Raw genomic sequence first — 55102 nt, 5'->3', positions numbered from 1 at the left:
GCCGCGAAGAGCTGCTCGGAGCGGCGAAGGCGATCGCGCGCGAGAGCGGCATCGGCCTCGGCGGCAAGATAGGCGCGCTGCGCCTCGACAAGCGCCGGCGAGCGCATGCGGATAATGGTCTGGCCGGCTGTCACCAGCTCATCCGGCGCGACCTCGACCGCCTCGATCAAGCCCTCGACGGGGGCCGCTACGACGCGCAGTTGAGCCGGCGGGATGGCAACCGTGCCGGGAAAGGAAAGGTCGCTGGCCTTGCGCTCGCGTTGGACCGGCGCGAAGCCGATGCCGGCGGAACGCAGCGCTTGCCCGTCGAGGGCCAGCTCACGGGCTGCCATCGCGCGGACCGACGATGCAGGCTGCACGGAAGCCTGTTGCGCTCGAGCGGCCCCCTCCGGAAGTGAGAGAGCGACGGCAAGGCCCATCATCCAGGCCACAGGCTTCGGCGAAATCTTCGGCAAGAACCCCTCCGCAAAGTCATCGACCAGCCGATGCTCGTTCCGACATCGCGAGAAGGCAGCTCTCGCCAGAGGGGCCCGGAACGCTCGTGACGCCGAGATAGGGAGCCCGCCGATTAATGCAAGAGAGCCATGCGGATTTCGGGCGGCTCGCTTCGGCACTCCCGGCCAGCGGCCAGCCTCGCGTTTCAGGCCATCGGTGCGTCGACTTCACCCCGGGACGAGGCCATGCCGGTGGACGGAGGCCATTCGTGAGTTGCTTTCATGCTCGCCCCGACGTCTTGGTCGCGTGGGGTATGGCGGCTAGTCTCTGTCGACCGTCGCCCCGGAGCACCCATGTCCGACCCAGCCCGCCTCTCGTTCCACGTGCCCGCGCCGGCGGTGCGGCCCGGTGGGACGCCCGACTTCAGCGACGTGAAGATCTCCGCGGCGGGCGAGGTGCGGCGGCCGGAGGTCGATGTCGCGCCCGAGGAGATCCGCGATCTCGCCTACTCCATCATCCGCGTGCTCAACCGCGACGGTGAAGCCGTCGGGCCGTGGGCGGGCCTCCTGACCGACGAGGAGCTGCTCGAGGGCCTGCGCCACATGATGACGCTCCGCGCCTTCGACGCCCGCATGCAGATGGCGCAGCGCCAGGGCAAGACCTCGTTCTACATGCAGCACATGGGCGAGGAAGCCGTGAGCTGCGCCTTCCGCAAGGCGCTCGCGCCGGGCGACATGAACTTCCCGACCTACCGCCAGGCCGGCCTGCTGATCGCCGGCGGCTATCCGATGCTCGACATGATGTCCCAGATCTACTCCAACGAGCTCGATCCGCTGAAGGGCCGGCAGCTCCCCGTCATGTACTCCTCGCGCGAGCACGGCTTCTTCCCGATCTCCGGCAATCTCGCGACCGGCCAGCGGCAAGGGATGAGAAACGAAATGAAGAACAGATCGTCGGGCCAGTGTTCCCTTGTCTGATCCAGGCGGTCTCACGCAGCGACAGGCACGGTCACTCAGTCATCGATGGGCAGGCCGAGCGCCACGCGGCCAGCGAGCGTGCGCTGATCGCCCTGCCGCATCGGGTGGAAGCGGGCGCCCTGGATGTCGCGGAACCGCCGCTCCAGGCCCAGGCGCTTGAAATAGGAGGCGCCGCCCGCCGCTTCGAGGGCGAGCTCGACCGTCTTGATGGCGCTGCGGGCGACCAGGGTGCGGTGGGTGAAGATCGTGCTGGTCGTCTGCGGGCCGGGCTGGGCGGTGCTGGCGAAGGCCACCATGCTGTCGCAGGCGATTCGCGTGGCAGTCCATTCGTTATGCAGTGCGCCCACGGCGTCGACCGGCGCGCAGCCATTGCCTTTGGCCGCGGCAACGGCGATGTCGTAGGCGGCCTCGGCGATGCCGGTATAGACGGCATAGACCAGCGGAAACGCCACCATGCAAATCGTGTGCATCAGCGGATGCCACATTCCGGAGGGGCGCCGGGCGGCGATCGCGGCGTCGGCGATGAAGACATCCTTCAACAGGACGTCGTGCGAGGCCGAGCCGCGCATGCCCATTGCATCCCAGGTCTCGACGATGCTGACGCCGGAAGCCGTCATCGGAACGCCGAACTGCAGCACGACCGGCCCCTCGGCCGTCTGCTCGACCGCGCCGGTTATCAAGAGGTTGGCCGTCGGCGCGCCGCTGGCGAAGATCTTCCGAGCGTTGATCCTGTAGCCGCCCTCGACCTTCGTCGCGTCGCCCGAGCCGGCGAGCCAGTCGGAAGCACCCGAGGACAATAGCTGGAGGTTCTCCGCCGCCACCCGCCTCAGCAGGCCGTCGGTCGGCGCTTTCTGGTGGCGCCAGCGCCAGGCGGCCGCGGCGACCAGATGAGTATGCATGGCAAAGGCCAGCGCGGTGGCGCTGCAGTGGCGGGCGAGCTCACGCAGCAGTGCCGCGAGCTCGGGCCCATCGAGCCCGCCACCGCCGAGCTCCACAGGAACGGCGAGGCCCAGGAAGCCACGCTCCCGCAGCAGGGTGAAGTTGGCCTCGACGAACGCGTTGGCGGCATCGGCGCGCGTCTCCTCGGCCTCGAGCCTCGCCGCGATTTCGGCCAGGGTCGCGCGCCAGTTCTTGCCAGATACGGGGGGATTGGCGAGAGCGGCTGAAGCGGACATCGAATACCTCCTCGAGGTTGAATCCCTGTCGCGAAGTATCCGCGCCCATGCAAGATTGGCCTATGATCGAAACGCCGAATTCTCCTGCCGATCCACCGGACCTGGACGTTTTGTCGGAGATGCTGCGCGCCGTGCGGCTGACCGGCGCGGTATTCTTCAGCGGCCGCCTCACGGCGCCCTTCGCCCTGCTCTCGCCCAAGCGCTACGACGGTCAGGCACCGATGGCGCAGTACCGCCATGTCAGCATCTTCCATTTCATCACGGCGGGCGATTGCACCATCGAGACGGCGAGCGGCCAGAGGCGGGTGCTCGGCGCGGGCGACGTCGTGCTGCTGCCATTCGCCGACGCCCACAGGTTCTGGAAGGGCGACGCCGAGATGGCGTTGACGCCGGACCTGATTTTCAGTGGGCCGGCCGACGGCATCTGGCGGCTCGATCATGGCGGCGGCGGCCCGGAAACGCGGTTCGTTTGCGGCTTCATCGAGTCGTCGGAGTTCCTGATGGCCCCGCTCTTCCGTACCCTGCCCGAGCTGCTGGTCGAGCAGACGGCGGGGCAGACGGTGAGCAGGCTGATTGCGGCGACGGTGCGTGAGGCCATGGCGCTGGTCGACGCCGCCACCCCCGGCGCGCAGATGACGCTTGGCCGCATGATGGAGACGCTGTTCGTCGAGATGCTGCGCCGGCATGCCGAGACGCTGGCGCCTGGAAGCACGGGCTGGTTCGCCGCTCTCAAGGATCCGATCGTCGGCCGCGCCCTGCAGCTCGTCCACGCCGCGCCGGGGCGGCACTGGACGACCGGGAGCCTGGCGCGTGCCGCCGGCACGTCGCGCACCGTGCTGGCCGACCGCTTCAACGCGCTGCTCGGCAGGCCGCCGATCGACTACGTCACCGGCTGGCGCATCCAGCTCGCGGCCGACCGCCTGCGTGATGGCCGGGACAGCATCGCGTCGATCGCCGAAGCCGCCGGCTACGACTCGGACGCAGCGTTCGGCCGCGCCTTCAAGCGCGTCACCGGCATCACACCGGGCCGCTGGCGTGCCGGCGACGGCGACAGCCGCCCGCACATGCCGATCCGGTTCCAGGAGCCGCTGGTCTGATCGACCGACAGCCTCGCGGTCGATCTCAAGTCGGCCGGCGAAGGCCGCAGCACGGCATGTCGTCACGCTTATCCAATCAACACCGTCGATGGCATCCGTGTGCTCAATCCCGACGGCCTCCTGAGCAACGAGAAGTTGCTCGAGGGCCTGCGCCACATGCTGACCTTGCGCGCTTGGCGCAGAGGCCGAGGTGCCTTCCACGGCGCCCAGGCGCTGACAGAGGAGGGGGACGGACCAACCGCTAGCGCCCAGGCCCATAAGGGCTCATTAGATATGGTCTCGGGCGTCAGCCAATGGCCCGTGCGCAGGAATCGTCGCAGTTGGGGGGGACGAATGGGACGACTGACAGGACGTATCGCGCTTGTGACTGGTAGCGGGCGTGGAATCGGCCGCGCAATCGCACTGGCGTATGCACGGGAAGGTGCACACGTCGGTTTAACCTCGCGAACTGGCGCACAGCTTGACCAAGTCGCGGCAGAGATCCTGGCGGCGGGTGGCGAAGCCTTCGCCGTCGCCGCCGATCTGATGAACGGTGCGGCGATCAAATCCATGGTCTCGGCGATGATCGGTCATTTCGGCCGTCTCGATATTCTTGTGAACAATGGGGGCGGCATCATCGGCGGGGGCGCGGCCTTGCACGCCCTGACCCATGACGACGAGCTGTTCGAGAAGAATCTGTTTCTCAACCTCACCTCGGCTTATTACGCGACCCGCGCGGCACTACCCCAAATGGTGAAGCAGGATTACGGGCGGGTCATCTTCATCGGCTCGGGCCACGCCAAGCGTGGCGGTGGACCAATCTCCTACACTGCCGCAAAGCACGCGCTCGTGGGGCTGACCCGGGCGCTGGCCTACCAGGTACCCCCGACGATCACCGTCAACACGCTCAGTCCGGGCTGGATCAATACCAGTCTCGTCGATTTCGCCCGGATTGGTGCGCAATCGGGCATCGATGCTTCGGCGGCCCGCGCGATAGCCATGAGCGCAAGCATACAAAAGCGCATTCTCGAACCGGAGGAGTTGGCTCCCATGGCTGTGCTGCTTGCGTCCGAGGAAGGTGGCGGCATTACCGGACAAGAAGTCAGCGTCGATGGTGGTTACAGGGTTTGAGGGCCGCCACAGGCCGCCATCAGGCACGGCCGAGCTGCACCTGACGGTCGACCACGATCCACGTCGCTCGGGCCACGGCCAACAAGGTTCCTGATTCACCATGGGCCGCGGCTTCGGCAACTCGCTTTCGCCCGTCGCGACCGGTCTCCCAGGCGGTGATGACGCAGCGCTCTCCAGGACGCGGACGCGCCTCGATCCGTGCCGTCATCCGGCCCAGCAGGATCGGCGACTGGTCGAAGGTGCCCGAATTCCTGTCGCAGGAGCAAGCGTAACCCGTCGGGCAGTCGAGTGCCGCCCATAGGAATTCGGGCGACACAAGACCGTCGCTCCCGCCAAGATCGGCCGACGGCGTCCACGTCGCTGCCACTGCGGCAGAGCCGCCAGCAACGGGCCGTGCCAGCATCCCAGCGCCGATGCGCAAGCCATCGCCGGGAGCGCGATGCGGGCCGCAGACGAAGCACATGGGCAACAAATGTTCGTGCGGCTTAACGACGGGGGTCTGCTCCGCCTTGGCCGCTTCTGCCAACGACGCCCTTTCCACGTGCCTCAAGTCGAGACTTGCCGGCCGGCCAACAGCGATCGCCAGGTCATCGTCGCGTAGCTCTCGCGAGCCATCATCCTTGTCAATCACCGCCAGCGTTTTCTCCAGCGGCGGTGGGGCCCGCAATGTGACTTCTGCAGCTCCTGGGATGTGCTTTCCGAGCATTCCGCAGACATAGCCGCCATTACCTGAGTTTGGCGGCCCACAAAACCGCCGCGGAATGGTCATCGTGAGCATGGAAGCGTCCCCTCTCGGAACTTGGTTCGCGTCGAGGCACAGAATCCATATAGTCCCCGCGCGGTCGTGCCCAGCCATGATCCTACCACCGAGGGGCGAAGAGGAAGCAAATGGATTGTCGCGCAGGTCCATGCGTGACCCCTCACGAACGGGGGCTCAATGCTCGGAAGTCGGACTCGTTCCGCGCTCTTGCCGGTCGTGCGTCATTTCCCTAAGGAGCCTCGGGAACACGTCCGATTGGCGTCTTGGTTGAGACCGCAAACAGGCCGATAGTCTCCCGTAGACCGTCGCCCCGGAGCACCCATGTCCGACCCAGCCCGCCTCTCGTTCCACGTGCCCGCTCCCGCCGTGCGGCCCGGCGGCACGCCCGACTTCAGCGACGTGAAGATCTCCGCGGCGGGCGAGGTGCGGCGGCCGGAGGTCGATGTCGCGCCCGAGGAGATCCGCGATCTCGCCTACTCCATCATCCGCGTGCTCAACCGCGACGGTGAAGCCGTCGGGCCGTGGGCGGGCCTCCTGACCGACGAGGAGCTGCTCGAGGGCCTGCGCCACATGATGACGCTCCGCGCCTTCGACGCCCGCATGCAGATGGCGCAGCGCCAGGGCAAGACCTCGTTTTACATGCAGCACATGGGCGAGGAGGCCGTCAGCTGCGCCTTCCGCAAGGCGCTCGCGCCGGGCGACATGAACTTCCCGACCTACCGCCAGGCCGGGCTGCTGATCGCCGGCGGCTACCCCATGCTCGACATGATGTCCCAGATCTATTCCAACGAGCTCGATCCGCTGAAGGGCCGGCAGCTCCCGGTGATGTACTCCTCGCGCGAGCACGGCTTCTTCTCGATCTCGGGCAACCTCGCGACCCAGTTCGTCCAGGCGGTCGGCTGGGCGATGGCCTCGGCGATGAAGCGCGACACGAAGATCGCCGCCGGCTGGATCGGCGACGGCTCGACCGCGGAGTCCGACTTCCACGCCGCCCTGGTCTTCGCCTCGACCTACAAGGCGCCGGTCGTGCTCAACATCGTCAACAACCAGTGGGCGATCTCGACCTTCCAAGGCATCGCCCGCGGCGGCTCGGGCACCTTCGCCGCGCGCGGCCTGGGCTTCGGCATCCCGGCGCTGCGGGTCGACGGCAACGACTATCTCGCCGTCCATGCCGTCGCGCGCTGGGCGGTCGAGCGCGCGCGGCGCAATCTCGGCCCCACGCTGGTCGAGTACGTCACTTATCGCGTCGGCGCCCATTCGACCTCCGACGATCCGAGCGCCTACCGGCCCAAGACGGAGTCCGACGCCTGGCCGCTGGGCGATCCCGTGCTGCGCCTGAAGCAGCACCTGATCCGCCTCGGCGCCTGGTCCGAGGAGCGCCACATGCAGGCCGAGGCCGAGATCCTCTCGTCGGTGATCGCCGTCCAGAAGGAAGCCGAGACGCACGGCACGCTGCACACCGGCCCGCATCCCTCCGCCCGCGACATGTTCGAGGGCGTCTACGAGGAGATGCCGCCGCACCTGCGCCGCCAACGGCAGCAGGCGGGAGTGTGACGCTTACCCGCTCCTCTTTGGCCAGGCGGGGCACTCTGGCCTCGACCGGAGGAGCGGCACTGTCGCGATTTGAAAGGAATCAAGGTTTGGCCGTGATTTATTCCGGATGGCCTGCTAGCTTGCTTTTTGGCACCGCCATACAGGAGAGGAGGACGACCATTCGCATCTTTGATGTCCTCGCTGAATGGGACAATGAAGCCCGTGTTTGGGTTGCGACAAGCGACGATATTCCGGGTCTGGTAACTGAAGCGGAGTCGAAAGAGCAGCTTGTTGCGCGACTTCGCGTCCTGGTTCCCGAGTTGCTGGAGCTGAACGCTCACCTCGTGGCGGAAGCGGACGCATCTCACGAATTCAATATCCATTGGACCGAGGAGCAGCGCGTCACGTACGCGTAATCTGCTTGTCTGATTACAGCCCCGCCGTAAAGAAGATGCTGAGAGCGAACAACTGCAAGCCCGTGCGCACCGGTAAGAGCGACCACGAGGTGTGGTACAGCCGCTCACCAAGCGTAATTTTCCAGTCGACCACAAGATTCTATCGCGGCACACAGCCAACGGGGTCATGAAGCAAGCTGGGCTGCCGAAGGCTTTCTAGAGGCTGTGCGAGAGTTCGGGGTTTGCGGCAGCCGCGCTTCTCACGCGTACTCTCACCCACGTCAACGCAGCAGCAATATCGACCATTTCCCAAAGGCGGATGACGATGCGCGCAGCCTCATGGGCGGCGAGCGTTTGGCACACAAATCGCATGGCCTCGGTATCTTGACGGGAGGGAAGCACCATGGACGGCTTTGGAATCGGAGCGTCAGTCCGGCGCAAGGAAGACAAGCGCTTCCTCACGGGCAAGGGCACCTACACCGACGACATCAACCGGCCGGGCCAACTGATGGCCTTCCTGCTGCGCAGCCCGCATGCCCACGCGACGATCGGCGCGATCGATACGGCCGAGGCCAAGGCGGCGCCGGGCGTCGTGGCCGTCTTCACGGGCGCCGAGCTGGCGGACCCCGAGCTGAAGGTGGGCGGCATGCCGTGCGGCTGGCTCATCACCTCCAAGGATGGCTCGCCGATGGTCGAGCCGCTGCGCCCCCTGCTCGCCCAGGGAAAGGTGCGTCATGTCGGCGAGCCGGTCGCGGTGGTCGTCGCCGAGACATACGCCGAAGCGGAGGCCGCGGCCGAGCTGATCGGGGTCGACTACGCGGAATTGCCGGCCGTGGTCGCCATGGACAAGGCGATCAAGCCGGGCGAGCCGCTGCTGTTCGACAGCGCGCCCAACAACCTCTGCTTCGACTGGCACCTCGGCGACAAGGCGGCGGTCGAGGCAGCCTTCGCGCGTGCCCATCACGTCACGCGCATGGATCTCGTGAACAACCGGCTGGTCTCCAATCCGATGGAGCCGCGCGCCGCCATCGGCGAGTATGACGCGGCGACGGAAGACTACACGCTCTACACCACCAGCCAGGCGCCGCACGTGCACCGGCTGCTGATCGGCGCCATGATCCTGCAGCTGCCCGAGCACAAGCTGCGCGTGGTGGCGCCCGATGTCGGCGGCGGCTTCGGCACCAAGGGCTCGATCTACAACGAGCAGGCGCTGGTGCTGTGGCTCGCCGCGCGGCTCGGACGGCCGGTCAAGTGGACGGCCAATCGCAGCGAGATCTTCCTCACCGACAACCAGGCGCGCGACCATCTCACCACGGCGGAGCTGGCGCTCGACAAGGACGGCAAGTTCCTCGCCATGCGGGTGGCGACCCTGGCCAATCTCGGCGGCTATCTCGGCGCCTTCGCGCCGGCGATCCCGACCTGGTGCTACGGCACGCTGCTGGCCGGCTGCTACGCCACACCGGCGATCTATGTCGAGGTCAAGGGCGTGTTCACCAACACCGCCCCGGTCGATGCCTACCGCGGCGCCGGACGCCCCGAGGCCTGCTACGTCGTGGAGCGGCTGGTCGACCGCGCGGCGCGCGAGACGAAGATCGACCCGATCGAGCTGCGCCGGCGCAACTTCATCGCCACCGACGCCTATCCCTACGCCACGCCGGTCGGGCTGACCTACGACAGCGGCGACTATTTCAAGACGCTCGACATGGCGATCGCCGCCGCCGACCACGCGGGCTTCGAGGCGCGCCGGCAGGAAGCGGCGAGCCGCGGCAAGCTGCGCGGCATCGGCATCGCCGCCTACATCGAGGCCTGCGCCATGGCGCCCTCGGTCATGGCGGGACAGCTCGGCGCGCGCGCCGGCTTCTACGAGAGCGCCCAGGTGCGCGTCCATCCGACCGGCGGCATCACCGTCTTCACCGGCTCGCACAGCCACGGACAGGGCCATGAGACGACCTTCGCGCAGCTCGTGTCGGACCGCCTCGGCCTCGCGCTCAACCAGATCGACATCGTCCACGGCGACACAGCCAAGATCCCGTACGGCATGGGGACCTATGCCTCGCGCTCGCTGGCCGTCGGCGGCACCGCGCTGGTCAAGGCGATGGACAAGATCGTCAACAAGGGCCGCAAGATCGCCGCCCACATGCTCGAAGCGGCCGAGGCCGACATCGAGTTCGCCGACGGCAAGTTCACGGTGGCCGGAACCGATCGCTCGAAGACCTTCTCCGAGGTGGCCTTCTCGGCCTACGTGCCGCACAACTACCCGATCGAGACGCTGGAGCCGGGCCTCGACGAGACCGCTTTCTACGATCCGGCGAACTTCACCTACCCCGCCGGCTGCTATGTCGCCGAGGTCGAGGTCGATCCCGAGACCGGCGATACCGCGCTCGTGCGGTTCACCGGCGCCGACGATTTCGGGCGCATCATCAACCCGATGATCGTCGAGGGGCAGGTGCACGGCGCGCTGGTCCAGGGCATCGGCCAGGCGCTCTACGAGAACGCGGTCTACGACACCGAGACCGGGCAGCTGCAGACCGGCTCGTTCATGGACTACTGCATGCCGCGCGCCGACAACTTCGTGCCCTTCGCGCTCGAGACCAACGTCACGCTGTGCGCCCACAACCCGCTGGGCGCCAAGGGCTGCGGCGAGGCGGGCACGATCGGATCGCCCCCGGCGATCATGAACGCGCTCCTGGACGCGCTGACCCCGCTCGGCATCACCGACCTCGACATGCCCGCGACCCCGGAGCGCCTGTTCCGCGCAATGGCCCGGCAGCGCTGAGCGAGACCTTTCGACTTCGCTCGGAGCTTGTGATTCTTCAGCGATCTTGTGCTCTGCATCTGATTGAAGAAACAAAAGATCCCTCGCTACGCTCGGGATGACAACGATGGTGTCATCCCGAGCGTAGCGAGGGATCTTTCGTTTCATCGACACCGCATCCGAGACGGCGTCTTGGTCGAGGCGACGAATACGTGGATAGTGTCGCGCCGATCGTCGAACCGGGAGTTCCCATGTCTGATCCGAAGCAGAAGGCGGGAGCCTAGCCGATGCCGCGCAAGACCATGGTCGAGGCGATCCGCGACGCGATGGACGTGTCTATGGCGCGCGACGACAACGTCGTCGTGTTCGGCGAGGACGTCGGCTATTTCGGCGGCGTGTTCCGTTGCACCCAGGGCCTGCAGCAGAAATACGGCACCAGCCGCTGCTTCGACACGCCGATCAGCGAGCTCGGCATCGTCGGCGTCGCGGTCGGCATGGCGGCCTACGGCTTGCGGCCGTGCGTCGAGATCCAGTTCGCCGACTACATGTATCCCGCCTACGACCAGATCGTGTCGGAGGCGGCGCGCCTGCGCTACCGCTCGAACGGCAACTTCACCGCGCCGCTCGTGGTGCGCATGCCGACCGGCGGCGGCATCTTCGGCGGCCAGACTCACAGCCAGAGCCCGGAGGCGCTGTTCGTCCATGTCGCGGGCCTCAAGACGGTCGTGCCGTCGAACCCGTACGACGCCAAGGGGCTGCTGATCGCCGCGATCGAGGACAACGACCCCGTGATCTTCCTCGAGCCCAAGCGGCTCTACAATGGTCCGTTCGACGGCCATCACGACAAGCCGGTGACGCCGTGGGCCAGGCACCCGCAAGGCGAAGTGCCGGACGGGCACTACACGGTGCCGCTGGGCAAGGCCGCGATCCGGCGCGCCGGCGCGGCGGTGACGGTGCTGGCCTACGGCACGATGGTGTTCGTGGCCGAAGCGGCCGCCGCCGAGACGGGCATCGATGCCGAGGTGATCGACCTCCGCACCCTGCTGCCCTACGACCTCGAGACCATCGCGGCCTCGGTCGAGAAGACCGGGCGCTGCGTAGTCGTGCACGAGGCGACGCTTACGGGAGGCTACGGCGCCGAGCTTGTCGCGCTGGTGCAGGAGCATTGCTTCTACTGCCTCGAGGCGCCGGTCGCGCGGGTCACCGGCTGGGACACGCCCTATCCGCACGCGCAGGAGTGGGACTACTTCCCGGGGCCGGCGAGGATCGGGCGCGCCCTCAAGGCCGTGATGGAGGCCTGAGATGGGCACGCGGATCATCAAGATGCCCGACGTCGGCGAAGGCGTGGCCGAGGCCGAAATCGTCGAATGGCACGTCACAGTCGGCCAGTCGGTGCTGGAGGACCAGGTCCTCGCCGCCGTGATGACCGACAAGGCGACGGTGGAGATCCCCTCGCCCGTCGCCGGCACCGTCGTCGCGCTGGGCGGTGAGGTCGGCAGCGTGCTGGCGGTCGGCTCCGAGCTGGTCCGGCTGGAGGTCGCCGGCGGCGGGACCGAGGAAGTCGCCGCAGCGCCGCCGGGAGCGCCGCCGGGAGCGCGGCTCTCCAGAGCCGCTCAGGGGGTGTCGGAACGCGAAGAAAGAGCGGCTCTGGAGAGCCGCGCTCCCAGCGCGCATGAACCGCGGGCGCAGCTCTCCGCGCCGCCGGGGCCGGGGCCCGCGCCCATCCCGCTGTCGCCCCGTCCCGCCATCGCCAAGCCCATCGCGTCGCCCGCCGTGCGCAAACGCGCGCGCGACGCCGGTGTCGACCTGCGCCAGGTGCGCGGCAGCGGACCGGCGGGCCGCATCGGCCACGAGGACCTCGATGCGTTCCTGCGCGGCAGCGCCGCTGCGGCGACCGGCGGCGGCAAGGTCGCCAATCCCGCGGTCGAGACAATCAAGATCGTCGGGCTGCGCCGGCGCATCGCGCAGAAGATGGCGGAGTCCAAGCGCCGCATCGCGCACTTCTCCTACGTCGAGGAAGTCGATGTCACCGCCGTCGAGGAGCTGCGCGCGACGCTCAATGCGCAGCACAAGGCCGACGACCGTCCACGCCTCACCTTGATGCCGTTCCTGATGCAGGCGCTGGTCAGGGCGATCGCCGACTTCCCCGAGGTGAATGCCCTTTACGACGACGAGGCCGAGACGATCGAGCGGCACGGCGGCGTCCATATCGGCATCGCGACACAGACCCCGGCCGGGCTGATGGTTCCCGTCGTTCGCCATTGCGAGGCGCGCGGCCTGTGGGACTTCGCGGCCGAGGTGCGGCGTCTGGCCGAGGCGGCGCGCCAGGGCACGGCGACGAGGACCGAGCTCAGCGGCTCGACCATCACCATCACCAGCCTGGGCGCGCTGGGCGGCATCGTAAGCACGCCGGTGATCAACCGGCCGGAGGTGGCGATCGTCGGCGTCAACCGCCAGGTCGTGCGGCCGGTCTGGCAGGGCGGCCAGTTCGTGCCGCGCACCATGATGAACCTCTCCTCTTCGTTCGATCACCGCGTCATCGACGGCTATGTGGCGGCGAGCTTCGTGCAGCGCCTCAAGAGCCTGCTCGAGGCGCCGGCGACGCTTTTCATCGAGGCGTGAGATGGCCGAGATCAATGCAAAGGTGATGATCGTGGGCGGCGGGCCGGGCGGCTATGTCGCCGCCATCCGCGCGGGCCAGCTCGGTCTCGACGTCGTGCTCGTCGAGCAGGGCGGACGCGAGGGCGGATTGGGCGGCACCTGCCTCAATGTCGGCTGCATTCCGTCGAAGGCGATCATCCATGCCGCCGATGCGGTCCATCAGGCGCACCAGCAGGCCGAGAGGAAGTCGCCGTTCGGCCTCGCCGTCGAGCGGCCGACGCTCGACTTCGCGCGCACGATCGAGTGGAAGGACGGCATCGTCGGCCGCCTCACCAGCGGCGTCGCCGCGCTGCTGAAGCGCTACAAGGTCAAGATCGTGCACGGCCACGCCACGATGGTCGACGGCAAGACGTGCAAGGTCGACACCGATACCGGCCCCGAGACGGTGCGCGCCGAGCATGTCGTGCTCGCCACCGGATCGGAGGCGGCGAGCGTGCCCGCCCTGCCCTTCGGCGGACGGATCATCTCCTCGACCGAGGCGCTGTCGCTGCCGGCGGTGCCCGAACGGCTCGTCGTGGTGGGCGCGGGCTACATCGGGCTCGAGCTCGGCACCGCGTTCGCCAAGCTCGGCTCCAAGGTGACGATCGTCGAGGCGGAGGAGCGGATCCTGCCGGCCTACGACACCGAGCTGACGCGTCCGGTGGCGCGCCGCCTGCGTGCGCTCGGCGTCGAGGTGCTGACCGGCGCGCGCGCCGCCGGCCTCTCCGACGCAGGCGATGCGCTGCGGGTCTCGCAGCAAAGCGGCGCGACGGTGCGCGAGATCGCAGCCGACAAGATCCTCGTCGCCACCGGGCGCCGTGCCCGGACCGCCGGCCTCGGTCTCGACCGGCTCGACCTCACCATGACCGGCGCCTTCGTGGTGATCGACGAGCGCTGCGCCACCTCGATGCTCAATGTCTGGGCGGTCGGCGACCTGACCGGCGAGCCGATGCTGGCGCATCGCGCGATGGCGCAGGGCGCGATGGTGGCCGAGATCATCGCCGGCCAGCGCCGCGTGTTCGATGCCGTGGCCATCCCCGCCGTCTGCTTCACCGACCCCGAGATCGTCACCGTCGGCCTCTCGCCCGATGCCGCGCGGGCCGCCGGCCACGACGTGCATGTCGGGACCTTCCCGCTCGCCGCCAACGGCCGCGCGCTCACGCTCGGCGCCGAGGACGGCTTCGTGCGCGTCACCGCCCGCGCCGACAACCACCTGGTGCTCGGCATCGCCGCCGTCGGCGCCGGCGTGTCCGAACTATCCGCCGCCTTCGCCCTCGCCCTCGAGATGGGCGCCCGCCTGGAAGACATCGCCGGCACCATCCACGCCCATCCGACCCTCGGCGAAGCGTTCCACGAGGGCAGCCTGCGGGCGCTGGGCGAGGCGCTGCATATTTAGGATTCAATCACATGAGCCCCGGGGATCGCCCCGTTTCCAGATCGGTTGCATGGTTACGATCCAGGGGTAGAATTATAGAATATTTTCTATCCATACAGAAAGGAGGAGCCGATGAGCCTCAACATCAAGGACCCCGAGGCCCATCGGTTGGCGCAGGCGATCGCCCGCGCCACCGGGGAGAGCATGACCAGTGTCGTCAAGGAAGCGCTCCGGGAGCGATACGCCCGCATCGAGCGCCGGAAAGGAAAGGCCAGCGTCGAGGAGTTGCTGGCGATCGCGGATCGAGCCGCCGCGCACGTGAAGCGCCCTTACGTCGACCATGCCAAGCTCCTCTACGACGAGAACGGTCTGCCGGAATGATCCTCGATACCTCGGCGATGGTGGCCATTCTCTACCGTGAGCCCGAAGCAGCCGATTTTGCACGGCTCGTCCACGACGCCGAGACATGCCGCATCAGCGTTGCGAACTACGTCGAACTGTCCATGGTGATCGAAAGTCAGCTTGGTTCCGAGGGCATGCGCCAGGCAGAGGCTTTCTTTCGGCGCGCCGGCATCGTGGTCGAGCCGGTGACGATCGAGCAAGGCGAGCTTGCCCGCCAGGCTTTTCTCGACTTCGGGAAGGGGCGCCACAAGGCAGGCTTGAACTTCGGCGATTGCTTTTCCTACGCGCTGGCGAAGGCCACGGGCGAACCGCTCCTGTTCAAAGGCGCCGATTTCAGCCAGACGGACATAAAGGCAGCGTAGGAACGCCGATCCCATTCTAATTCGCTACGGCAGTTCGCTGTCATCATTTACCGATTCCGAATCGACATGCGCGACGGCGAATTCGGATCCGGTCAGCTTGTCGAGAAACTCATGCGTTGTGACATTCCGCTCGAGCGTTAACGTCTCGCACTTTGGGACGAACGTCTTTCGGTGTGACTTTCTCGTTCTTGCGACAAATAGTTGCACCCGCATCTTTTTTAAGGCATTATTAAAGTGGTGGCCCGCGGACCAGGGTCTAGCCCGAAACGCGTGAAGCGTGCGCGGGCTAAATGTCTCGCAGCCGCTCACTGGTTCATTTGGATGCCCTAAATCGAACCGGTGGCTCGAGTGTTTACAACGTAAAAGCCGGCTGTTTATCGCTTCGACCGGGAAAAAGGCCCTGGGCGAATGGGAGCAGGAAAATGTTGCGGTTGCGATTCTGGACAGTTGCCATTGCGTCACTTGCGATATGCAGCTGCGCAGGGGTCGATGGCGTCGAGGGGCCGCCGCCGAATATAGAGAGGTTGTCGGGCGATCCGATTGCGCGGGCCAATTTCCAGACGAATTATATCAGGGCTCTCCGAATCAATTCAGACCTTCCTCCGGATTCCGTGACGTCACCAGCGCCGGCAGCGGAATGGAAGTTGATTTCCCGGGCGGGCATCGATCAGATCGACGAGGTATGTAATAATTATCTCGCTTCCCTTTACCGCTTCAACGCAAACCAAAAGGCCGCGCGACAAGGGCTTGCGGCGGCAACGGCAACGACCGCCGTCATCATGGGCTTTGCGGGCGCGACCGGCATGGCGATCGGCATCACGGCCGCCGCGCTCGGATTATCCATGAGTCTCTTCGATGCCGGCACGAATTCCGTGCTGTTCACGGTCGAGGCGTCGGCGGTGCGCAACGTCGTGCAGGAGTCGCGCGCCAGGTATATCGTCGCCATGAGCAGCAACCCGCCGACCACGCGCCCGGATACCATGATCGCCTTGCGCGGTTACCTGTCGCTGTGCACGCCCGCGACGATCGAGGCGAACATCAACAATGCTGCCAACGGGTCGCGGAACTCCGTGACGACACCGATCGAAAAGGACGGTGTCGCCGCCGCCGCGCTGGCCGCGCCGGCGATGACGACGATCGCGCGCGCCCAGAGTGTTACTCGTAGCAGCGTCACGGACGCCCCGCCTCCGATTCCGGTGCCGGCGCGTCCGGCCGGGGCGACAGCGGCGGAAGCCAGCGTCACGCGCGCCGACCTCACGAAGGTCCAGGCGGCCCTGGGAGTGAAGGCCGACGGCGATTTCGGCACCGACACCCGCAATGCCATCGTGGAATTCGGCCGCGGCATGAAGAAGCGACTGTCCACCTCCGGACCAGCGGACGAAAATGCGAACGAGTTGGTCGGCAGCGTCCGCGCCCTACTCTATTCGATCGCGGCGGTGCCCATGCCGCCAATGTTTGGCTCGGCGTATGAACGGGCCTATCTGGGCGAGCCTTCGACCTATGTACGACCCGATCCGATCCGGCTGAATTCTCTCCTGGAGAGAATTCCTGCGCCATCCGGAAAGGCTTATCCCGATACCGACCATAATTCGGATGCGGACATGGCGAAGAAGCTGAGCCTGATGCGAGAGAGCCTCGGGGGCCCGCTCACATCCACCAAGCACGCCGCGCTGCCGAACTAGCAACTCTCCATCGCAGCAGGCGCGAGCGCACGTCACGACAGCCGTCGGAGGGAAGGATTACATGGCCAAGTTCCGCATAACTGCCGCCGGCTCGAAGCTGCGCAAGGAGCCAAAGTTCACGGCCGAAGTGCTTGGAACACTCGATCCGCCGACGACGGTCGAGGGCACCTTGACGAAGAACGGATACATCGAGACGCGGATACCGCCGGTCTCCTCCGAGAACGTCTTCATCCTCCTGGATGGTAGCGCGGAAGCCGTTCCAACAATGCCCCTGCCCTTCGGCCCCGAAGACGCCGACGCGCTCTGCTCGATCGTCACGGCTGAGGCGCGCGACGCGTCCACGGACCGTGATTATCTCTTGGCCGTGGCCTACGACCTGACCTCGTCCCTCGCCAAGCCTGTAAGCGACGACGGCACCAAGGTCGGCCCATTCCAGTATTCGGAGGCCGCGTGGGCGGCGGCGACGACGGATGGACCGGCGAAGGGACTGGGCTACACCACCGACCACCGATTGCGCTGGTACGAGCAGCCCAGGGTAGCGGCCCTGGTCGCCGCCGCCGACATCAAGAAATTCCGCGAATCCTTCGACCGGCTTCCGAAGTTCAACGAGCTGTATTTCTTCCAATTGATCGGCGCCCAGGCCCTCGCGGCCCTGCGGGATCCGGGCAGGTCATGCCAATCGGCGTTGCCCGAACCGGCCGCCGACGGGTCTTACGCCAAGGAGCTGCAGGCGGGAGCGCTGACCGTTTCCCAGGCGCTGGACGGTCTCCAGGAGCGGTTGGACAAGGCCTACGTGAAGGCCCTCGAGGTGATCGAGAAGCAACCCGCGGCCATCAGGTTCTTCCGCTCCCAGCCCGGAGACGCCCCGTGGATGGCCGTCGCGCGGGACGAGATGAAGCGGGGCGTTTCCGAAGACAGCAACAAGAGGAACACGGCGGAGATCACTGCGTACTTTGCGGAAGTCGGCTTCAAGGATGACGGCACACAGCCATGGTGTGCCGCGTTCGTCGCCCACTGCATGAAGCAATGCGGAGTCGCCGACGTCGCGGCGACCGTCAATTCTTCCACGGCCGTCGGCACGCCCTTCTGGGAGAAGTGGGGAGACCCGGCGCCCGATCCGAACCCGATCGGGACCGTCATCGTGCTCAAGCCGGGAGGAGCGGGCGGTCACGTCGGCTTCCTGGCGGAAGGCTCGTCCGCAGCAACGATACGGCTTCTCGGGGGCAATCAGGGTGGCGGTGGCGGCGCGAGGCCGGATCATGTCGGTATTGTCGACTTCCCCATAGCGACCAACCCGGTCGTCGCCCGGCGCTGGAAGGCGGTTGCAGCCCCGGCGATCTCCTTCGACGGCGTCGAAGCTCAGGCCGGCGACGAGCTTTTCGTCGAAAAGGCGCCTGTCGTCATGCAGCAGCTGAAGGACGCCTTTCCGGAAATGGAGGACATCCACGCGGCAGCCATCCTTGGAAACATCGGGCAGGAGTGCGGGGGCTTCAGGCAACTCCGCCAGAGAGACGGTCAAGGGCGCGAACTGCCCGACAGCGCCGGCGGCGGGTTCGGATGGTGCCAATGGGACGATCGTGGCCCGGCATTCAAGGCGTTTGCACGTGCCAACGGCCTAGACTGGAAAGACGACAAGGCCAATCTCGGCTACCTGATCCATGAGTTGAGGGAGAAGACGAAGGAGAATCGGGCGCTGCTCTCTCTTCTGCAGCAGAAATCCCTCGAACAGGCTGTCATCGACTTCGACAGGAAGTTCGAAAGATCGGGTACGCCGATGATCGAGAACAGAATTCGCTACGCCCGACTTGCCCTCAAGTGTTTTTCCGAACGGCCGTAAATGCCGGGGCGCCGAACGCCTCGACATAGGAGCGGGGAGCAAAGGCCGGTACCTCCGACTTCTCCGAAAGCAGCGGTCAGCGCAACGGGTACGGTATGGGGTAGATGGTTCCACGACCAGATCAGCTGTCGTCCGGCGCGCGCCCTCGGACCAGGTAATGAACAACATCGCGCCCTTGAGGACGAAGCGATCGCGGCGTGGATGGTGCGAGAGGCGGAACAGGAAGCGTTCGACTCCATAGCGCAACAAGGTGCGCCCGAATTCCTCGCCGCTGGCCCGGGAACGCGCCAGTAGTCTCGCGCGGATCGAGGCGGGAAGGTTCCTGTATTGCCAAGCTGCGCGGGTCATGGAGAGGTCGTTGACCCTGCAAGGTCTTGCACGCCTCGCCCAGTACAAAAATGGATGAAACCTTGTATATCGTCCAGAGTTGGACTACAGGATTCTCCCAGGTCTCAATCATGTCAACCGCCCTCGCCCCTGCCTCCCCGAAGCTAGATCGCCGGCGCCTGTCCGCTCCGGGCCTGAAGGCGTTCTTTCGCATCGCCGGACTGTGGGGCCTGTCGAGCGAGGAGCAGATGACGCTGCTCGGTCTCACCAGCCGCTCGACCCTCTTCAACTGGCGGCGCGATCCCGCTGTCAGCCTGTCGAAGGACACGTTGGAACGGATTTCGTACGTGCTCGGCATCTACAAGGCGTTGCGGATCCTGCTGCCCGACGACAAGGCGGCCGATGCCTGGGTGAGGCAGCCCAACGCCGAGACACTTTTCGGCGGCCGCTCGGCCCTCGAGCGCATGCTCTCCGGACAGGTGGCCGATCTTTTCGTCGTCCGCCAATACCTCGACTCGCAGCGCGGCGGATGGGGCTGACGCCGCCTCTGGCCAGCATTGCCTGGCTGCCGAGCTGGCGCATCGTTCCGAGCCGTTTCCCGCCGATCGACCTGTTCGAGCGCATTGCCGATCCGGCCGATTGGGACGCCCTGATCGAGCTCGAATCGCTCACCAACCCGCGCCTGCGCGATGCGGTGGGAGATATCGCCCTGGTGCCGGCGGCCGAGCGTGTGAGCGGGCCGGGCGCCAGCGCCATCATGGCCGCCTTCACGCACCTCAATCCCGACGGAAGCCGGTTCACCGACGGCAGCTACGGCATCTTCTACTGCACGCCCGACCTCGAAACGGCGATCGCCGAGACGCGATACCATCGCGCGCGTTTCATGACGGCCACCCGCCAGCCACCGCAGCACCTCGACATGCGCGTCTACCTGACCGACCTGCGGGCCGATCTTCACGACCTCCGGGGCCGCGTGACGCGAATGCCGCTAGTCTATCACACCACGGCCTATACGGCCGGACAGGAGCTGGCGCGACGGCTGCGGGCGAGCGGATCGGGCGGCATCGTCTATTCGAGCGTGCGTCGCGCGGACGGTGAATGCGCCGCCGTCTTCCGGCCCACATTGCTGTCGAACTGCCGCCAGGAGCGGCACCTGGCCTATGTCTGGGACGGCGAGACCGTCCGCGATGTCTACGAGAAGCAGGCGCTCCGCAGCGGCACGCCACGCGCGTGAGCAACGCCGCATATCGCAAGAGCATTTGGATATTTGTCAATTGATGCTATATTAGCCATCAAATGATGGAATTCGAGCATGCCCCGAGCCCTTAGAGCGACGATCCCCGAAGCCGTCGCATCGTCTGTTCCGCAAACCTTCGCTACGGAGGCTGATCGCGGGAGGCTGACGCCAGCAGGGCTGCGTGCCGTCAGGAAGGTCGTCGAGCACTGGAAGCTCAAGGGACACGAAGCGGCTGCCCTGTTGGGTGTGTCAACCAGCACCTGGGATCGCATCAACGCCGGCAAGTGGGACAGCTCGCTCTCGCAGGATCAGCTCACGCGCATTTCGGCCATCGTCGGCATCTTCAAGGGTCTGCATCTGCTGTTTGCCGATGGCATGGCCGACCGCTGGCCCGCTCTGCCCAACAAGGGTCCGCTCTTCGGCGGCCATTCTCCGGTGAAGGCTATGATCGACGGCGGCATTCCGATGATGCTCGACGTCCGCCGTTACGTCGATGCGCTCCGAGGCGGCCTCTAACATCGTGGGCATCGCGTTCCCCGTCAGCCATGTCTCGCACGATCGGACGGTCCGGCTGGTATCGACCGCGAGGTTGCGCGCGCCCGTGTTGGCCAAGCTCGTGCCGGCATCGGATCTCGACGCGCTTGCCGAGATCGAAGGCGCGACGAGCGGCCGCCTGCGTGCGCAGGAAGCGGGAACCGACAGGCTCGATCGCCGCGAGCTGGTGTTCGGCCTGCCGCACGCGCATTTCATCAATGCCGCCTTCTCCTATGCGTTGCCTCGCTCGCTCAACCGGTTCAACGGTCCGGGCCGCGGTGCCTGGTATGCCGCGCTCCTCGTCGAGACCTGCATCGCCGAAGTGACCTTCCACATGGAGCGGGAGCTGGCGAACGTCGGCGACTACAATGCCACTGTCGAATACGCCGAACTGTTCGCGAGCTTCGTGGGCGACTTCACCGATCTGAGGGGTATCGACCCTGCGCCTGACTGTCTCCATCCCGACCCGGCCAAAGGCTATCCCGCCGGCAACAGGCTGGCCGATGCCGTTCGCAGCGCCGGGCACTATGGCATCGTCTATCCGTCGGTACGCTCCGCGGGAGGCGTCTGCCTCGTCGCGCTCATCCCCCACGCCGTGCAGTCGGTCGCACAAGGCCGCGTCCTGCAGGTGACGTGGACCGGCAAGCCGGGACCGCACATCCAGATACCCAGTTGATCGGACCGGGGTACGGCCCTACTCGCTTTGGCAGATCGGCCAGCGCGGCATCCGTGTGGCTGTCCAGGGGAGGAAGACAAGCATGACTCCGAGAACGAGCGCCCTGCTCGCATCCATCGCCGCCGCCGTCCTGACGTGCATCGCGGCTGCGACACCGTCCCGCGCCGCCGACATCCAGCTCACGCCGGTCGTTGCCGATGTGCTGTGGCCGCCGCAGCCGGTGCGCGGCAGCGACTCGCAGGTCCATCTCGTCTACGAGCTGCGACTGTCGAATCCGACACCATTTGCCATTGCCGTCGACACGATCGAGGTCCTCGACGAGACCGGCCGTGTCGTGCTCGCCATGGACAAGGATGCGATCGGCAAGCGCCTCTCGATCGGCGGCCGGCGCGGCGCGGAAGCGACGTCGCTCTCGCCCGGGCAGTTCGGCGTGCTGTTCATGCACGCAGCGCTCCCGCCGAACCAGCCCGCGCCGAGGAGCCTGAGCCATCGCGTCTTGGCCGCTCTCGTCCAGCCCGACCAGCCGGCCCGGCCGGTCGCCATGACCATCGGCGAAACGCGGGTGGCCGAGCACGATCTTCCGGTCCTCGGCCCGCCGCTCGTCGGCGAGGGCTACGTCGCCGCCGACGGCTGCTGCGATTCCATCCGGCACGTGCGCGCCCTGCTGCCGATCGACGGCCGCTTCGCCCTCGCCCAGCGCTTCGCCATCGACTGGGAGCAGCTCGATGCCGACCGGCGCGTCGTGCGCGGCGACGTCAAGAAGGTCGAGAGCTACATCATCTTCGGCACGGACGTGATCGCCGTCGCCGACGGAACGGTGGTCGCGATGCGCAACGACCTTCCCGAGCAGGTGCCCGGCGCCCTGCCGCCCGGCCTGCCGATCGACCAGGCCGACGGGAATTTCGTCGTCCTCGACATCGGCCGCGGCGCCTTCGCGCTCTTCGCCCACATGCAGCCGGGCAGTGTCACGGTGCAGCCCGGCGCGACGGTGAAGCGCGGCGACGTGCTGGGAAAGGTCGGCAACACCGGCAACAGCCAGGCGCCTCACCTGCACTTCCACGTCATGGACGGTCCCTCGCCGCTCCTCGCCAACGGCATCCCCTACGTCATCGACCGCTTCCGGCTGACCGCCGTCGGCGCGGGCGGCACCGCCGACTTCGACAAGGCCGAGGCCACCGGCTCGCCGATGACGCTGAAGGCAATCGCGGACAAGCCGCAGCTCGAACGCCTCCTGCCGATGGATCTGTCGGTCGTCGATTTTTCCCGCTGAAGAACGGGTCTCACCCAGCCTATCGCCCGGTCAATGATGAGTTGAGATCGTCTCAGCTCCCTCCCCCGTCTTCGCTATCGTATTCACACATCGTAGTTGCGCGGGAGGCAGAACGTCGATTCCCTGAAGCCGTTTTGGCGATGGGAGAAGTCGATGTCTGTTGTGGAGTACGGACTGGGGCGGTTTGGCGACCGCCGCCTGGAAAAAGGGGGGCCTGCCTGCACGCGGCTCTGGTTGGCGATCCTGGGTCTTGCATCCGTCGGCTTGGCGGCACGCGGGCCCGTGAGATTCAGTTCACCCGCTTTCTGCGCAACCGGTCGGTGACGGCCGGGGCGATGTCGCGGCACGCCGGTGCGCTGACGGCGCAGCGCGTCGCAGGGCGCGATGTTGTCGCGATCCAGGATACCAGCGAACTGGTGCTGGGCGGCCGTCGGGCCCGGCAGGCGGGCTATGGCGCGGTCGGCAAGGGCGGTGTGCTGAGCGGTTTGCTGCTTCATCCGGTGCTGGCAGTGGAAGCGGGGAGCGGCGGACTGCTCGGCCTGGTGTCGATGCAGGTGTGGAACCGCGGCCGGGCCGAGTTGGCGCCGCGGCGCCGACGGACGACGGCGGCCAAGGAGTCGCGTCGCTGGATCGAGGGAGCGCAGCAGGCCGGCGAGGTTCTGGCCGAGGCGCGCTGCATCACGGTGGTATCGGACCGCGAGAGCGACTTTTACGAGCTGTTCGCGCGCCGGCCGGCGAACGTGCATCTGATCGTGCGCGCCTGCCAGAACCGGCGGATCGAACGGCTGACCGAAGAGCCGGCGGACGGCTTGCTGTTCGGGATGATTGACGGCCAACCCGAGCAGGGCCGCTTCGCCACGACCATCCCGGCCGCCCCCGGACGAGCAAAGCGTCACGCTGAACTGGCCCTGCGCTTTGCGCCGGTGGCTCTGCGCCGGCCATTGCATGGCGCCGATCCGGCATTGCCTGCGACAGTCGGCCTGACGCTGGTCGATGTCCGCGAGATCTCGACACCGCCCGACGGCAAGCCGATACATTGGCGACTGCTGACGACCCATCCGGTCGCAGAGTGCGGCCAGGTACGGCGCGTCATTGACCTGTATCGCCAGCGCTGGACCATCGAGGAGTTCTTCCGCACCCTCAAGACCGCTGGCTTCGACATCGAAGACGCCGACATCGGCGAGCCGCAGGCCATGATCAACTTCGTCGCCGCCGCCACGATTGCCTCCGTAACAATCAAGCAACTCGTGCAGGCCCGCGACGGCAACACCGATCGACAGCTTGGCGATGCCTTCGATCCCGACGACCGGCCCATCCTCGAGGCCGTCTCGGCAAGGCTCGAAGGCAAGACTGCGCGCCAACGCAATCCCCATCCCACAGGCAGCTTGGCCTTCGCTGCTTGGGTCATCGCCCGCCTCGGCGGCTGGACCGGCTACTACGGTAAGCCCGGGCCAAAGCTCATGCGCATCGGTCTCGCAAAGTTCAACGACATCAAATACGGCACCACCCTCGGGCTTCGAAATGTGTGAATCCAACAGCCCGTCTTCGGGGGAGGTGGCGCGGTAATCCGCGACGGAGGGGGCGTGACGCACCACCTTCGTTGCCTTCCCCCTCCGTCAGCGTAAGACGCTGACACCTCCCCCGAAGACGGGGGAGGGAGTGTGAATGGAGCTCAACTAACATGCTCCAGGAGATCGACGCAGCTCTCCAGTTTTCCCCGGACAGCCCTGTCGTCTTGCGCGAAGTCGTCCGCTGTGGACGGCCCTTTCATCACGGTGTCACTGTCCGTCTGCAAGTCTCCCGGCGCTGCCTCTTAGTCGCCGCGTTCGTTTCACCGGGAGTTTTCGCATGCCGATCACCGACGTCGATCTGTCCACCTATGTTCGCGTCGGTCGCTACGACCTGCCGGAGTCGAGCCGCACCACGGCGCCGGAAGGCAGCCTGCTCGCCCAGGAGTCGTCGGCGGTGACCTATAACTGGGACACCGGCACGCTGTTCGTGGTCGGCGACGGCGGCACCTCGGTGGTGCAGGTGAGCCTGACCGGCGAGTTGATCAACTCGATGTCGCTCGCGTCCGGCAGCAGCCCGCAGGGCACCACGTTCTATGACACCGAAGGCATCACCTATATCGGCAACGGCCAGTTCGTGATGACCGAGGAGCGCGACCGTCAGGTCGTGCAATTCACCTACGCGGCCGGCACGACGCTGACGCGCAACGACGTCTCGACCGTCAAGCTCGGCACCACCATCGGCAATGTCGGCCTCGAAGGCCTGACCTTCGATCCGCAGACCGGCGGCTATATCCTGGTGAAGGAGAAGGATCCGGAATCGATCTTCCAGACCGACATCGATTTCGTCAATCACACGGCGACCAACGGCTCGCCGACCGCCGACGGGTCGACCAACCTGTTCGATCCGGCCAACGTCGGCACCAGCGATTTCTCCGACGTGTTCGCGCTGTCGAATCTGCCGTCGCTCGACGGCCAGGACGATTCCAGCCATCTGCTGATCATCAGCCAGGAGGCGGGCAAGGTGGTCGAGGTCGACCGCAACGGCACTGTGCTCAGCACGCTGAACATCGTCGGCGATTCGGACAACCCGCTGTCGGTTCCCGACCAGACGATGGAAGGCGTCACGATGGATCGCGACGGCAACCTCTACATCGTCAACGAGAACGGCGGCGGCGATGCCAGCCATCCGCAGCTCTGGGTCTATGCCCGCACCGACGCGACCAACCAGGCGCCGAGCGCGATCGTGCTCGCCAACCAGGTCAATTCGGTCGTGGAGAACACCGCCACCACGAGCCGTCTCAAGGTCGCCGATGTCCAGATCACCGACGACGGGCTCGGCACCAACACTCTCGCCGTGAGCGGCGCCGACGCCCAGTATTTCGAGGCCGACAGCACCGGCCTCTATGTCAAGGCCGGCACGGTGCTCGATTTCGAGACCAAGGCGAGCTACGCGGTGACCGTCAGTGTCGACGACCCGACGGTCGGCACGTCGCCGGACGCCAGCACCAGCTTCAACATGACGCTGACCGACGTGGGGAACGAGACCCCTACTCACCCCAACGTCATCATCTCCGAAGTGGCGCCGTGGTCGAGCGGCAACAGCACGCTCGGCGCGGACTGGTTCGAGGTGACCAATGCCGGCTCCACCGCGCTCGACATCACCGGCTGGAAGATCGACGACAATTCGGACGCGGCCGGCTCCGCGGTGGCGCTCAACGGCATCACCGGCATCGCGGCGGGCGAGTCGGTGATCTTCATCGAGACCGATGACCTCGCCGCGGCCAGGGCTGCCTTCATCGATCTGTGGTTCGGCGGCACTGCGCCGGCGGGCCTGCAGATCGGCAGCTACAGCGGGTCGGGCGTGGGGCTCAGCACCGGCGGCGATCATGTCAACCTGTTCGATGCGGCCGGCACGCTCCAGGCGAGCGTGGCGTTCGGCACGTCGCCTTCGGGCCCGTTCCCGACCTTCGACAACTGGCCCGGCGTCACCGGCACTGCGGCGCCGATCACGGCGGCGAGCAGCGTGGGCGTGCATGGCGCCCAGGCCGCGGCGGGCGCGGCCGACGAGATCGGCTCGCCCGGCAGCGCCGGCAAGCTGTTCATCTCCGAGGTGGCGCCGTGGTCGAGCGGCGACAGCCCGGTCGGCGCCGACTGGTTCGAGGTGACCAACACCACGGCCTTCGACATCGACATCACCGGCTGGAAGATGGACGACAATTCGCAGTCGTTCGCGGCGGCGGCGGCGCTCGGCGGCATCACCACCATCCATTCCGGCGAGTCGGTGATCTTTCTCGAGGGTGACGACCTTGCCGCGGCGCAGAGCGCCTTCATCGACGCCTGGTTCGGCGGCACGGCGCCGACCGGCCTGCAGATCGGCGTCTACAGCGGCTCGGGGGTCGGCCTCAGCACCAGCAGCGATCAGGTCAATCTCTACGACGCCAACCAGGTGCTGCGGACGAGCGTCGCCTTCGGCGCCTCGTCGTCCGGCCCGGACTTCGCGACCTTCGACAACGCGTCCGGCATCAGCGGCGTGACCACGCCGCTCACCCAGCTGAGCGCGGCGGGCACCAACGGCGCCGCGGTTGCAGCCGGCGACGCCCATGAAGTCGGCTCGCCCGGCGCGATCAGCAGCGCGGTCAATCACGCGCCGACCGCGCTGGCGCTCGACAACCCGGTGACCTCGATCGAGAGGGCACCTCGACGGCCACGCGCATCAAGGTGGCGGACGTCACGATCGCCGACGACGGCCTCGGCACCAACACCCTCAGCGTCAGCGGCGCCGACGCGGCCTTCTTCGAGGTCGACAGCACCGGCCTCTACCTCAAGGCCGGCACGGTGCTCGATTTCGCGACCAAGGCGAGCTACGCCGTCACGGTCGATGTCGACGACCCGGCGGTCGGCGCAACGCCGGACGCGAGCACGAGCTTCACCCTCGGCGTCAGCGAAGCCAACGGTGGCGACCTGATCATCTCCGAAGTCGCGCCGTGGTCGAGCGGCGACAGCCCGCTCGGCGCCGACTGGTTCGAGGTGACCAACATCGGCACGGCCGCGGTCGATATCAGCGGCTGGAAGATGGACGACAGCTCGGCCTTGTTCGGCTCGGCGGTTGCGCTCTCCGGCATCACCAGCATCGGCGCGGGCGAATCGGCGATCTTCATCGACACCGACGACCTTGCCGCCGCCGAGGCCGCCTTCGTCGACCTGTGGTTCGGCGGCACCGCGCCGGCGGGCCTGCAGATCGGCAGCTACAGCGGGTCGGGCGTGGGGCTCAGCACCGGCGGCGACGCCGTCAATCTCTACTCCGGCAGCGGCCTGCTGCAGGCCAGCGTGTCGTTCGGCGCGTCCCCGTCGGGCCCGGACCTCGCGACCTTCACCAACGACGCCGGCCTCGACAACGTGGCCCTGTCCGGCCTGAGCGTCGACGGCGTCAACGGCGCGCTGGTCGCGGCGCAGGATGCGCATGAAACCGGATCGCCGGGCGCCTTCACGGGCATCATCCACGCCGGCGGCCCCGGCGACGACACCTACCGCGTCGACGTCCCGGGCGATCGGGTCGTCGAGCTCGTGGGTGAAGGCACCGACACGGTCTACACCACGATCAGCTACAGCCTCGGGGCGGGACAGGAGATCGAGAACCTGCGGGCCCTCGGGACGGCAGGCCTGACCCTGACCGGCAATGAGTTCGACAACCGTCTCCGCGGAAGCTCGGGCATCGACACGCTGAACGGCGGCGAAGGCAACGACCGGATGGACGGCCGCGGCAGTGCGGACGTCATGGCGGGAGGCACCGGCAACGACGTCTACTATGCCAACACCGCAGACGACCAGGTGATCGAGGCCGCCGGCGAGGGCATCGACAAGGTCTGCGCCGCCGTCGACTACACTCTCGCGGCCGGCGTGGAGGTCGAGTACCTGCGGGCCTACGGGACGGGACTGACCCTGACGGGCAATGAGCTCGGCAACGATATTGCCGGAAGCTCGGGCATCGACACGCTGAATGGCGGCGGAGGAGACGATCGGTTGGCGGGCCGCGGCGGCGCCGACATCATGGCGGGAGGCATCGGCAACGACGTCTACTACGTCGACAACGCGGGCGACCAGGTGATCGAGGCCGCGGGCCAGGGAACCGACACGATCCGCAGCGCGACCGACTACGTCCTGGCAGCAGGCCAGGAGATCGAGAACCTGCGGGTTCTCGGGACGGCGGGCGTGGCCTTGACGGGCAATGAGCTCGACAACGGTCTCCGCGGAAGCTCGGGCATCGACACGCTGAACGGCGGCGGAGGCGACGACCGGATGGCCGGCCGCAGCGGCGCCGACGTCATGGCGGGAGGCACCGGCAACGACGTCTACTACGTCGACGACTCGGGCGACCAGGTGATCGAGGCTGCCGGCGAGGGAATCGACAAGATCTGCAGCACCGTCGACTACACCCTCGCCGCGGGGCAGGAGGTCGAGCACCTGCGGGTCTACTCGGCGGCGGGGCTGGCCCTGACGGGCAACGAGTTCGACAACAACCTGGGCGGCAACACCGGCGGCGACACGCTGGACGGGGGCGCCGGAAACGATCGGATCTACGGCGGCGACGGCGACGATTTGCTCCTCGGCGGCGCCGGCAACGACAGGCTGGCCGGCGGTGCCGGCAACGACATCTTCGCCTTCGATACGCCGATCGCGGCCGGCGACAACATCGACCTCGTCGCCGACTTCGCGCCCGGCGCCGACATCATCCAGCTCGACCGGAGCGCCGCGTTCGCCGGATTGACCGTAGGGCAGCTCTCCCTCGCCCAATTCTCCGCGACCGGCACGGCCACGGGCAGCGGCCCGCAGATCGTCTACGACCAGGGCACGGGCGCGCTGTTCTACGACGGCAACGGAGCGGACGCCGGTGGCGATTTCCGGTTCGCAACGCTCGCGGGCCATCCGACCCTGACGAACGCCGACATCAAGGTCGTGTAACCGCGACCCGCCTGCCGGGAGCGCGGCTCTCCAGAGCCGCTCTTTCTTCGGTTTGCCCCACCCCATGAGCGGCTCCGGAGAGCCGCGCTCCCAGCGATGAATGTGGCCTGCCGCCCCGCCGGCAAGAGCCCGGGCCGAAGCCGGACACACGTCGCGACTTCATCGCGCAGGGGCCGGTGGCTTGCCTTGCGCCAGAATCCATTCGTGCGCGACCGCTCCGGGTGGTAACCCTTTCGGATAGCAAGACCGCGTGGCGTGAGAGGGTTGCGGGGTTCTTATCCCGCAGGGGTACCTACGAATGGTCTATTTGATTAGCGCCGTCTTCGACGAGGGCGGAAAGGTTTCCAGCGTCCGATACACGCCCAAGGAAGCCTTGAAGCTTGCGCTCGAGTATTGGCGCAACGGGTGCACCAACATCCACGTCACCGTGAACGACGAGACCTACACCCTCGAGCAATTCCGGATGCTGGTCGGCTAGCTTCCGGCACTCCTCGCTGGCGCATCCGGCCCGCATCGACTATCTCCGTCGGCCGTGTGAATCCACCCCTTCCAGGTCCCTCTACATGCGCGATTGGCTGGAACTGTCGGACTTGGCCCTGGCGCAGAAGATCGACTACACGGAGAAGAATGGCCCCGAGACCGATCCGGTGCTCGCGGGCTTCGCCGCCGTTCGAGCGCATCTGTCGATGCTCGCCTGGAACACCTATACCGAGCCGTTGAACTGCGATTCCGGCCCGATATCGCGAACCGGCGTCGTGACGTTTCCGATGGACGAAGCGCTCGGCGAAGAATTCATGGCCGCCTTCGCCGCCAGCCCCCCGGCGGCCCTGCAGCGCGACGATTTCGCGATCGGCTATTTCAGCAACCGCACGCAGGCGAGCTGCGATCACCTCAACCGCGCCAACGAGTATCGCGCCATGACCCAGGAGATGACGGCGCTCCTCGACCGCACCATGGAGCGCCTGGCGCCGCAGATCGAGCAAACGCTGAACCATCCGTTCCGCATTGCGTCGGCGCGTTCGTTCGAGCTCAAGCCGCGCACCGGCATCGAGGGTCGCCACCTGGACGGCTGGCCGCCCTCCATCCGCAAGCTATACTTCCTGCCCCAGGGCGCGAGCCGGGAGCTCGGCTCGACATGGTTCCGCTGCCGCGACGGCCGCGAGCTGACCGTCGAGAGCGACCGTCCGCTGATCCTCCTGTTCGAGAATTCGGTCGCCTGGCACGCGCCGAGACCTGCACAGAAACGCCGGCCGACGATCGAGCTCAACATCGTCCCGGCGACGAAGACCGTGCCGCAATCCTACTATGCCGGCCTCAACGGCTTCTATCCGTTGTTTCCGAGCGAGGCGTCCTTCCTCCAGGGCACGCGGGCGGCGGCACAGATCGCAACCGCCCGGACCGAACGGCGCGGCCTGCTGCGGCGCCTGATCGACCGGTAGAACCCGAAGACCGCCCCGCGACATCTACAGCAATTCGTGTCGGCCGGCCCTTTGCGTGCACTTCGCAGCAAACGGAATCGCCGTGACGCATTGTCGACATCGGTGCCGAGCAGAAATGGCATACACCTAGCAATTTGCCGATAACTTTACCGCGAACGCTGCGGTCGCCCTGCGGCATCCCCCATTCAGCTCGCCCAGGGTGGTCGCCCGGCACACAACCCTTGATAGATTATCGGATATATGGTCAAGTGGTTGCATCGAGCGTGCGAACCGCCGGCACAGCCGGCGCAGGCCCGCACGTCGCCCGGGGGGCGAAGATGGCGAAGACCCTGACCTTCATCATGCAGCACGAGGAACAGTACAACTGGTGCTGGGCGGCCGTGGCCGCGAGCGTCGGCGACTACTTCACCCAGGCGGGAACGTGGAAGCAGTGCGCGGTCGCAAATCTGGAGTTGCGCCGCAACGACTGCTGCGCCGCCGGCGGCGACGGGCCGTGCAACATCTACGGCTATCTGGCATCGGCGCTCAACCGGGTGCACTGCCTGCAGAACTGGGCGATCGGCCAGCGGGTGGCGTTCGACGTGGTCGTCGGCGAGATCGACGGCGGGCGGCCGGTCTGCGTCCGGGTCGCCTGGCGCGGCGGAGGCGCGCATTTCGTGGCGATCACCGGCTACAGCGACCCCGACCCGACCATCGCGCATGTGCTCGTCCAGGACCCGCTCTTCCAGTATCATGACATCGCCTGGAGCGACTTCCTGGACTACTACAAGCCGACCGGCTTGCACCAAGGCTATTGGACCGACACCTATCGCACCCGAGCGCCCGAGGTGGCGCAGGACGGCCCACAATGACGATCGCCTTTGCCGACGCACCGCCGGAAGCACGCGACGCCGTACTGGCGTCCCTGAAGCAACGGGCCGGCACCGACAGCTTGTTGACGCCCAGGCTGCGCGGCGCGGCTCCCGGCGAGCTCGAGCTCAAGTATGCGATGCGCGCATTCCACCTGCCGGTTGAGCTGATCGACCTCCACCACGACCCGAAGCCGCTTCACCAGTTGGTGGAAGCGCCGCTGTGGCGGTTCCTGATCCACACCGGCACGAAGGCGATCGCCGCGGCCTATGCGGTCGGGGACGGCGGCCCGAACTGGCGGATCGGCGAAGTCGCCGAAAGCCCGACGGTGGAAGGCACCGAGGTCGCAGTCGAGACGGTCGCCGGGGACAAGGAACTCCAGACGGTCCGCTACGAGCCGGTGCTGCTGCAGGCGCCGGCCCTGGACGTGATCGGCCTGTGGCTGCGCGCGCCGCACCCGTCGGCAGACATCGTGATGCCGATCCCGCCGTCGACGGCGCCGTTTGCCACCTACAAGGCCATGCCGGCCAAGGACTTCGTCAAGCTCCTCTACGACAAGGCGAAGAAAATCCCCCGCGACGACAGCGCGCGCGGCGGCTGAGGCCGCCCGCGCGCCTGTCGGCCAGCGCCGGTCAGGGTCCGCATTCGGGCGCCGGCGTCAGCACCAGCGGCGCCGCGGGCTCTTCGCGCGCCAGGGTCCGGATCTGCAGATAGGTCGGACATATTTGCAGGTAGGCCATCGCCGCCTCGGCGATCGCCTGTCCGCATTCGCTGTCGGTCTTGAAGTGAACGCCGGCGATCTCGCGGTTCTCGGCGATCCGGCTCGACAGCGTGATCAGGGCTGTCCGGATGACCGGCCTCTCGTGGCCGGCGTAGTCGTAGACCTGGGCAAGGGCCAGCGCGATCAGCCGGCTCTGCAGCGCATGGCCGCTGGGATACGAGGCGTGGCCGGGCGGCGGAAGCATCGGCATCAGGCCCGGAAAGACCTGCTGCGGCCGCGCCCGGTTGAACCTCAGCTTGAACCAGATCGCGACCACCTCGCCGACCCGTGCCGCCATCTCGAGGATCTTGAGCGTGTTGGGATGCGAACCGGGCGTCAGGGCAAGGAGCTGGGCAAAGAAGGCGCCGAAGCCCGGCCCGTCCTGCTGCAGGATCTCCTCGGCCCGCGCGACGCGGAGGTCGCGCGCCTTCGAGATCAGGTCGTTGATCTCGCTGAACAGATCGTCGTCGTCGTCCGACGGCGCGGCGACCGCAATGCCTCGCCAGTTGGTGCGGCAGAACTCGGCTACCGCGACCAGGCCGAACAGGTCGCCGCGCCAGGCGTTCCATGAATACGACAGGCCCGTCGCCATGGAATCTGCATTGATCGTCGAGACCAGCTGGTCGTTGATCGGGAATGGCTGCGGAGGGAACGGGCCGCCGTATCCACCGCCTGATCCCCCACCCGAGCCGCCGCCTGATCCGCCGCCGGATCCTCCTCCTGAACCAGCTCCCGACATGACGACCTCCTCAGTTCATCTCTGGATCCCCGCCGCCGAAAGCAATTCGACGTAGCGCGAGGCGTTCGGTTCGTTGAATGGGCAACGCTTCGCGTACTCTGAAACCCTGAACGTCGGCAGCAGCCGCGTATGGTATTCGGCGATCCGGCGCGCCTCGTCGTGGCGGCCGACCGCGGTGAGGCTCGCGGCCAACACACGCACGGTGTTGCCCAGCCGCGGATTGAGGCTGAGCGACTTGCGCGCCCAGCGGATCGCATCCTCGAGATCGCCGTTGAGATAGTGATTCTGCGCCAGCAGGCAGAGGTTGAAGAACGCCTGGTAGCCGAGCGGCGCCAGGCGGGTTGCCCGCTGAGCCCGGGCGATCCCGGTCGCGGGGTCGCCGATGAAACCGTAGGTGCCGCTGCTGAACACCCAGACCCAGGAATTGTTGGGCGAGGCCGCGATCGCACGATCGAACAGGTCGAGCGCGGTATCGTAGTCGCGATAGAACATGCCGTGGGCGTGGCCCTGGATTGCGAGCGCCAGCCCGTTGAACGGATCCCGGTCGATCGCGCGCTGCGACTGACTCATGACTTCGGACGTGTCGGCGCCGCTGTCGGTCGACCATCCTTCCGCGACGTTGAACATGTGCCAGTGTGCCAGGAAGGCATAAGGAGCGGCGTAGTTTGGATCCTCCTCGCACGCCCGCTCGAGGAACGTGCGCGCCTGCGAAAAGCTCGGGAAGTCCAGCCGGTAGAGATGATCCAGCCCCTGCAGCAGGCAGTCGTAGGCGTTGAGGTTGGTCGGCGGCTTGCGCGCGACCTTGCGAATCTCGGATCGCCGGACATAGTTCGCGATCTTGCCGACGATCTTGATCGCGATCTCGTCCTGCACATCGAACATGTCTTCCAAGGCAGCGTCGTAGCTCTCCGCCCACATCACGGCCGCCTCGGCGACGTCGACCAGCTCGACGGAGATGCGCAGACGGCCGGACTGGCGCCGGATGTTCCCGGTGAGCAGGTACCGGACGCCGAGCTTGCCGCTGATGCCGATCAGGTTGGCGCCCTCAGGCTGCAATGTCAGCGCCGCATCGCGAGAGACCACCAGCAGTTCCGGAAGGTTGCTGAGGGTGACGATGATGTCCTCGACGAAGCCTTCCGCAAAGTAGCGGCCATGGGGTTCGGCCGACAGGTTTGCAAACGGCAGCACCGCGATCGACGGCACCGCGGCCGATATCGCCGGCCGCGTCGTGGGCGCGCCCTTGACCATGCCCGGGAAATACAGCGAGAAGGCACGCACCGGCCGGGACAGGTTCTTGAGGCGCAGTTCGCCGAGGTCTTCGAGCCTCATGTCTTTCCGGTCGTCGAGCGCGTCCACCAGGGCGGCGGACAACAAGACGCCGCCCGCGGGCGCCACGCCCTGGAGCCGGACGGCGATGTTGACGCCCGCGCCATACACCTCGTGCTCCTCCAGGATGACGGGCTCCCAGTGCAAGCCCATCCGGAACAGAATTCGGCGCTCGGATGGCAGCGCGGCTTCATGGGCGGCAAGCTCCCGCTGGAGCTGGGCGGCGCACTGCACGGCATCGGACGGCACCTCGAAGAGCGCGATGAAGCCGTCACCGGTGTTCTTCACCATCTCGCCGCGATGGGACACTATCAGCGGATCGCACAGATTGACACGCAGCGCCGACAGGCGCGCATGCGTCGCAAGCTCATCGGCTTCCATCAGGCGCGAATAGCCGACGACATCCGCAACCATGACGGCGCGCGAACGCATTTCGAACTCGGGAAGGGCCGCAGCGAGCAAGGCGCTGGCCATCGGTGTACGTGTGCTCCCTGGAAATAGCGCGACCGACATCAACCTAACATAAGCCTGCGCTTTGGCACCACAATCGCGCACAGGGGGGTAGCGTCCATATTTGGGCTCTTCACGGAGAGAATACGGAAGCGACAGCGTCGTCTGTCGGATGCGTATTCGTTTGGCGGGCTGCGGGCGGAGGGTCAGCGACCTTGTGCGCAAACGGCTGATCTGGTCCGGCGGCGAGGATCGCTCCGAAGCGACCATGGCCCAGCGCTACGCCTGGCTGGGCCCGCGCAGGAGCCCGGGGATCCGCCTGGCGGTCAGGGGAGAGGTACCGACAGAAGGCAAAGGTACAATCTTCAGTAGAATGCGTCTTGTGTGAAATAGGAGGTGCACGCTCCCGGAAGATTGCTATCGTCCGGCCGGACAAAGGTCCGGGGAGGAAGCATAAAAGTGAGTTCGGTAACCTACGGCATCTCGGTCGATCGGGATGCAGGCGCGTTCGATGTCCAGATCGACTACTACATCGAGGGCTACTACGACCCGGAGACCGGGGAGTATTTCGGGGACACTTCCTGGACGGCGGGAGTCGGCGGGTACGTCAACGCGGGATATGCCGGCGAATCCGATTCGCCCGTCATCAATCTCGGCCTCGGGTCGGGTGCGGGCGAGGAACTGGCCCCCCTGACCTTCAGCTTCTACGCCCAGAACAGCTTCACCGGCGTGTCGGTGGCGTTCAGCCTCAATCTCCTCGTGGCCGGCTACTCGACGCTCGACCTCGCGGCCATCGGGACGGCAGGCGTGGATGTCGCGATCACCGGTTCGGGCGACGACATCCTGCGCGGTTACGGCGGCAACGACTATCTCGACGCCGGCGCCGGTGACGACATCGTCGACGGCGGGGACGGCGACGACCGGCTGGATGGCGGTGCGGGCGACGATACGATGGCCGGCGGCACCGGCAACGACGTCTACATCGTCGATTCAGCCGCCGACGCCGTCGTCGAGGGAAGCAACCGCGGCGACGATAGCGTGATCGCCTCGGTGAGCTACACGCTCAGCGCCAATGTCGAGCGGCTGATGCTGGCCGGCAGCGGGCCGATCGACGGCACGGGCAATGCCGGCGCCAACCGGATCGACGGCAATGGCGCCGTCAACACCTTGCGCGGCCTCGACGGCGACGACCAGCTCTCCGGCGCGGAGGGCAACGACATTCTGGAGGGCGGCGCCGGCAACGACCGGCTCGACGGCGGCACCGGCCGGGACAGGATGACCGGCGGCGACGGCGACGACAGCTACGTCGTCGATTCGACCTATGATCAGGTGATCGAGGCGGCGAACGGCGGCATCGACACGGTGAGCTCGCTGCTCTCGAGCTATGTGCTGGGGGCGAACGTCGAGAAGCTCGTCGTGCTCTCGGCCAACGGCCAGGGCACGGGCAACGACCTCGACAACACCCTGTTCGGCAGCGCGGGCAACAACCGGCTCGATGGCGGCCTCGGCAGCGACGAGCTGAACGGGATGGACGGCGACGACACGCTGATCGGCGGACTGGGCGCCGACACGCTGAACGGCGGCGCGGGCAGCGATTGGGCGAGCTATGCCGGCGCCACGGCGGCCCTGCGCGTCGATCTGGCCGGGCTGGGGTCGCGCGGCGATGCGACGGGCGACAGCTACACCGGCATCGAGAACGTGCTCGGCGGAAGCGGCGGCGACTTGCTGAAGGGCGACGCGCTCGGCAACGTGCTCGAGGGCGCCCTGGGTGACGACGCCCTCTACGGCCTGGACGGCGACGACACCCTGATCGGCGGCGCCGGGGCCGACCGCCTGTCCGGTGGCGCCGGCAGGGACACGGTGAGCTATCGCGGCTCGACCGGCGCCGTCACCGTCGACCTCGGCACGCAGACCGTCTCGGGCGGCGACGCGGCCGGCGACACGATCGTCAGCTTCGCGAGCGCCGCGGGCGGGCTCGGCAACGACACGCTCCTCGGCAGCAGCGGAGCCAACCGCCTGTTCGGCGATGCCGGCGCCGATCATCTCGACGGCGGCGCCGGCAACGACGTGGTGGAAGGCGGCTCCGGCGCCGACGTCCTGATCGGCGGCCTCGGCATCGACCGCCTGAGCTATGCGCATGCCGGCGCGGGCGTGCGCATCGACCTCGCCGCCGGCACGGCCACGGGATCGAACGCGACCGGCGATTCGTTCAGCGGCTTCGAAGGCGTCGACGGCTCGGGCTTCGCCGACAGGCTGACCGGTGACGGCAACGCCAATCGGCTGAGCGGCGGGGCCGGCAACGACATCCTGAACGGCGGCGGCGGCGACGACACGATCATCGGCGGCCTCGGCGCGGACACGATGGCCGGCGGGACCGGAATCGACACGCTGAGCTACGCCGGCGCCACGTCCTATCTCACCGCATCGCTGAGGGACGGCTTCACCTACGGCGCGGACGCCCAGGGCGACAGCTTCAGCGGCTTCGAGAACCTGACGGGCGGAAGCGCCGGCGATGCCCTGTACGGCGACGACCAGGTCAACGTGATCCGCGGCGGTGGCGGCGGCGACTTCATCGACGGCGGGGGCGGCAACGACCGGCTCTATGGCGAGGCCGGCGACGACACCTTCTACGTCAACGCCACGTCCGGCAAGGACCGGATCTATGGCTTCCAGGCGGGCGGCACCGAGGACCGGCTCCTGCTCGACCTCGGCGCGTCGGTCGAATCGTTCGCCGCCGCCATGGCGACAGCGACCATGGTGAACGGCAGCACCGTGTTCCATTTCGCCGCCGGCACGGAGCTCACCCTGGTCGGCGTCGACAAGAGCACCCTGACCGCCGCCGATATCGTCTTCCAGATCGAAGAATAGGCCTCCGGCGAAGGCGTCTCCTCCCTGCGCAAGGCGCGGGGAGGACCATGACCCAGATCTCCCCTCCCCGACGCCATCCTACCGGCGAGGCGTCGGCGTCTTGGCGGCGCCACCCTTTTCCAGCCGCTCGAGCCGGCCCTCGTAGCTGCTCCGCATCTTGTCCATTTGCAGCTGCATTTGCTGGTTCTGCTTGCGGAGCTGCTCGATCCGGCTCTGCAGGTCGGCGATCGACCGGCTGATCTGGCCGAGGCGGTCGTCGATGTAGGCCGACGAGCCGGCGCTTTGCCCCAGGGCGGCGCCGGGCAGCGTCGACAGGACGAACGCGGCCAGGCTCGAGGAGATCGATTTCTTCATCATGTCGGTCGGCAAGCTGCAGGCATGCTATCGGAAAGTTGAAACGGCTTACCCTTTGTAACGATTGTGTGTCCTGGCCGACAGTGCTGCTGTTTGCCCCCGAGTCGCCGAGCAGAAGGTCGCGCCGCGCCAGAAATCACGCACCTGCGTATCCAACGTAACACGCGGGAAACATCTCCGGCGCAGTTGTTGCGACGTTATCGGGACATGGCGATGCGGCTGGCATCGTATTCGGGTTGCCGGATGATTAAGCCGTGATTTGATTCTGGTCCAGCGAGGGAGCCGAGCATGAACGACATAGAGCAACGGATTTCGCAGATCATCACCACCCACTTCGGGGTCGAGCAGGACAAGATCGTGCCGACCGCCGATTTCCGGTCCGACATGTCGGCCGACAGTCTCGACCTCATCGACCTCACGCTGTCGGTCGAGGACGCGTTCGGCATCGAGATCGCCGACAAGGTGGCGGAAGAGATCCACACCGTCGGCGACCTGATTGCCTACATCCGCGGCCAGCAGACCCAGCTGCGGGCCGCCTAGTCTAGCCCGGATTTGGAGGTCGGCTGCGCACGATGCCGTTGGTCCGAGCGCCTGAACGTCAGCGGCTGACCGGAGCCGGAATCCGTCTCAGGCAGCCTTGGCCTGGAGCTTGATGCCGATCGCGCCCAGCACGCGGAGGATGGTGGCGAACTCGGCCTTGGCATCGCCGCCGAGGGCCTTGTAGAGGCTCGCCCTGGTCAGGCCGGCGTCGCGGGCGATCCTGGTCATGCCCTGGGCGCGGGCGACGTCACCGAGTGCCGCGGCGATGAGGGCCGGGTCGCCATCCTCGAGCGCGGCGTTGATGAAAGACACCATCGCCTTCTTGGTGGTGAGTCGTTCGGTGGGGTCCCATGGGATGGTCTTGGTCTTGGCGGCCATGTCGCTCTCCTAAACGGTTTTCGCCTTCATCGCATTTCCTGCTGCGGCGAGACTCTCTCATGCTCCTCTCCCCCGATAGGGGGAGAGGTTGGGTGAGGGGTTACAGGCGTCGTCTGCCACTGCTCCATCCGCAATGCCGTGCCGCGCACGATGCAGATCGGCGCAGGGCAACTCCCACCGCGTATCACCCCCTCACGCCGCGTCTCCCCCAAGCGGGGGAGAGGCGCAAGAGCACGCCGGCCCTCCACCCCTACCCCACCTTGGTCATCAGCACCTGGTCGATGCGGCGGCGGTCGAGGTCGACGACCTCGATCTGCCAGCCGCCGACGATCACCCGCTCGCCGACCTTGGGCATGCGGCGCAGCTCGTGCAGCACCAGCCCCGCGACCGTGTGATAGTCGGGCTCGGGCGGCAGGTGCAGCGGGATGGTCTCCATCAGCGTGTCGATCGGCAGGGCGCCCGCGACCAGGTAGGAGCCATCCTCGCGGCGCACGATCATCGGGTCTTCGTCGCTGTCGTCGGCGTGGTCGCTGCGGATGGCGCGCAGGGCATCGGCCCGGGTCACGATGCCCACGATGTGGCCGTATTCGTCGACCACCAGGCCGATCCCGCTGCGCGATTCGTGCAGGCGGTCGAGCGCCTGCAGCGCGTTGAGCGTGTCGGGGAAGATCACCGGGTGATGCAGCAGCTCGCGGATCGGCGTCGTGCGGCCGTCGAGCCGGTCCTGCAGGAAGCGCCGCGCGCGCAGCACGCCCACGACGTTGTCGGGATGGTCGTCGCAGGCCAGCAGCCACGTCCGGTCGGAGCCGCGGATGATGTCGACGAGGGCCGTGTCCGGCTCGCCGATGTCGATCCATTCGACATCGGGACGCGGCGTCATGATGGCGCGCACGCTGCGGTCGGCCAGGCGCATGATGCCGCTGATCATGCGGCGCTCGGCAGGCAGGAGGACCCCCGACGACTCGGCGTCGGCAATCATGCCCTTGACCTCGTCCTCGGTGACGCCCTCCTTCTCGTCGCCGCGGATGCCGAACAGGCGCAGCAGCACCGTCGACGACCAGTCGAGCAGCGCGACGATCGGCGTCGCCGCATAGGCCATCGCCGCCAGCGGCCGCGCGACGACGACGGCGATGGCTTCCGGGGCGCGCAAGGCGATCTGCTTGGGCACGAGCTCGCCCACCACGACCGAGAGGAAGGTCACGATGCCGACGACGATGCCGAAGCCCGCCGGGTCCGCCACCGGTCGGGACAGGCCATAGGAGACCAGGATCTCGGCGAGCGCCGAGCCGATCGTCGCGCCCGAGAAGGCGCCGGCCAGGATGCCGACCAGGGTGATGCCGATCTGCACGGTCGAGAGGAACCGTCCGGGATCGTCGAAGAGAACGAGGGCGGCCCGGGCGCCCGAGCTGCCCCTTTCGGCGAGCGCGTTGAGACGGCCGCGGCGCGAGGAGATCACCGCCAGCTCGGAAAGCGAAAACAGGGCGTTGAGCAGGATCAGCACCAACGTCAGAACGATATCGACCATGGGTCCAATAGAGGGCCCCGCGCGGCCGGCTGCAAGTCGCAACACAGCCACTGAATTCCGTCCCGCCGCACCGTGGGCGGAATCCGCAGGAACCATCCCATCTCACGGTCTCGTCAGGCAACGATCGCAGCCGAGCGCCGTCGGCTTCGCAGCAGGCGCTCGACGGCGAGGAGCAACAGCACGGACGTTCCGAAAATCGGCAGCGCCACGCCCATCAGCATGGCTCCGGCGACGAGGGATCGAGGCCAGCGCACGCGGACCTTGGGCGGCACGCCCCAGCCGCGCCGCGGCCTGCGCATCAGCCACGAAACGGTGCCGGTCAGGGTGAGCCAGACCAGGGACAGGGCAAAGGCCGTGTTCAACCAGACATTCCAGGCGCCGAAATCGCCCTGATGCACGTGCACCCCGAAGCCGACCATCCGGGGGATCGCCGGTTCGTCGGTGCGGCGCACATCCTTGATCACGCCGCCGGTCCTGGCGTCACCCAGCAGCACGCGATCGTCCGCCGGATCATTGTCGCGGCTCATCAGGTACAAGGGTGCGTTCGGCCAAGGCGCGAGGCGAATGCTCATGCCGGGGCCCAGCCCGCGGGCACGCGCTTCGGCGACCACGCTGTCGATCGGCTGAAGCACCTCGCTCATCTGGCTCGGAGAGGCGCCACCGGGCGAGAAGCCCGCGCCGCCCTGCTGGCCGAGCAGGGTCTGCACACGGGACAGAACCTGGCCTCCCCAGAAGGAGGTCCACGGCAAGGCGCTGACGAGAAAGAAGAGAAAGACCAGCGAGAACAGGACGGCGACCGACGCATGAAGGTCGCGCATCAGGATGCGGCGGCCCTGGTGAAGCCGCGGCCAGAGCGCGGCGAGGAAGCCGCGCCCGCGCGGCCACCAGAGATAGAGGCCCGAGGCGATCATGAAGATCGCCCAGCCGTCGGCCAGCTCCAGCAGCCAGCTTCCCGCCGCGCCCAGCGGCCAGCCGCCGTGCAGGGCGCGCGACCATCCAGGCAGCCACTCGGCGGCCGTCAGCGAGCCCAGCACACGCGCGCCGTACGGGTCGACGAACACCGGATAGGGCAAGCCGCTGTCGGTCAGCAACAGCACGGCCGTGCTGCGGCCCGGGTCGCCGGGCAGGACGACCTCGGCGACCGGCGGGCCGTGCTGCTCCGCGCTCGCCGCCCCCTCTTCGGCAGCGTGGCCGCCGTGCCCGTGGCTCGACGATCGCGGCGCCGCTGCGGATCGTGGCGCCGCAGCCGCCAGAGCGGCAGCGACCTGCGCGCCGACGGGTGCGGACGGGCCCGCCACCGGGACGAAGCGCAGCGCCGGGTGCTGCTGGTCCACCAGCCGCTCCGCCCACAGGTAAAGTGTCCCGGTCGTGCTCTGCCACAGCACGAACGGGATCACGAGCAGCGCCGCCAGAAAATGCCAGCGCCAGAGCAGGGGGTAGAGGCGACCCTCCATCAGAACTTCACCTTCAGTCCGGCGAAGATCGTGAGCGGGGTGCCCTGCTGCGGCGGGCCGAAGCCGGAGTTGTCGGCGATGTAGTACTGGTTGAAGAGGTTCTGGATCTCGACGAACGGTTCGATCCCCTTGGCGAACCGGTAGCCCGCCGAGACGTCGAACACCGTGAAGCTGTCGAGCGGCAGGGTGTTGGCATTGTCGCCCCACGACTGGCCGATCCAGCGGAAGCGCGCCGCGGCGCGCCAGCCGCGCGGGTCGCTGTAGCTCAAGGTCGCGGCCGCCTGCTGGGTGGGGATGCCGGACTGCTGCTTGCCGATGCTCGCCGGATCGAACTGGTTCTCGACGATCTTCGAGCTGACCGTCGTGTAGTTCGCATCGAGCTTCAGCCCGGGCATGATCTGCCAGCCGGCCTGCAGCTCGATGCCCTGGACGATGGCCTTGCCGGCGTTGATGTTCTTCGTGCCGAAGAAGAAGCCCGCCGGCAGCTCGGTCGGCGCGAGCGTCCGCAGGGTGATGAGGTTGGTGACCTCCTGGTAGAAGGCCGTGAACTGGCCCGTCACCGGCCCGAAGGTGAGGTCGAAGCCGGCCTCGACGCCCTTCAGCCGTTCGGGCGTGAGCTGCGCGTTCGGCAGGAAGACGAGCGAGGTCGTGCTGAAGGCGCGATAGAGGTTGTCGAGATTGGGCGCGCGGAATGCGGTGTATGCCGCCGCTCGAAGGCCGATGTTCGAGGTCGGCGTCCACAGCACCGACACGCGCGGATCGAAGCTGTTCTGTGCGCTGTCGGGCACCGTCCCCTGCCCGCCCGGCGCGCCGTCGTAGCCGTCGAAGTTCAGGTAGTTCTGGAAGCGCGCGCTCAGCAGCACTTCGACGGACTCGACCGGGAAGATGTCGAGCTGCCCGAACACGCCGGCGAAGCGCTGCTGGCCCGATCCGTTGTCGGTGCGGATCTGGCTGCCCGCCTGGCTGAGGATCGCCGTCGTGTCCGACCCCGAGATCTGCTGGAAGTCGACGCCGATGCTGGCCAGACGCACGATGTCGTTGACCCTGCCCGAAAGCTGGGCCGAGGCGCCGGTCGACCAGACAGGCGTGTTGTGGATGCCCTGGACATACTCGCCGAAGCCGAAGGCGGTCCCGGCCGGCGTCGCCGTGGTGTTGCTGACGGCCCGGCTCTGCTGGTGGAAGGCCGTCACGGTGAGGTCGCCCCAGCCGAGCTTCTTCGTGAGGTTGCCGGCGATGTCGTAGTACTGCTGGTTGTTGGTCAGCAGCGGCGAGCGCAGCACCTGGTTCTCGTTGAAGATATTGACGCGGACGTTGGCGCTGAGGGTCGGGTCGGGATCGAAATAGGCCGCGACCTGGCCCGTCTGGGCGTTGAACGACGTCGGGGCGAACATCGGCCCGTAGGCCGGCTGGATCTGGTCGAAGCCGGCCGTTCCCCAGGCGTTGAAGTTCCCCCTGATCTTGACGGCGTCCGACAGGACCACGTCGGCGGACCCGTCGCCGCGATAGGTGCCGTAGCTGCCGCCGCCGCCGCTCGCCGAGAAGGCCGTGCGGTCCGGCTTGCGAGTGATGATGTTGACGACGCCGCCCATGGCGTAGTTGCCCCAGATCGAGGCACTCGCGCCGCGCACCACCTCGACCCGTTCGATGTTCTCCATCGGCACGCGGCTCCACTGCACGTAGCCGAAGAACGGATCGTTGAGCGGCACGCCGTCGAGCATGACGAGCCCGCGGATGCCGCCCAGCCCGCGCATCGAGAAGGAGTTGCCGGTCGGATGGATCTGGTAGCTCGCGATCAGCGGCAGGTTGATGCCGACGGTGGTGCGCAGCACGTCGTCGAGCGCCTGCGCCGGCGTCTCGAGGATCTGCTCCTTGGGAACGACCGTGACGCTCATCGGCTGGTCGGCCAGCGTGCGCTCCGACCGGGTCGCCGAGACCACGAGGGCCGGCAGCCGGGTCTCGGTGCCGATGCCGGAAGCCGCCGGGGCGGACGGGACAGGAGAGGTCTGAACTTGACCGCGTGCGAGCGCGGGCACGAGCGCAAGGCCCGTGAAGGCGAGCAACGTCGCCCTGACGATGGACAGCATGGAAGACTCCGGAAACTGGATGACAAAAAGCCCGCGCCGCACCGGCGCGAGCGTTCAGGCAATGTCAGGCAGTCGGAGGGGGGCCGTGCGGTTGGGCCGGCCCGTCACGGATGCCGACCGGCGCAAGCGCATCGAGCGCGACGACCGGCGGACGATCGACGTCGCGCGCGTACTGGACGAGGAGGAACGCCGTCGCGAGCGCCGGCAGTGCCACGGCGCAGGCCAGCCCGAGGCAGCACTTGGTCGTCTGATGCTGCTGCGGCAGGGACCTGTCGTCCGGCGCCTCCGCCGCGCACATCGCCTTCCACAGCAAGGTGGCGACGGGTCCGCCATGGCGAATCAACGCGGCGTGGGCGAGCGGCTGCAGGAAATTGATCGAGACCGCGAACAGCGCGACGGCGAATACCGCCGCCCGCCATTCGGATTTCGCTCTCCCGCTGATCATGGCCGAATTTAGGCAGCAACGCCCCGCTGGCTCAAGCGGCATCGGTGTCACACCGCGGCGTGGATCGCGTGGCGCAACAGCTGTTCGATTTGGGTCGATCTGAGGTTGGTGTAAGATTGCAGATCCCAAACCGCGCATCCTGTACCGCGTTAGATCGTGTACCTGACATCGTCTTTCGGTCGGCTCAGCTGGGTGGCCCTATGGCAAAGGCCAGATACTTCGAGATCGGAGTCACGTGCCTCCAAATCATGGCGGTGCTGCTTGCGATACTTGTCGCCGTGTATGTCTCCGTCTGGGTCGGACTTCTCCTGCTCGTCCTGCTCTTCCTGGGACTGCTCTCGCTGATTTGCAACTACGACGCGTGGGTGGTGCGGCTGTTGTCGACACAAGACGACCCGCTGATGTTGCCGCTGTGCAAGACTGGATTCGTAGGCAGGTCCCGGCGAATGCTGCGGCTACTGCCGTCGGACCCGCGATGCAGGTTCTGCATGGTGCCGTTCGGTGGCGTCGGGAAAGTTATTGGCATCCGACCGTCGAGGCCGAACCCAAACTACTGCCGGAGCTGTTTCGAGGCCCTGCCGACAAGAACCCACGAGCTGGAAGTCGGAGTGCTTTTCGCCGACATGCGTGGGTTCACCGCGTGGTCCGAGACGCACAGCTCGAGCGACGTGGCCGACCTCGTGAGCCGCTTCTATGCGAGCGCCAATCGCGCTCTGACCTCCGATGACGCCTTCGTTGACTTCATCGGGGACCAGGTGATGGCCATCTACGTTGTGGATATGCCCTCACTCGGCGCAAGAACCGCGGACATCATGCTCGCAGCGTCGAGACGGCTGGTCGATGCGGTGCGGCAGGACGCGGGGTCGTTGCCGGTTGGCGCCGGTATTCACTTCGGCAAGGCGCAAGTCGGCTCGCTGGCCACGGGAGAGGCGAAGAATTTTACTGCTATCGGCGACGTGGTGAACACGGCCGCACGCCTGCAGAGTGCTGCCGGCGCCAACGAGATACTGGTTTCGGAGAAAGTCTATGGCTTGCTGTCCGGGAACAAGCCTCAGGCGGACCAGACCACCCTGGACCTGAAGGGAAAGGCCGAGCCAATGACCGCCTTCATCGTGCGCTAGTCCAGGTCCGCCCCTTGGCCGAGTGTAAGCAGCGCCGCGCCGCTGCGGTAGCGCTCCGCTGTTGCTGGCGGAAGGCCGAGCCGCCCCATGTCGAGCGGCCCGGAAGCGAGCAGATTCCCCGAGTGCGCCATCCCGGCGAGGGATCCCGCCCTTGCGAGGTTCCCGCTAGCCGCGCTCCAACGTCCGCCGCTCCTTCCTCGGGTGATCGGCGCGATCGAGGCCGAGGGGCGCGCCGGGACGGTGCGCCATCAGCCGGAACGTCCACACGCTATGCGCGCCGGTGAGCCGCAGCGGCTCGCGCGCCGGACCGGCCGCCGCGGCTGCAGGGCCGCGCCTGGCCAGCAGCTCGGCGGAGGCGGCCTTCATCACCCAGTTGCGCCACAGCGGCCCCCAGCTGTGCGCCGTGCGGTTCTGCGCGGCCTGGAAGTTGCGGAAGCGCTCGGTCTCGGCCTCGACCATCGCCGCCGTGAGATCGGGCCGTGCCTTCCCCACCCAGCGGATGTCGTCCTCGGCCGGCATCCAGCCCTCCGGCAGCGTGTGCGCCGCGCTCGGCGCGCGCCTTCCCTCCCCTTCCCTTCCTTTCCCTTCCCTTCCCTTCCTCCCTGCGCGTCGATGACGGGTGGCGGCGCGTCGCCGACAGGCGGCGGCCGCTGGCCGACAGGTGACGGCGCGTGCGGGCTGGTTGGCGGGGGCGCGAGCTTCGACGCGGCTTCGCGCGGGTTGACGTGCTGGTGGGTGGCGAAGGTCGGGATGAAGGCCAGGCCATCGCCATAGAGCCTCACCAGGGTCCGATCCGTCAGCTCCCGGCACAGCGCGTCGATGTCGCAATCGTCGTCCGGCTGGAACGTCGCGCACCGCTCATTACCTGGCGTGGATCGGCTGCTCGCTCAATCCGTGCCGCTTGGCCACCGTCGAACCCGGTCGCGACCCGTGTCCCGCAAAGCTCCCGACGATCCGCTCGTCCGTGAACTTCGACTTGCGCATCCTGCCTCCTATCGGGCGCCAGTCTCTCAACTAAGGCCTGGTCCGAAAACCCGGGGGCAGGTCAGCCCGGCTGCCGCCGAACAGGTCGATGTCTCCCGCCGCCGCAACGATCGGCACGGGTTCAATGCCGACAGACCGCAATGCACTAACGGCCATCTATGTATTGGCCACCAGGAGGCTTTGCCCGGCTCGGGCGACCCGACCGATGCGAATAAGCGCCAGCGAGATACAGCGTTCAGGCAGACCTCTACCCGGGAGGCCATCGACTATCGACCGAGGACAGGACCTGCGGCTCGTTAGCCGCTCAGTCGCCGCACCGAGGATCCTGGCCCCAGTGCGGGTCGCCCCTGAGGGTGGCGTCACTCTTCAGGCGGACTTAGCACCAAGTTACCTGCCTTACCCCCAGAAAGTGCAAACTCAACGGCATCCTCCCAGTCGCTATTAATGGCGGGATCAGCCGGTTCACCATCCGCAAGTAGAGACATCGCTCCCAGCAAAGCCCCAACATCGTCAGACTTAGTCCCTTGGTAATATTGATCCAAGAAGTGGTACATTGCGGCGTACGCTTGTTTGTCGGTCATTGTTCTCATGATTTGCTCCAAGTGGTTGGCCACGAGCCTGTAGAGCGGTTTGGGTTAGGGCGACTTAGTGATATTCGGAATTTCTGGCGCCGAAAGACCTGTCTGCGGATGGAAGGTCTTTTCCGTTTGGTTGAGGCCACCATTGATCGGCATTCAGCGCTCCGTTGTTGTCGTGGTGCTCAGTGTCGCCACCGCGCCGGTGCGGACGCGGTTCTCCTTCCTCGGGTGATCGGCGCGATCGAGGCCGAGGGCGGTGCGGCGGCGCCACACCGTCAGGCGCACCACGCCGAGCGCCTGGGCGATCTCGCCGTCGGTCCAGTTGAGCGCGACCAGCTCGACCATCGCGGCGGTGTCGTCACCGGTCCACGCCTTCGCCGGCTTGCGCGCCGCCGTCACATCGGCACCTTCTGCCACGCTGCGGGCAGGCCATGATGGCGGCGCCATTGCCGGCGCTGGCCGTCGTCGAGCTTCGGGTTGTCGAGGTCGCTCTCGGGCGCCGGTCCGTGCTCCTCGGGCCACGGCGCGCCGGGACGATGCGCCATCAGCCGGAACGTCCACACGCTGTGCGCGCCGGTGAGCCGCAGCGGCTCGCGCGCCTGACCGGCCGCCGCGGCTGCAGGGCCGCGCCTGGCCAGCAGCTCGGCGGAGGCGGCCTTCATCACCCAGTTGCGCCACAGCGGCCCCCAGCTGTGCGCCGTGCGGTTCTGCGCGGCCTGGAAGTTGCGGAAGCGCTCGGTCTCGGCCTCGACCATCGCCGCCGTGAGATCGGGCCGTGCCTTCCCCACCCAGCGGATGTCGTCCTCGGCCGGCGTCCAGCCTTCCGGCAGCGTGTGCGCCGCGCTCGGCGCGCGCCTTCCCTCCCCTTCCCTTCCTTTCCCTTCCTTCAGTTCCCTTCCTCCCTGCGCGTCGGCCACGGACGGCGACGCGTCGCCGACGGGCGGCGGCGCGTGCGGGCTGGTTGGCGGGGGCGCGAGCTTCGACGCGGCTTCGCGCGGGTTGACGTGCTGGTGGGTGCTGAAGGTCGGGATGAAGGCCAGGCCATCGCCATAGAGCCTCACCAGGGTCCGATCCGTCAGCTCCCGGCACAGCGCGTCGATGTCGCAATCGTCGTCCGGCAGAAAGCGGCGCTTGAAGCCGCGCGGCGCCCACATCAGCCGGCCCTCGCGGTCGGCCTCGCACCACAGGCCGATGTAGAGCAGCCGCGCGAGCGGGCTGAGCGCGCAGATGTCGTCGGAGGTGAAGAACTCCGGCTTGATGGTGCGGATGCGCGCCACTACGCCGTCCTCCGACCGGCCAAGGAATGACGGATCGCCCCGGCCGTCACGCGACGGCCTCGGCGATGCGGCGCGCGAGCGCGGACGAAGCGCCGCCGCGCAGGGCGATCTCGTAGTGGGCGCGCTGGGCGAGCGTGAGATCCCTCGCGCGCCGCGTCCGCTCGGTGCGGCGGGCCTTGTGCAGCACGCCGGCGACGTAGCCGTAGTCCACGTCCCACTTCTCCGCGATCGCGGTGCGCGCCAGGCCGGCGTCGAAATCGGCGACGATGCCGAGCTGCCGCACCGCCCGCGCCTCGTCGCGCTCCTTCTCGAGCGCGGCGAGGGCCAGGGCCAGGGAGGCGATGTCGTTCTGGATCTCGCGCAGGCTGCGCATCTAGGCGGCCCTCACCACGCGCGCGGCAAGCTGGTCCGCAAGCGACTGCAGCAGGCCGACCGTGCCGGCGAGCCCCTCGCGCTCGGCCAGGCGCAGGACGATGGCGCGGAACTCCGCAACGGTGACGGTCGGATCGACCAGCCGGACCGAGCGCGCGCGGCGCGGGTCGCGGGCGATGCGGCCGGCGTCCTCGAGCCGCACCAGGAGGCGGTGGACACCGGCCTTCGACTTGAGGCCGAGGGCCCGCCCCATCTCGTCGAGGCTCGGCGACACCTCGCCGCCGTGCGCGCGCTGGTACTCGGCGATGAACTGCAACAGTCGGGATTGCTGGCGGGTCATGGATCATGAATTACGATATTCGCAATTTTATCGCAAGCAATGATTTACGTTTTTCGTTAGCACGATCGGAAAAAATGCGGTAATTTTCCGGGATGATCTGGATCAAGGATCGCATCCGATTCCTGCGTCCCAAGGGAAAGACCCAGACCGGCCTCGCAGCGGCTCTGGGGCTCGATCCGTCGCGCGTGACGGAGATCATCAAGGGCGGCCGGCAGATCAAGCGATCGGAAGTGGCGCCGCTCGCGGCCTATCTCGAGATGACGGTGGCCGATGTCATGGCCGCCATCGACGGGCTGCCGCCATCTGCGTTGGCCGCGACAGCTGTCGCCGGGCCGGCCGCGTTCCCCGGCGCGGTGGCGACCGCGCCGATCCTGCCGGTGCTCCATCCGCCCGGCCGGCCCGACGTGCCGGTGTGGGCGAGCGCGCAGGCGGGCGAGGACGGCGCGATCGTCCTCACGCCCGATCCGATCGACTATATCCACCGCTCCGACCGCATGCGCGGCGTGAAGAATCCCTTCGCCTTCTATGTCGTGGGCACGAGCATGAGCCCGGCGATCGAGCACGGCACGCAGGTCGTGATCAATCCGTCCCTGCCGCCGATGGCCGGCCGCGACCACGTCTTCATCCAGGATCTGCCCGACGGCACGATGAAGGCGATGGTCAAGCGCCTGATCCGCTCGACCGAGCGCTCGTGGCGCGTGCGGCAGTTCAACGAGCTCAGGGACTTCGACCTGCTGCGCACCATCTGGTCGAAGGCCTACCGCATCACCGAGAAGCGGGAGGACTGACAAATCGATGCGCTGGGAGCGCGGCTCTCCAGAGCCGCTCTTCTTCGGATTGCCAATATGCCATGAGCGGCTCTGGAGAGCCGCGCTCCCAGCGGATATCGTCAAATATGATTTGCGGATAAATTACGATTTTCGTAAAATCTCTTTGCCCAAGCAGCAAAGGGAGCCGCCATGCCCAACGGTGCCGCCGCCGATCTCAGCCCCGCCCCATCCGGCACGATCGGCGACGCCATCGCGGCGGCGCGGGAGCGCGTCCGCGCCGGGCGCACCGCCCTTTCCTCGCACGATCCCGGCACCACCGACCTTCGCCGCTGGGCGATCGCGGCCTGCACCGCCGAGCTGAGGCATGCCGAGCTCGACACGCTCGAGCTGGTTGCGCGCCACACGCTCGGCGCCTTCATCGACAGCCGCGCCGATTCGACCTGGCATGCCGAATTCCGGCTGCCGCACGAGCACGCCGCCGCGCTGGTGCTCAACTGGGCGAGCCATCTCAAGACGCAGGAGGGCCTCATCGTCGGGCCGTGGTCGCGCTGGCATCTCAACGACCGCGCGGGCCGGCGTGCGCTGCTCGCCGCGCGGCGGCGGATCAAGCGCGGCTTCCTCGCAGCAGTGGCGGCGTGGCGCAAGGCGCGCGCGGCGGTCGACGTACGGGAGGCGGCGTGATGGCGCTCATGCTCTTCCGGACCGCGAGCCTCCGGCTCGCTCATGAGCATGAGCGAGCCGGAGGCTCGCGGTCCGGAAGAGCATGAGTCAGAAGCGGGGCGACCACAGGCCGCTGCCGTGCCCCTCCGCGGCCGGCTGATGTCCGGCGAGAAAGGCCGGGGCTTCGTCCGGGGTTTCCAGCAGCACCCGGTGCACGGCCTTGGAGCCGCACCGGCAGAGCAGCGGCAGCCGGCGCAGCTCACGGCGGTCGTTCGCATGCGCCGCCAGCTGCTCGACACTGAGCAGCACCCTGTGCGAGCACCGCTGGCACGATACCCCGAGCAAGGGGACGGCGCTCCGGAAGAGCGTCGAGCCGGTATCCCCGTCCATCGCATTCCGCATCGGCCGCACCTCCCTGCTGGCACGAGTCATATGAGAACAAAACAGGAACGTCAATCCGGGAAGTCGCGGCGCTCGGAGGCTCATGCCAGCGGTGTGAGGCCCGCCTTTCGCATCGTGGGCAGCGCGATGTACATGTCGAGCGCCCCCTCGACGCAGTACGCGAAGCCCCATTGCTCGTATTGCCGGGCACGCCGTTCGTTTATCGCCTCGAGCGTCAAGGCGTACACGCCGAGGCGCTCGGCGATCGACAGGGTCTGGCGCATGGCGTGGAGCATCAGGGTCTTGCCGATGCCGTTGCCCTGCCGGCCCTGCTGCGTCCCGAGCATGCCCAGGTAGACGCAGGGTGTCGCGCCGAGGTGCGCGAACTGTTGCTCCGCTTCCGCCGACACCTTGTTCAGCGGAAAGCTCTGGGCGATGAGCCAGTAGAAACCGACCAGCTCGCCGTCATAGAGGCCGACGGTGACCCTCGCCTTGTGTCCAACGTGATGGTCCAGGGCGTGGTCGCGGAAGAAGGCGTCGAGCTCCGGCTCGCCACAGCAAAAGGCCGCTCGATCCATGCTACGACCGAGCGGCCTGATCGCCAACTTCCTGAGATCGATGCTACTTCGCGTATTTCCCGAACTCACGAACCATCTCTTTGAGATCCTCAGTCGGCTCGGGCGGGTTCTCGATCGTCTCGAAGAACCGCTTCTCCGCCTCCGACTTGTATTCCCTGTCCTTGTAGTCCTTGAGGGACCACTCCAGATACTCGCGGCGTGACAGCATGGTTGCCCTCCATCCTCTCACGGAGTCGAGCGGCCTTTGCCCATCTCGGCCTGCTGCATCTCCGTAAGGTCCCGCGCCTCTCTCCGGCGCAAAACGCCTTGCTCAGAATTGCTACCTATCACCCAACCAAATGGCGATCACGTCCAAATTTGCCAAATTGCAGATTTGCCGCTCCCGCTCGCCAATATCTCCTGTCACTGCCGCAACGTCGCGGCGGCGGCCTGCGTTGCCTCCGCTACTCAGCAACAGGAGATGGCCGTGGGCTTGTTCGATATCCTGACGGGAATGCGCAACGGTCCCCGCGGCGGCGGCGGACGCGGCGGCGGCGGAATGTCGCCGATCATCCTGGCCGCTCTCGGCCTCCTCGCCTACAAGGCGGTCAAGAGCTTCAACAATGCCCCCCAGCCGGCGCAGCACCCTCAGGGCAACCTCCCGCCGGGCGCGCCGGCAGCCGGCGACGGCCTCGGCGGCCTGCTGCAGTCGCTCGGCCTCGGCGGCGCTTCAGCCGCCGGCAGCGGTGGCCTGGGCGGCATCCTGAGCGGCGGGCTCGGCGATCTCATCAAGCAGTTCCAGAATTCCGGCAAGGGCGAGCTGGCGGAGTCGTGGGTCGGTACCGGCCAGAACAGGACGATCCCGCCGGCCGATCTCGCCCAGGTGCTGACGCCGGAGCAGCTCGACTTCCTGACGCAAAAGACCGGCCTCGGCCGCGAGGAGCTGCTTGCGGGATTGAGCCAGCAGCTCCCCGAGGTCGTCGACAAGCTCACGCCGCAGGGCCGCCTGCCCTCGCCGCAAGAGATCGACCGGGCGTAAGGAGAGTTCGACATGCTCTGGATCATCCTGATCGGCTTCGTGGCCGGCATCGTCGCTCGCCTGCTGTCGCGCGGGCCCAACCGGCCCGCAGGTTTCCTGCTGACGACGGCCCTCGGCATCGCCGGCGCCTTCCTCGCGACATTCATCGGCCAGTCCGTGGGCTGGTACCGGCCCGACCAGGGAGCCGGTTTCATCGGCGCCATCGTCGGCGCCGTCGTGGTCCTCTTCATCTGGAACCGCATCGCCGCTTCGCGTGGCGGACTGACCTGACGGCATTGCAACCCACGCCGGCGCTGGACTCCTGTGCACTCCGCGCCGCAGACTATCCACGCCCACTACAAGGAGGCACGTCATGGCTACAGGCACTGTAAAATGGTTCAACGCCACCAAAGGCTACGGTTTCATTCAGCCCGATGGCGGCGGCAAGGATGTGTTCGTCCACATCAGTGCAGTCGAACGAGCCGGCCTGAACGGCCTCAATGAAGGACAGAAGGTCACCTACGATGTCCAGCAGGACCGCGGCAAGGACGCCGCGGTGAATCTCAAGACCTGACCGGGGCGCGCGTGGGCGGCGACGGCCTGGCCGTCATCGCTCACCCGTCGCGGAAAGCGCCAGGACCGGGGCAACGGCGTCATCCCCGCGCCAATCGATAGACGAACCGCGTGAGAAGGGTCTTGCATCCGCGGCCCATTCGGATGACGAGAGAGGCGGAGTGCCGCGAGGCGCTTCAGCCCAGTAACCAATTGGTCATCCGTCGTGAACTCGAACCCTGCCGCCGAAGAAGGCACCCCTCACCGCGACGTCGCCCAGCGTATCGGCCGTTTCCTGCGCGGGCTCGAGCGCGCCCGCCGCCAGCCCAACCGGCGCGAGGCCTACCACCTGCGCGTCGCCCTCGAGCACTTGCGTACCGAACAGTACACCGACAGCGACGAAGCGATGAAGAACGCCGAACGCTGCGCACCGCTGCCCGCCCAGGTCGCCAGCCTGGTCATCACCAACGAGCCGGTGACGGTCGTCCAGCTCCAGACCCAGCTCGATGAGGTCCTGGCCGGGAAGCCTTGAGCGCAACTCTGTTGTCCTGGGAACTCGCGAAGGTTTTGGCCGGATCGGGTTGCCGGGGACGCGTCACTTCAGTGACGCGTCATGGCATGCAGCAACGATGAGGAAGACGCGCGCCGAGTACAATCTCCGGGCAACAGGGAACGACCAGTGATAGCGATGTTGCTGGGCTCATTTCATTGGACTCAAGCCGGCACATCAAGCAACTCGGGAACTCGATGTCGCTCGTGAGGAACATGGAGACCACGTCGCTTTCCGCCGCTGCCTTGCCTGTCGAGTCGGCGCATTCCAGCGCCCGGGAGAAGCTGCTCGAGCACTTGTTCATCGGCGAACTGTTGCGATGCCTGTGGCGGCGGAAGATGCGCAATATGGAAGTGCTTCGGGCCGAAGTCGACATGGGCGGGTATGATGTAGCGATCGAAGCAAACCAGGTGCTCAGGTACATCCAGCTCAAATCCAGTCATCGAGGCGCAAAGACCGCCACCGTGCCGGTCAACGTCAATCTGCAAACGAAGCCCGGAGGGTGCGTGATCTGGATGCGGTTCGATCCGGAGACCGTCGAGCTCGGCCCCTATCTCTGGTTTGGCGCCGGGCCGGGGGAGCCGCCGCTTTCACTCGGAGACCGCGTGGCGCGTCACTCGAAGGGCGACAGGAACGGGCAGAAGGCCTTTCGACCAAACATCAGGGTCCTGCCAATTGGCCGCTTCCAAAAGCTGGAAACCATCGACATGGTTGTGGATGCCCTCTTTGGTCTGGCCATCGCTTAAACCTTCCGCAATCGCCGGGAGGATCTGGATGACGAGGAGGAAAGCCGCAGGCTCTTTCGCGGTCTTCCTAGATAGAGTGAAGGACCTGCGGCAACAGATCAACGATGCTGGTGCCCGCGTGAGATCGCTGCACTCAGAGCTTGTGAGCCTTCTGATTTCAAGATGCGATTCGCTTGGGCGCGCGCCACTCCAGCGGCCCCTCTTCCTCATCGTTGCTGCATCCCATGACGCGTCACTGGAGTGACGCGCCCCCGGCGACCCGAGCGGGCCAATACACGCCGCGCTCCCGGCCTTGATCAGAGCTTGATGTCGGCCGTCCGGATGATCTCGCCGAACGACTTCCGATCGGCCTCGATGGTGGCGGCGAAGGTCGCCGGGTCCTGGTAGCTCGCATAGTTGCCGCTGGCGACCAGCTTCTCGTTGACCGCCGGGTCCTTGACCGCCTCGCCGATCGCCTTCGACAGCTTCTCGATCGCGGGCTGCGGCGTGCCCTTCGCCGCCAGCAGGCCGTACCAGGCGTCGCCGCCGATCTTGCCCAGCCCCTGCTCCTTCAGCGTCGGCACGTCCGGCTTGCCGGGCCAGCGCCGCTCGCCCAGCACGGCGAAGCATTTCAGGCGGCCGGCCGCGATGTGCGGCAAGGTGGTCGGATCGAACTGCACCTGGATCTGGCCCGACAGCAGGTCGTTGGTCGCCGGCGCGCTGCCCTTGTAGGGCACGTGCACCATCTTCACGCCGGCCTCGATGTTGAAGATCTCGCCGTAGAGCTGGGTGATGGTGGCGAGCCCCGCCGAGCCGAAGTTGATCTTGCCCGGATTGGCCTTGGCGTAGGCGATGAACTCCTGGAGGGTGTTGGCCGGCACCTGGGGATTGATGCCCATGCCCACCCACGAGGTGGCGGTGCGGGCGACGGCCACGAAATCCTTCGCCGGATCGTAG

At 67.1% G+C, this 55102-nt stretch carries 55 protein-coding genes and 1 pseudogene (2 of these 56 running past the window's edge); 35 read left to right on the top strand and 21 right to left on the bottom strand.

Annotated features, from left to right (window positions below; all coding sequences use genetic code 11):
* Positions 1 to 332: the 5' portion of an efflux RND transporter periplasmic adaptor subunit gene (locus tag ACQY8M_RS21145; protein WP_428659238.1), read on the bottom strand. Its footprint begins 709 nt before the window's first position; the window shows 332 of its 1041 coding nt (coding positions 1-332); it begins with the start codon at positions 330 to 332; the stop codon falls past the left edge of the window.
* Between the two features lie 456 nt (positions 333 to 788).
* On the opposite strand from ACQY8M_RS21145, the pseudogene ACQY8M_RS21140 reads away from it, so the two are divergent.
* Positions 789 to 1346, top strand: a pseudogene (locus tag ACQY8M_RS21140) (thiamine pyrophosphate-dependent enzyme); the annotation flags it as partial.
* Positions 1347 to 1447: 101 nt separating this feature from the next.
* On the opposite strand, the gene ACQY8M_RS21135 reads toward ACQY8M_RS21140, so the two are convergent.
* Positions 1448 to 2587 carry an acyl-CoA dehydrogenase family protein gene (locus tag ACQY8M_RS21135; protein WP_428659235.1) on the bottom strand — a complete coding sequence of 380 codons (1140 nt, stop codon included), beginning with the start codon at positions 2585 to 2587 and terminating at the stop codon, positions 1448 to 1450.
* Positions 2588 to 2649: 62 nt separating this feature from the next.
* Between ACQY8M_RS21135 and ACQY8M_RS21130 the strand changes: the two genes are divergently transcribed.
* Complete coding sequence (locus ACQY8M_RS21130; protein WP_428659232.1) at positions 2650 to 3684, top strand: AraC family transcriptional regulator; 1035 nt, start codon at positions 2650 to 2652, stop codon at positions 3682 to 3684.
* Between the two features lie 333 nt (positions 3685 to 4017).
* Complete coding sequence (locus ACQY8M_RS21125) at positions 4018 to 4794, top strand: SDR family NAD(P)-dependent oxidoreductase (protein WP_428659229.1); 777 nt, start codon at positions 4018 to 4020, stop codon at positions 4792 to 4794.
* A gap of 19 nt (positions 4795 to 4813) precedes the next feature.
* Here ACQY8M_RS21125 and ACQY8M_RS21120 read toward each other — a convergent pair whose 3' ends face one another.
* Complete coding sequence (locus ACQY8M_RS21120) at positions 4814 to 5572, bottom strand: PaaI family thioesterase (RefSeq protein WP_428659218.1); 759 nt, start codon at positions 5570 to 5572, stop codon at positions 4814 to 4816.
* Positions 5573 to 5875: 303 nt separating this feature from the next.
* On the opposite strand from ACQY8M_RS21120, the gene ACQY8M_RS21115 reads away from it, so the two are divergent.
* The 22 genes from ACQY8M_RS21115 to ACQY8M_RS21010 all read left to right on the top strand — a co-directional run bounded on the left by ACQY8M_RS21115 (position 5876) and on the right by ACQY8M_RS21010 (position 31938).
* On the top strand, positions 5876 to 7108 hold the full coding sequence (locus tag ACQY8M_RS21115; RefSeq protein ID WP_428659216.1) for a 3-methyl-2-oxobutanoate dehydrogenase (2-methylpropanoyl-transferring) subunit alpha: 1233 nt from the start codon (positions 5876 to 5878) through the stop codon (positions 7106 to 7108).
* Between the two features lie 92 nt (positions 7109 to 7200).
* Positions 7201 to 7503 (top strand): DUF1902 domain-containing protein, encoded by a 303-nt coding sequence (locus ACQY8M_RS21110; protein ID WP_428675426.1) that lies wholly within the window; start codon positions 7201 to 7203, stop codon positions 7501 to 7503.
* A 382-nt stretch (positions 7504 to 7885) separates the two neighbouring features.
* A complete protein-coding gene (locus ACQY8M_RS21105; protein WP_428659213.1) occupies positions 7886 to 10258 on the top strand; it encodes a xanthine dehydrogenase family protein molybdopterin-binding subunit in 2373 nt (790 codons plus the stop codon).
* 266 nt (positions 10259 to 10524) lie between these two features.
* On the top strand, positions 10525 to 11538 hold the full coding sequence (locus tag ACQY8M_RS21100) for an alpha-ketoacid dehydrogenase subunit beta (protein WP_428659210.1): 1014 nt from the start codon (positions 10525 to 10527) through the stop codon (positions 11536 to 11538).
* A gap of 1 nt (position 11539) precedes the next feature.
* A complete protein-coding gene (locus ACQY8M_RS21095) occupies positions 11540 to 12859 on the top strand; it encodes a dihydrolipoamide acetyltransferase family protein (RefSeq protein WP_428659207.1) in 1320 nt (439 codons plus the stop codon).
* A 1-nt stretch (position 12860) separates the two neighbouring features.
* Positions 12861 to 14273 (top strand): dihydrolipoyl dehydrogenase, encoded by a 1413-nt coding sequence (gene lpdA, locus ACQY8M_RS21090; protein ID WP_428659204.1) that lies wholly within the window; start codon positions 12861 to 12863, stop codon positions 14271 to 14273.
* Between the two features lie 111 nt (positions 14274 to 14384).
* On the top strand, positions 14385 to 14633 hold the full coding sequence (locus ACQY8M_RS21085) for a type II toxin-antitoxin system VapB family antitoxin (protein ID WP_428659201.1): 249 nt from the start codon (positions 14385 to 14387) through the stop codon (positions 14631 to 14633).
* The gene (locus tag ACQY8M_RS21080) at positions 14630 to 15016 is read left to right on the top strand and encodes a type II toxin-antitoxin system VapC family toxin (RefSeq protein WP_428659198.1); all 387 of its coding nucleotides are present in this window, start codon (positions 14630 to 14632) and stop codon (positions 15014 to 15016) included. Before ACQY8M_RS21085 ends, ACQY8M_RS21080 begins: the two co-directional genes overlap by 4 nt.
* Positions 15017 to 15438: 422 nt before the next feature.
* Complete coding sequence (locus ACQY8M_RS21075) at positions 15439 to 16698, top strand: hypothetical protein (RefSeq protein WP_428659195.1); 1260 nt, start codon at positions 15439 to 15441, stop codon at positions 16696 to 16698.
* 61 nt (positions 16699 to 16759) lie between these two features.
* Positions 16760 to 18535 carry a phage tail tip lysozyme gene (locus tag ACQY8M_RS21070; RefSeq protein ID WP_428659192.1) on the top strand — a complete coding sequence of 592 codons (1776 nt, stop codon included), beginning with the start codon at positions 16760 to 16762 and terminating at the stop codon, positions 18533 to 18535.
* A gap of 458 nt (positions 18536 to 18993) precedes the next feature.
* Positions 18994 to 19401 (top strand): MbcA/ParS/Xre antitoxin family protein, encoded by a 408-nt coding sequence (locus ACQY8M_RS21065; RefSeq protein WP_428659189.1) that lies wholly within the window; start codon positions 18994 to 18996, stop codon positions 19399 to 19401.
* Complete coding sequence (locus tag ACQY8M_RS21060) at positions 19392 to 20096, top strand: RES family NAD+ phosphorylase (protein ID WP_428659186.1); 705 nt, start codon at positions 19392 to 19394, stop codon at positions 20094 to 20096. Before ACQY8M_RS21065 ends, ACQY8M_RS21060 begins: the two co-directional genes overlap by 10 nt.
* Before the next feature lie 78 nt (positions 20097 to 20174).
* Positions 20175 to 20615: an antitoxin Xre-like helix-turn-helix domain-containing protein gene (locus ACQY8M_RS21055; protein WP_428659183.1), complete on the top strand. Its 441-nt coding sequence runs from the start codon at positions 20175 to 20177 to the stop codon at positions 20613 to 20615.
* 4 nt (positions 20616 to 20619) lie between these two features.
* Positions 20620 to 21309 (top strand): RES family NAD+ phosphorylase, encoded by a 690-nt coding sequence (locus ACQY8M_RS21050; protein ID WP_428659180.1) that lies wholly within the window; start codon positions 20620 to 20622, stop codon positions 21307 to 21309.
* 82 nt (positions 21310 to 21391) lie between these two features.
* Positions 21392 to 22579: a M23 family metallopeptidase gene (locus ACQY8M_RS21045; RefSeq protein WP_428659177.1), complete on the top strand. Its 1188-nt coding sequence runs from the start codon at positions 21392 to 21394 to the stop codon at positions 22577 to 22579.
* Positions 22580 to 22914: 335 nt separating this feature from the next.
* Positions 22915 to 24108: an IS4 family transposase gene (locus ACQY8M_RS21040; RefSeq protein ID WP_428659174.1), complete on the top strand. Its 1194-nt coding sequence runs from the start codon at positions 22915 to 22917 to the stop codon at positions 24106 to 24108.
* A 319-nt stretch (positions 24109 to 24427) separates the two neighbouring features.
* Entirely contained in the window at positions 24428 to 27055 is a 2628-nt protein-coding gene (locus ACQY8M_RS21035; protein WP_428659171.1) for an SdiA-regulated domain-containing protein, read from the top strand.
* Positions 27052 to 29049 carry a lamin tail domain-containing protein gene (locus tag ACQY8M_RS21030; RefSeq protein ID WP_428675424.1) on the top strand — a complete coding sequence of 666 codons (1998 nt, stop codon included), beginning with the start codon at positions 27052 to 27054 and terminating at the stop codon, positions 29047 to 29049. Before ACQY8M_RS21035 ends, ACQY8M_RS21030 begins: the two co-directional genes overlap by 4 nt.
* Before the next feature lie 298 nt (positions 29050 to 29347).
* The gene (locus ACQY8M_RS21025) at positions 29348 to 29527 is read left to right on the top strand and encodes a hypothetical protein (protein ID WP_428659168.1); all 180 of its coding nucleotides are present in this window, start codon (positions 29348 to 29350) and stop codon (positions 29525 to 29527) included.
* Positions 29528 to 29612: 85 nt separating this feature from the next.
* A complete protein-coding gene (locus tag ACQY8M_RS21020) occupies positions 29613 to 30488 on the top strand; it encodes a hypothetical protein (protein WP_428659165.1) in 876 nt (291 codons plus the stop codon).
* A 317-nt stretch (positions 30489 to 30805) separates the two neighbouring features.
* On the top strand, positions 30806 to 31339 hold the full coding sequence (locus ACQY8M_RS21015; RefSeq protein ID WP_428659162.1) for a C39 family peptidase: 534 nt from the start codon (positions 30806 to 30808) through the stop codon (positions 31337 to 31339).
* Complete coding sequence (locus ACQY8M_RS21010) at positions 31336 to 31938, top strand: hypothetical protein (protein ID WP_428659159.1); 603 nt, start codon at positions 31336 to 31338, stop codon at positions 31936 to 31938. The genes ACQY8M_RS21015 and ACQY8M_RS21010 overlap by 4 nt, the downstream gene beginning before the upstream one ends.
* Before the next feature lie 31 nt (positions 31939 to 31969).
* Here ACQY8M_RS21010 and ACQY8M_RS21005 read toward each other — a convergent pair whose 3' ends face one another.
* Positions 31970 to 32689 (bottom strand): phosphatase PAP2 family protein, encoded by a 720-nt coding sequence (locus tag ACQY8M_RS21005; RefSeq protein WP_428659156.1) that lies wholly within the window; start codon positions 32687 to 32689, stop codon positions 31970 to 31972.
* Between the two features lie 162 nt (positions 32690 to 32851).
* The gene (locus ACQY8M_RS21000; RefSeq protein WP_428659153.1) at positions 32852 to 34636 is read right to left on the bottom strand and encodes an adenylate/guanylate cyclase domain-containing protein; all 1785 of its coding nucleotides are present in this window, start codon (positions 34634 to 34636) and stop codon (positions 32852 to 32854) included.
* 435 nt (positions 34637 to 35071) lie between these two features.
* Here ACQY8M_RS21000 and ACQY8M_RS20995 point away from each other — a divergent pair, with 435 nt between their 5' ends.
* Complete coding sequence (locus ACQY8M_RS20995) at positions 35072 to 37480, top strand: calcium-binding protein (protein WP_428659150.1); 2409 nt, start codon at positions 35072 to 35074, stop codon at positions 37478 to 37480.
* 78 nt (positions 37481 to 37558) lie between these two features.
* Here ACQY8M_RS20995 and ACQY8M_RS20990 read toward each other — a convergent pair whose 3' ends face one another.
* On the bottom strand, positions 37559 to 37837 hold the full coding sequence (locus tag ACQY8M_RS20990) for a hypothetical protein (RefSeq protein WP_428659147.1): 279 nt from the start codon (positions 37835 to 37837) through the stop codon (positions 37559 to 37561).
* A gap of 285 nt (positions 37838 to 38122) precedes the next feature.
* Here ACQY8M_RS20990 and acpP point away from each other — a divergent pair, with 285 nt between their 5' ends.
* Positions 38123 to 38374, top strand: coding sequence for an acyl carrier protein (gene acpP / locus ACQY8M_RS20985; RefSeq protein WP_428659144.1), 252 nt, complete (start codon positions 38123 to 38125; stop codon positions 38372 to 38374).
* A gap of 87 nt (positions 38375 to 38461) precedes the next feature.
* On the opposite strand, the gene ACQY8M_RS20980 is transcribed toward acpP, so the two are convergent.
* From ACQY8M_RS20980 to ACQY8M_RS20960, 5 genes are all read right to left on the bottom strand, one after another.
* A complete protein-coding gene (locus ACQY8M_RS20980; protein WP_428659141.1) occupies positions 38462 to 38752 on the bottom strand; it encodes an addiction module antidote protein in 291 nt (96 codons plus the stop codon).
* A gap of 250 nt (positions 38753 to 39002) precedes the next feature.
* Complete coding sequence (locus tag ACQY8M_RS20975; protein ID WP_428659138.1) at positions 39003 to 40277, bottom strand: hemolysin family protein; 1275 nt, start codon at positions 40275 to 40277, stop codon at positions 39003 to 39005.
* Positions 40278 to 40390: 113 nt separating this feature from the next.
* Positions 40391 to 41731, bottom strand: coding sequence for a PepSY-associated TM helix domain-containing protein (locus tag ACQY8M_RS20970; protein ID WP_428659135.1), 1341 nt, complete (start codon positions 41729 to 41731; stop codon positions 40391 to 40393).
* Positions 41731 to 43815, bottom strand: coding sequence for a TonB-dependent receptor (locus tag ACQY8M_RS20965; RefSeq protein ID WP_428659132.1), 2085 nt, complete (start codon positions 43813 to 43815; stop codon positions 41731 to 41733). Before ACQY8M_RS20965 ends, ACQY8M_RS20970 begins: the two co-directional genes overlap by 1 nt.
* 64 nt (positions 43816 to 43879) lie before the next feature.
* Complete coding sequence (locus ACQY8M_RS20960; protein ID WP_428659129.1) at positions 43880 to 44260, bottom strand: hypothetical protein; 381 nt, start codon at positions 44258 to 44260, stop codon at positions 43880 to 43882.
* Positions 44261 to 44508: 248 nt separating this feature from the next.
* Between ACQY8M_RS20960 and ACQY8M_RS20955 the strand changes: the two genes are divergently transcribed.
* Entirely contained in the window at positions 44509 to 45381 is an 873-nt protein-coding gene (locus tag ACQY8M_RS20955; protein WP_428659126.1) for an adenylate/guanylate cyclase domain-containing protein, read from the top strand.
* A gap of 165 nt (positions 45382 to 45546) precedes the next feature.
* Here ACQY8M_RS20955 and ACQY8M_RS20950 read toward each other — a convergent pair whose 3' ends face one another.
* The 6 genes from ACQY8M_RS20950 to ACQY8M_RS20925 all read right to left on the bottom strand — a co-directional run bounded on the left by ACQY8M_RS20950 (position 45547) and on the right by ACQY8M_RS20925 (position 48932).
* Complete coding sequence (locus ACQY8M_RS20950) at positions 45547 to 45900, bottom strand: hypothetical protein (RefSeq protein ID WP_428659124.1); 354 nt, start codon at positions 45898 to 45900, stop codon at positions 45547 to 45549.
* An 824-nt stretch (positions 45901 to 46724) separates the two neighbouring features.
* Positions 46725 to 46955: a hypothetical protein gene (locus ACQY8M_RS20945; protein ID WP_428659121.1), complete on the bottom strand. Its 231-nt coding sequence runs from the start codon at positions 46953 to 46955 to the stop codon at positions 46725 to 46727.
* Positions 46956 to 47099: 144 nt separating this feature from the next.
* The gene (locus ACQY8M_RS20940) at positions 47100 to 47342 is read right to left on the bottom strand and encodes a hypothetical protein (protein ID WP_428659118.1); all 243 of its coding nucleotides are present in this window, start codon (positions 47340 to 47342) and stop codon (positions 47100 to 47102) included.
* The gene (locus tag ACQY8M_RS20935; RefSeq protein ID WP_428659115.1) at positions 47339 to 48220 is read right to left on the bottom strand and encodes a hypothetical protein; all 882 of its coding nucleotides are present in this window, start codon (positions 48218 to 48220) and stop codon (positions 47339 to 47341) included. The genes ACQY8M_RS20940 and ACQY8M_RS20935 overlap by 4 nt, the downstream gene beginning before the upstream one ends.
* 46 nt (positions 48221 to 48266) lie before the next feature.
* On the bottom strand, positions 48267 to 48593 hold the full coding sequence (locus tag ACQY8M_RS20930; protein WP_428659113.1) for a hypothetical protein: 327 nt from the start codon (positions 48591 to 48593) through the stop codon (positions 48267 to 48269).
* Positions 48594 to 48932, bottom strand: a complete 339-nt coding sequence (locus ACQY8M_RS20925; protein ID WP_428659111.1) for a LexA family protein — start codon at positions 48930 to 48932, stop codon at positions 48594 to 48596.
* A gap of 92 nt (positions 48933 to 49024) precedes the next feature.
* On the opposite strand from ACQY8M_RS20925, the gene ACQY8M_RS20920 reads away from it, so the two are divergent.
* The gene (locus ACQY8M_RS20920; RefSeq protein WP_428659108.1) at positions 49025 to 49720 is read left to right on the top strand and encodes an XRE family transcriptional regulator; all 696 of its coding nucleotides are present in this window, start codon (positions 49025 to 49027) and stop codon (positions 49718 to 49720) included.
* A 171-nt stretch (positions 49721 to 49891) separates the two neighbouring features.
* The gene (locus ACQY8M_RS20915) at positions 49892 to 50383 is read left to right on the top strand and encodes a hypothetical protein (RefSeq protein WP_428659105.1); all 492 of its coding nucleotides are present in this window, start codon (positions 49892 to 49894) and stop codon (positions 50381 to 50383) included.
* 87 nt (positions 50384 to 50470) lie between these two features.
* Here the strand turns inward: ACQY8M_RS20915 and ACQY8M_RS20910 are convergent, their stop codons facing one another.
* The 3 genes from ACQY8M_RS20910 to ACQY8M_RS20900 form a co-directional block, all read right to left on the bottom strand.
* On the bottom strand, positions 50471 to 50764 hold the full coding sequence (locus tag ACQY8M_RS20910; protein WP_428659103.1) for a hypothetical protein: 294 nt from the start codon (positions 50762 to 50764) through the stop codon (positions 50471 to 50473).
* A gap of 80 nt (positions 50765 to 50844) precedes the next feature.
* Positions 50845 to 51321, bottom strand: a complete 477-nt coding sequence (locus ACQY8M_RS20905; RefSeq protein WP_428659100.1) for a GNAT family N-acetyltransferase — start codon at positions 51319 to 51321, stop codon at positions 50845 to 50847.
* Between the two features lie 43 nt (positions 51322 to 51364).
* A complete protein-coding gene (locus ACQY8M_RS20900) occupies positions 51365 to 51529 on the bottom strand; it encodes a hypothetical protein (RefSeq protein WP_428659097.1) in 165 nt (54 codons plus the stop codon).
* Between the two features lie 258 nt (positions 51530 to 51787).
* Here ACQY8M_RS20900 and ACQY8M_RS20895 point away from each other — a divergent pair, with 258 nt between their 5' ends.
* The 5 genes from ACQY8M_RS20895 to ACQY8M_RS20875 all read left to right on the top strand — a co-directional run bounded on the left by ACQY8M_RS20895 (position 51788) and on the right by ACQY8M_RS20875 (position 54166).
* Positions 51788 to 52339, top strand: a complete 552-nt coding sequence (locus ACQY8M_RS20895; protein ID WP_428659094.1) for a YidB family protein — start codon at positions 51788 to 51790, stop codon at positions 52337 to 52339.
* Between the two features lie 12 nt (positions 52340 to 52351).
* Complete coding sequence (locus ACQY8M_RS20890; RefSeq protein WP_428659091.1) at positions 52352 to 52609, top strand: GlsB/YeaQ/YmgE family stress response membrane protein; 258 nt, start codon at positions 52352 to 52354, stop codon at positions 52607 to 52609.
* Between the two features lie 82 nt (positions 52610 to 52691).
* Complete coding sequence (locus ACQY8M_RS20885) at positions 52692 to 52892, top strand: cold-shock protein (protein ID WP_428659088.1); 201 nt, start codon at positions 52692 to 52694, stop codon at positions 52890 to 52892.
* Between the two features lie 204 nt (positions 52893 to 53096).
* Positions 53097 to 53402, top strand: a complete 306-nt coding sequence (locus tag ACQY8M_RS20880; RefSeq protein WP_428659085.1) for a hypothetical protein — start codon at positions 53097 to 53099, stop codon at positions 53400 to 53402.
* A gap of 233 nt (positions 53403 to 53635) precedes the next feature.
* Entirely contained in the window at positions 53636 to 54166 is a 531-nt protein-coding gene (locus ACQY8M_RS20875; protein ID WP_428659082.1) for a hypothetical protein, read from the top strand.
* A 296-nt stretch (positions 54167 to 54462) separates the two neighbouring features.
* Here the strand turns inward: ACQY8M_RS20875 and ACQY8M_RS20870 are convergent, their stop codons facing one another.
* Positions 54463 to 55102: the 3' portion of a Bug family tripartite tricarboxylate transporter substrate binding protein gene (locus ACQY8M_RS20870; protein ID WP_428659079.1), read on the bottom strand. It continues 344 nt past the right edge of the window; 640 of the gene's 984 nt are visible here — the last part of the coding sequence; its start codon lies beyond the right edge, outside the window; the stop codon is at positions 54463 to 54465.

It is taken from the genome of Reyranella sp. (assembly GCF_965279465.1).
Classification (GTDB): Bacteria; Pseudomonadota; Alphaproteobacteria; order Reyranellales; family Reyranellaceae; genus Reyranella.
Note: the sequence above shows the minus strand (reverse complement) of the source record. Positions and strands in the feature narration are given on the sequence as shown.

What these genes read in the sequence shown, in the direction of transcription:
- ACQY8M_RS21135 (WP_428659235.1), bottom strand. Translation starts at nt 2,587, where the DNA reads ATGTCCGCTTCAGCCGCTCTCGCCAATCCCCCCGTATCTGGCAAGAAC.
- ACQY8M_RS21130 (WP_428659232.1), top strand. Translation starts at nt 2,650, where the DNA reads ATGATCGAAACGCCGAATTCTCCTGCCGATCCACCGGACCTGGACGTT.
- ACQY8M_RS21125 (WP_428659229.1), top strand. Translation starts at nt 4,018, where the DNA reads ATGGGACGACTGACAGGACGTATCGCGCTTGTGACTGGTAGCGGGCGT.
- ACQY8M_RS21120 (WP_428659218.1), bottom strand. Translation starts at nt 5,572, where the DNA reads ATGCTCACGATGACCATTCCGCGGCGGTTTTGTGGGCCGCCAAACTCA.
- ACQY8M_RS21115 (WP_428659216.1), top strand. Translation starts at nt 5,876, where the DNA reads ATGTCCGACCCAGCCCGCCTCTCGTTCCACGTGCCCGCTCCCGCCGTG.
- ACQY8M_RS21105 (WP_428659213.1), top strand. Translation starts at nt 7,886, where the DNA reads ATGGACGGCTTTGGAATCGGAGCGTCAGTCCGGCGCAAGGAAGACAAG.
- ACQY8M_RS21100 (WP_428659210.1), top strand. Translation starts at nt 10,525, where the DNA reads ATGCCGCGCAAGACCATGGTCGAGGCGATCCGCGACGCGATGGACGTG.
- ACQY8M_RS21095 (WP_428659207.1), top strand. Translation starts at nt 11,540, where the DNA reads ATGGGCACGCGGATCATCAAGATGCCCGACGTCGGCGAAGGCGTGGCC.
- lpdA (WP_428659204.1), top strand. Translation starts at nt 12,861, where the DNA reads ATGGCCGAGATCAATGCAAAGGTGATGATCGTGGGCGGCGGGCCGGGC.
- ACQY8M_RS21085 (WP_428659201.1), top strand. Translation starts at nt 14,385, where the DNA reads ATGAGCCTCAACATCAAGGACCCCGAGGCCCATCGGTTGGCGCAGGCG.
- ACQY8M_RS21080 (WP_428659198.1), top strand. Translation starts at nt 14,630, where the DNA reads ATGATCCTCGATACCTCGGCGATGGTGGCCATTCTCTACCGTGAGCCC.
- ACQY8M_RS21075 (WP_428659195.1), top strand. Translation starts at nt 15,439, where the DNA reads ATGTTGCGGTTGCGATTCTGGACAGTTGCCATTGCGTCACTTGCGATA.
- ACQY8M_RS21070 (WP_428659192.1), top strand. Translation starts at nt 16,760, where the DNA reads ATGGCCAAGTTCCGCATAACTGCCGCCGGCTCGAAGCTGCGCAAGGAG.
- ACQY8M_RS21065 (WP_428659189.1), top strand. Translation starts at nt 18,994, where the DNA reads ATGTCAACCGCCCTCGCCCCTGCCTCCCCGAAGCTAGATCGCCGGCGC.
- ACQY8M_RS21060 (WP_428659186.1), top strand. Translation starts at nt 19,392, where the DNA reads ATGGGGCTGACGCCGCCTCTGGCCAGCATTGCCTGGCTGCCGAGCTGG.
- ACQY8M_RS21055 (WP_428659183.1), top strand. Translation starts at nt 20,175, where the DNA reads ATGCCCCGAGCCCTTAGAGCGACGATCCCCGAAGCCGTCGCATCGTCT.
- ACQY8M_RS21045 (WP_428659177.1), top strand. Translation starts at nt 21,392, where the DNA reads ATGACTCCGAGAACGAGCGCCCTGCTCGCATCCATCGCCGCCGCCGTC.
- ACQY8M_RS21040 (WP_428659174.1), top strand. Translation starts at nt 22,915, where the DNA reads ATGTCGCGGCACGCCGGTGCGCTGACGGCGCAGCGCGTCGCAGGGCGC.
- ACQY8M_RS21035 (WP_428659171.1), top strand. Translation starts at nt 24,428, where the DNA reads ATGCCGATCACCGACGTCGATCTGTCCACCTATGTTCGCGTCGGTCGC.
- ACQY8M_RS21025 (WP_428659168.1), top strand. Translation starts at nt 29,348, where the DNA reads ATGGTCTATTTGATTAGCGCCGTCTTCGACGAGGGCGGAAAGGTTTCC.
- ACQY8M_RS21020 (WP_428659165.1), top strand. Translation starts at nt 29,613, where the DNA reads ATGCGCGATTGGCTGGAACTGTCGGACTTGGCCCTGGCGCAGAAGATC.
- ACQY8M_RS21015 (WP_428659162.1), top strand. Translation starts at nt 30,806, where the DNA reads ATGGCGAAGACCCTGACCTTCATCATGCAGCACGAGGAACAGTACAAC.
- ACQY8M_RS21010 (WP_428659159.1), top strand. Translation starts at nt 31,336, where the DNA reads ATGACGATCGCCTTTGCCGACGCACCGCCGGAAGCACGCGACGCCGTA.
- ACQY8M_RS21005 (WP_428659156.1), bottom strand. Translation starts at nt 32,689, where the DNA reads ATGGCGACGGGCCTGTCGTATTCATGGAACGCCTGGCGCGGCGACCTG.
- ACQY8M_RS21000 (WP_428659153.1), bottom strand. Translation starts at nt 34,636, where the DNA reads ATGGCCAGCGCCTTGCTCGCTGCGGCCCTTCCCGAGTTCGAAATGCGT.
- ACQY8M_RS20990 (WP_428659147.1), bottom strand. Translation starts at nt 37,837, where the DNA reads ATGATGAAGAAATCGATCTCCTCGAGCCTGGCCGCGTTCGTCCTGTCG.
- acpP (WP_428659144.1), top strand. Translation starts at nt 38,123, where the DNA reads ATGAACGACATAGAGCAACGGATTTCGCAGATCATCACCACCCACTTC.
- ACQY8M_RS20980 (WP_428659141.1), bottom strand. Translation starts at nt 38,752, where the DNA reads ATGGCCGCCAAGACCAAGACCATCCCATGGGACCCCACCGAACGACTC.
- ACQY8M_RS20975 (WP_428659138.1), bottom strand. Translation starts at nt 40,277, where the DNA reads ATGGTCGATATCGTTCTGACGTTGGTGCTGATCCTGCTCAACGCCCTG.
- ACQY8M_RS20970 (WP_428659135.1), bottom strand. Translation starts at nt 41,731, where the DNA reads ATGGAGGGTCGCCTCTACCCCCTGCTCTGGCGCTGGCATTTTCTGGCG.
- ACQY8M_RS20965 (WP_428659132.1), bottom strand. Translation starts at nt 43,815, where the DNA reads ATGCTGTCCATCGTCAGGGCGACGTTGCTCGCCTTCACGGGCCTTGCG.
- ACQY8M_RS20960 (WP_428659129.1), bottom strand. Translation starts at nt 44,260, where the DNA reads ATGATCAGCGGGAGAGCGAAATCCGAATGGCGGGCGGCGGTATTCGCC.
- ACQY8M_RS20955 (WP_428659126.1), top strand. Translation starts at nt 44,509, where the DNA reads ATGGCGGTGCTGCTTGCGATACTTGTCGCCGTGTATGTCTCCGTCTGG.
- ACQY8M_RS20950 (WP_428659124.1), bottom strand. Translation starts at nt 45,900, where the DNA reads ATGCCGGCCGAGGACGACATCCGCTGGGTGGGGAAGGCACGGCCCGAT.
- ACQY8M_RS20945 (WP_428659121.1), bottom strand. Translation starts at nt 46,955, where the DNA reads ATGAGAACAATGACCGACAAACAAGCGTACGCCGCAATGTACCACTTC.
- ACQY8M_RS20930 (WP_428659113.1), bottom strand. Translation starts at nt 48,593, where the DNA reads ATGCGCAGCCTGCGCGAGATCCAGAACGACATCGCCTCCCTGGCCCTG.
- ACQY8M_RS20925 (WP_428659111.1), bottom strand. Translation starts at nt 48,932, where the DNA reads ATGACCCGCCAGCAATCCCGACTGTTGCAGTTCATCGCCGAGTACCAG.
- ACQY8M_RS20920 (WP_428659108.1), top strand. Translation starts at nt 49,025, where the DNA reads ATGATCTGGATCAAGGATCGCATCCGATTCCTGCGTCCCAAGGGAAAG.
- ACQY8M_RS20915 (WP_428659105.1), top strand. Translation starts at nt 49,892, where the DNA reads ATGCCCAACGGTGCCGCCGCCGATCTCAGCCCCGCCCCATCCGGCACG.
- ACQY8M_RS20910 (WP_428659103.1), bottom strand. Translation starts at nt 50,764, where the DNA reads ATGCGGAATGCGATGGACGGGGATACCGGCTCGACGCTCTTCCGGAGC.
- ACQY8M_RS20905 (WP_428659100.1), bottom strand. Translation starts at nt 51,321, where the DNA reads ATGGATCGAGCGGCCTTTTGCTGTGGCGAGCCGGAGCTCGACGCCTTC.
- ACQY8M_RS20900 (WP_428659097.1), bottom strand. Translation starts at nt 51,529, where the DNA reads ATGCTGTCACGCCGCGAGTATCTGGAGTGGTCCCTCAAGGACTACAAG.
- ACQY8M_RS20890 (WP_428659091.1), top strand. Translation starts at nt 52,352, where the DNA reads ATGCTCTGGATCATCCTGATCGGCTTCGTGGCCGGCATCGTCGCTCGC.
- ACQY8M_RS20885 (WP_428659088.1), top strand. Translation starts at nt 52,692, where the DNA reads ATGGCTACAGGCACTGTAAAATGGTTCAACGCCACCAAAGGCTACGGT.
- ACQY8M_RS20875 (WP_428659082.1), top strand. Translation starts at nt 53,636, where the DNA reads ATGGAGACCACGTCGCTTTCCGCCGCTGCCTTGCCTGTCGAGTCGGCG.